The sequence below is a fragment of the Argonema antarcticum A004/B2 genome (assembly GCF_023333585.1).
GTDB classification, from domain to species: domain Bacteria; phylum Cyanobacteriota; class Cyanobacteriia; order Cyanobacteriales; family Aerosakkonemataceae; genus Argonema; species Argonema antarcticum.
This window is the reverse complement of sequence record NZ_JAIQZN010000031.1, coordinates 1-57487: the sequence shown is the minus strand read 5'-3', so window position 1 is coordinate 57487 and position 57487 is coordinate 1. Positions and strand designations below refer to the sequence as shown.

The 57487-nt window shown below is 41.8% G+C and carries 58 protein-coding genes (1 of these 58 cut by a window edge); 20 read left to right on the top strand and 38 right to left on the bottom strand.

Annotation, left to right across the window (positions count from 1 at the left end):
• Nucleotides 1–2862, bottom strand: partial view of a hypothetical protein gene (locus LAY57_RS15275; protein WP_249067641.1) — the 5' portion only. 990 nt of this gene lie to the left of the window's left edge; only the first 2862 of its 3852 coding nucleotides appear in the window; it begins with the start codon at nt 2860–2862; its stop codon lies off the left edge, out of view.
• Between the two features lie 3 nt (nt 2863–2865).
• On the opposite strand from LAY57_RS15275, the gene LAY57_RS15270 reads away from it, so the two are divergent.
• On the top strand, nt 2866–3189 hold the full coding sequence (locus tag LAY57_RS15270; protein WP_249067640.1) for a hypothetical protein: 324 nt from the start codon (nt 2866–2868) through the stop codon (nt 3187–3189).
• A gap of 176 nt (nt 3190–3365) precedes the next feature.
• On the opposite strand, the gene LAY57_RS15265 is transcribed toward LAY57_RS15270, so the two are convergent.
• Nucleotides 3366–3527 (bottom strand): hypothetical protein, encoded by a 162-nt coding sequence (locus LAY57_RS15265; protein WP_249067639.1) that lies wholly within the window; start codon nt 3525–3527, stop codon nt 3366–3368.
• A 77-nt stretch (nt 3528–3604) separates the two neighbouring features.
• Here LAY57_RS15265 and LAY57_RS35860 point away from each other — a divergent pair, with 77 nt between their 5' ends.
• The 3 genes from LAY57_RS35860 to LAY57_RS15255 are packed head-to-tail and all read left to right on the top strand — an operon-like array spanning nt 3605 to nt 7316.
• On the top strand, nt 3605–3739 hold the full coding sequence (locus LAY57_RS35860; protein ID WP_275994014.1) for a hypothetical protein: 135 nt from the start codon (nt 3605–3607) through the stop codon (nt 3737–3739).
• A gap of 26 nt (nt 3740–3765) precedes the next feature.
• Nucleotides 3766–4968: a tetratricopeptide repeat protein gene (locus tag LAY57_RS15260; protein WP_249067638.1), complete on the top strand. Its 1203-nt coding sequence runs from the start codon at nt 3766–3768 to the stop codon at nt 4966–4968.
• 29 nt (nt 4969–4997) lie between these two features.
• On the top strand, nt 4998–7316 hold the full coding sequence (locus LAY57_RS15255; protein ID WP_249067637.1) for a CHAT domain-containing protein: 2319 nt from the start codon (nt 4998–5000) through the stop codon (nt 7314–7316).
• Here LAY57_RS15255 and LAY57_RS15250 read toward each other — a convergent pair.
• The 13 genes from LAY57_RS15250 to LAY57_RS15190 form a co-directional block, all read right to left on the bottom strand.
• The gene (locus LAY57_RS15250) at nt 7313–7690 is read right to left on the bottom strand and encodes a hypothetical protein (protein WP_249067636.1); all 378 of its coding nucleotides are present in this window, start codon (nt 7688–7690) and stop codon (nt 7313–7315) included. The genes LAY57_RS15255 and LAY57_RS15250 overlap by 4 nt on opposite strands.
• Nucleotides 7691–7895: 205 nt before the next feature.
• Nucleotides 7896–8726, bottom strand: coding sequence for a ThiF family adenylyltransferase (locus LAY57_RS15245; RefSeq protein WP_249067635.1), 831 nt, complete (start codon nt 8724–8726; stop codon nt 7896–7898).
• 22 nt (nt 8727–8748) lie between these two features.
• A complete protein-coding gene (locus tag LAY57_RS15240) occupies nt 8749–9480 on the bottom strand; it encodes a hypothetical protein (RefSeq protein ID WP_249067634.1) in 732 nt (243 codons plus the stop codon).
• Nucleotides 9473–9961 carry a prokaryotic E2 ligase family D protein gene (locus LAY57_RS15235; protein ID WP_249067633.1) on the bottom strand — a complete coding sequence of 163 codons (489 nt, stop codon included), beginning with the start codon at nt 9959–9961 and terminating at the stop codon, nt 9473–9475. The genes LAY57_RS15240 and LAY57_RS15235 overlap by 8 nt, the downstream gene beginning before the upstream one ends.
• An 8-nt stretch (nt 9962–9969) precedes the next feature.
• The gene (locus tag LAY57_RS15230; protein WP_249067632.1) at nt 9970–10251 is read right to left on the bottom strand and encodes a hypothetical protein; all 282 of its coding nucleotides are present in this window, start codon (nt 10249–10251) and stop codon (nt 9970–9972) included.
• A complete protein-coding gene (locus LAY57_RS15225) occupies nt 10224–11036 on the bottom strand; it encodes a hypothetical protein (protein ID WP_249067631.1) in 813 nt (270 codons plus the stop codon). Before LAY57_RS15225 ends, LAY57_RS15230 begins: the two co-directional genes overlap by 28 nt.
• Nucleotide 11037: 1 nt before the next feature.
• Nucleotides 11038–11286, bottom strand: a complete 249-nt coding sequence (locus LAY57_RS15220) for a hypothetical protein (protein WP_249067630.1) — start codon at nt 11284–11286, stop codon at nt 11038–11040.
• Between the two features lie 2 nt (nt 11287–11288).
• Complete coding sequence (locus LAY57_RS15215) at nt 11289–11486, bottom strand: hypothetical protein (protein WP_249067629.1); 198 nt, start codon at nt 11484–11486, stop codon at nt 11289–11291.
• 27 nt (nt 11487–11513) lie between these two features.
• Nucleotides 11514–12215, bottom strand: coding sequence for a hypothetical protein (locus tag LAY57_RS15210; RefSeq protein WP_249067628.1), 702 nt, complete (start codon nt 12213–12215; stop codon nt 11514–11516).
• 62 nt (nt 12216–12277) lie between these two features.
• Nucleotides 12278–12550: a hypothetical protein gene (locus LAY57_RS15205; RefSeq protein ID WP_249067627.1), complete on the bottom strand. Its 273-nt coding sequence runs from the start codon at nt 12548–12550 to the stop codon at nt 12278–12280.
• Nucleotides 12551–12654: 104 nt separating this feature from the next.
• A complete protein-coding gene (locus LAY57_RS15200) occupies nt 12655–13350 on the bottom strand; it encodes a siphovirus Gp157 family protein (RefSeq protein WP_249067626.1) in 696 nt (231 codons plus the stop codon).
• Between the two features lie 3 nt (nt 13351–13353).
• The gene (locus LAY57_RS15195) at nt 13354–13605 is read right to left on the bottom strand and encodes a hypothetical protein (RefSeq protein ID WP_249067625.1); all 252 of its coding nucleotides are present in this window, start codon (nt 13603–13605) and stop codon (nt 13354–13356) included.
• Nucleotides 13606–13637: 32 nt separating this feature from the next.
• The gene (locus tag LAY57_RS15190; protein WP_249067624.1) at nt 13638–14120 is read right to left on the bottom strand and encodes a hypothetical protein; all 483 of its coding nucleotides are present in this window, start codon (nt 14118–14120) and stop codon (nt 13638–13640) included.
• Between the two features lie 178 nt (nt 14121–14298).
• On the opposite strand from LAY57_RS15190, the gene LAY57_RS15185 reads away from it, so the two are divergent.
• Nucleotides 14299–16491 (top strand): A1S_2505 family phage non-structural protein, encoded by a 2193-nt coding sequence (locus LAY57_RS15185; RefSeq protein ID WP_249067623.1) that lies wholly within the window; start codon nt 14299–14301, stop codon nt 16489–16491.
• Nucleotides 16488–17477, top strand: a complete 990-nt coding sequence (locus LAY57_RS15180; RefSeq protein WP_249067622.1) for a putative endonuclease domain-containing protein — start codon at nt 16488–16490, stop codon at nt 17475–17477. The genes LAY57_RS15185 and LAY57_RS15180 overlap by 4 nt, the downstream gene beginning before the upstream one ends.
• 127 nt (nt 17478–17604) lie before the next feature.
• Here LAY57_RS15180 and LAY57_RS15175 read toward each other — a convergent pair whose 3' ends face one another.
• The 4 genes from LAY57_RS15175 to LAY57_RS15160 form a co-directional block, all read right to left on the bottom strand.
• Entirely contained in the window at nt 17605–18555 is a 951-nt protein-coding gene (locus LAY57_RS15175) for a hypothetical protein (RefSeq protein ID WP_249067621.1), read from the bottom strand.
• 200 nt (nt 18556–18755) lie between these two features.
• A complete protein-coding gene (gene recG, locus LAY57_RS15170) occupies nt 18756–20840 on the bottom strand; it encodes an ATP-dependent DNA helicase RecG (RefSeq protein ID WP_249067620.1) in 2085 nt (694 codons plus the stop codon).
• Between the two features lie 147 nt (nt 20841–20987).
• Nucleotides 20988–22640, bottom strand: a complete 1653-nt coding sequence (locus LAY57_RS15165; RefSeq protein WP_249067619.1) for a relaxase/mobilization nuclease domain-containing protein — start codon at nt 22638–22640, stop codon at nt 20988–20990.
• A 20-nt stretch (nt 22641–22660) separates the two neighbouring features.
• Complete coding sequence (locus tag LAY57_RS15160; RefSeq protein ID WP_249067618.1) at nt 22661–23047, bottom strand: hypothetical protein; 387 nt, start codon at nt 23045–23047, stop codon at nt 22661–22663.
• Nucleotides 23048–23273: 226 nt separating this feature from the next.
• On the opposite strand from LAY57_RS15160, the gene LAY57_RS15155 reads away from it, so the two are divergent.
• The 8 genes from LAY57_RS15155 (at nt 23274) to LAY57_RS15120 (ending at nt 31491) form a co-directional block, all read left to right on the top strand.
• Entirely contained in the window at nt 23274–23990 is a 717-nt protein-coding gene (locus LAY57_RS15155) for a DUF6088 family protein (protein WP_249067617.1), read from the top strand.
• On the top strand, nt 23987–24946 hold the full coding sequence (locus tag LAY57_RS15150; RefSeq protein WP_249067616.1) for a nucleotidyl transferase AbiEii/AbiGii toxin family protein: 960 nt from the start codon (nt 23987–23989) through the stop codon (nt 24944–24946). Before LAY57_RS15155 ends, LAY57_RS15150 begins: the two co-directional genes overlap by 4 nt.
• Before the next feature lie 260 nt (nt 24947–25206).
• Nucleotides 25207–26385 carry a ParM/StbA family protein gene (locus LAY57_RS15145; RefSeq protein WP_249067615.1) on the top strand — a complete coding sequence of 393 codons (1179 nt, stop codon included), beginning with the start codon at nt 25207–25209 and terminating at the stop codon, nt 26383–26385.
• Between the two features lie 64 nt (nt 26386–26449).
• Nucleotides 26450–26836 (top strand): hypothetical protein, encoded by a 387-nt coding sequence (locus LAY57_RS15140; RefSeq protein ID WP_249067614.1) that lies wholly within the window; start codon nt 26450–26452, stop codon nt 26834–26836.
• Nucleotides 26837–26896: 60 nt separating this feature from the next.
• A complete protein-coding gene (locus LAY57_RS15135; RefSeq protein ID WP_249067613.1) occupies nt 26897–27742 on the top strand; it encodes a P-loop NTPase family protein in 846 nt (281 codons plus the stop codon).
• Nucleotides 27739–28422 (top strand): DUF6753 family protein, encoded by a 684-nt coding sequence (locus LAY57_RS15130; RefSeq protein ID WP_249067612.1) that lies wholly within the window; start codon nt 27739–27741, stop codon nt 28420–28422. Before LAY57_RS15135 ends, LAY57_RS15130 begins: the two co-directional genes overlap by 4 nt.
• A gap of 58 nt (nt 28423–28480) precedes the next feature.
• Entirely contained in the window at nt 28481–29005 is a 525-nt protein-coding gene (locus LAY57_RS15125) for a hypothetical protein (RefSeq protein ID WP_249067611.1), read from the top strand.
• A 77-nt stretch (nt 29006–29082) separates the two neighbouring features.
• The gene (locus LAY57_RS15120) at nt 29083–31491 is read left to right on the top strand and encodes a tetratricopeptide repeat protein (protein ID WP_275994011.1); all 2409 of its coding nucleotides are present in this window, start codon (nt 29083–29085) and stop codon (nt 31489–31491) included.
• A gap of 306 nt (nt 31492–31797) precedes the next feature.
• On the opposite strand, the gene LAY57_RS15115 is transcribed toward LAY57_RS15120, so the two are convergent.
• From LAY57_RS15115 to LAY57_RS15090, 6 genes are all read right to left on the bottom strand, one after another.
• Nucleotides 31798–32109 carry a hypothetical protein gene (locus LAY57_RS15115; protein ID WP_249067609.1) on the bottom strand — a complete coding sequence of 104 codons (312 nt, stop codon included), beginning with the start codon at nt 32107–32109 and terminating at the stop codon, nt 31798–31800.
• Between the two features lie 90 nt (nt 32110–32199).
• Nucleotides 32200–32598: a helix-turn-helix domain-containing protein gene (locus tag LAY57_RS15110; RefSeq protein WP_249067608.1), complete on the bottom strand. Its 399-nt coding sequence runs from the start codon at nt 32596–32598 to the stop codon at nt 32200–32202.
• Nucleotides 32582–32881, bottom strand: a complete 300-nt coding sequence (locus LAY57_RS15105) for a type II toxin-antitoxin system HigB family toxin (protein ID WP_249067607.1) — start codon at nt 32879–32881, stop codon at nt 32582–32584. The genes LAY57_RS15110 and LAY57_RS15105 overlap by 17 nt, the downstream gene beginning before the upstream one ends.
• Nucleotides 32882–33224: 343 nt before the next feature.
• Complete coding sequence (locus LAY57_RS15100; protein WP_249067606.1) at nt 33225–33770, bottom strand: helix-turn-helix domain-containing protein; 546 nt, start codon at nt 33768–33770, stop codon at nt 33225–33227.
• A 2-nt stretch (nt 33771–33772) separates the two neighbouring features.
• Nucleotides 33773–34210 (bottom strand): DUF6932 family protein, encoded by a 438-nt coding sequence (locus tag LAY57_RS15095; RefSeq protein ID WP_249067605.1) that lies wholly within the window; start codon nt 34208–34210, stop codon nt 33773–33775.
• A gap of 137 nt (nt 34211–34347) precedes the next feature.
• Complete coding sequence (locus tag LAY57_RS15090; protein ID WP_249067604.1) at nt 34348–34962, bottom strand: response regulator transcription factor; 615 nt, start codon at nt 34960–34962, stop codon at nt 34348–34350.
• Between the two features lie 12 nt (nt 34963–34974).
• Here LAY57_RS15090 and LAY57_RS15085 point away from each other — a divergent pair, with 12 nt between their 5' ends.
• On the top strand, nt 34975–35184 hold the full coding sequence (locus LAY57_RS15085) for a hypothetical protein (protein WP_249067603.1): 210 nt from the start codon (nt 34975–34977) through the stop codon (nt 35182–35184).
• On the opposite strand, the gene LAY57_RS15080 is transcribed toward LAY57_RS15085, so the two are convergent.
• The 4 genes from LAY57_RS15080 to LAY57_RS15065 all read right to left on the bottom strand — a co-directional run bounded on the left by LAY57_RS15080 (nt 35134) and on the right by LAY57_RS15065 (nt 38564).
• Entirely contained in the window at nt 35134–36024 is an 891-nt protein-coding gene (locus LAY57_RS15080) for an ATP-binding response regulator (protein WP_249067602.1), read from the bottom strand. The genes LAY57_RS15085 and LAY57_RS15080 overlap by 51 nt on opposite strands.
• Nucleotides 36021–36572, bottom strand: a complete 552-nt coding sequence (locus LAY57_RS15075; protein ID WP_249067601.1) for a hypothetical protein — start codon at nt 36570–36572, stop codon at nt 36021–36023. Before LAY57_RS15075 ends, LAY57_RS15080 begins: the two co-directional genes overlap by 4 nt.
• 311 nt (nt 36573–36883) lie before the next feature.
• Nucleotides 36884–37807, bottom strand: a complete 924-nt coding sequence (locus LAY57_RS15070; protein WP_249067600.1) for a ParB/RepB/Spo0J family partition protein — start codon at nt 37805–37807, stop codon at nt 36884–36886.
• Entirely contained in the window at nt 37800–38564 is a 765-nt protein-coding gene (locus LAY57_RS15065) for a ParA family protein (RefSeq protein WP_249067599.1), read from the bottom strand. The genes LAY57_RS15070 and LAY57_RS15065 overlap by 8 nt, the downstream gene beginning before the upstream one ends.
• 739 nt (nt 38565–39303) lie before the next feature.
• Between LAY57_RS15065 and LAY57_RS15060 the strand changes: the two genes are divergently transcribed.
• Nucleotides 39304–40914 carry a hypothetical protein gene (locus LAY57_RS15060; RefSeq protein ID WP_249067598.1) on the top strand — a complete coding sequence of 537 codons (1611 nt, stop codon included), beginning with the start codon at nt 39304–39306 and terminating at the stop codon, nt 40912–40914.
• A gap of 31 nt (nt 40915–40945) precedes the next feature.
• Nucleotides 40946–41833: a hypothetical protein gene (locus LAY57_RS15055; RefSeq protein WP_249067597.1), complete on the top strand. Its 888-nt coding sequence runs from the start codon at nt 40946–40948 to the stop codon at nt 41831–41833.
• Nucleotide 41834: 1 nt separating this feature from the next.
• Here the strand turns inward: LAY57_RS15055 and LAY57_RS15050 are convergent, their stop codons facing one another.
• The 5 genes from LAY57_RS15050 to LAY57_RS15030 all read right to left on the bottom strand — a co-directional run bounded on the left by LAY57_RS15050 (nt 41835) and on the right by LAY57_RS15030 (nt 46401).
• The gene (locus tag LAY57_RS15050) at nt 41835–43181 is read right to left on the bottom strand and encodes a DUF6884 domain-containing protein (protein WP_249067596.1); all 1347 of its coding nucleotides are present in this window, start codon (nt 43179–43181) and stop codon (nt 41835–41837) included.
• Between the two features lie 68 nt (nt 43182–43249).
• Nucleotides 43250–43951: a class I SAM-dependent methyltransferase gene (locus LAY57_RS15045; protein ID WP_249067595.1), complete on the bottom strand. Its 702-nt coding sequence runs from the start codon at nt 43949–43951 to the stop codon at nt 43250–43252.
• Nucleotides 43952–44494: 543 nt separating this feature from the next.
• The gene (locus LAY57_RS15040; RefSeq protein ID WP_249067594.1) at nt 44495–44827 is read right to left on the bottom strand and encodes a hypothetical protein; all 333 of its coding nucleotides are present in this window, start codon (nt 44825–44827) and stop codon (nt 44495–44497) included.
• A 182-nt stretch (nt 44828–45009) separates the two neighbouring features.
• Nucleotides 45010–45441: an aminoacyl-histidine dipeptidase gene (locus tag LAY57_RS15035; protein WP_249067593.1), complete on the bottom strand. Its 432-nt coding sequence runs from the start codon at nt 45439–45441 to the stop codon at nt 45010–45012.
• 222 nt (nt 45442–45663) lie between these two features.
• Nucleotides 45664–46401 (bottom strand): hypothetical protein, encoded by a 738-nt coding sequence (locus LAY57_RS15030; protein ID WP_249067592.1) that lies wholly within the window; start codon nt 46399–46401, stop codon nt 45664–45666.
• Nucleotides 46402–46690: 289 nt separating this feature from the next.
• On the opposite strand from LAY57_RS15030, the gene LAY57_RS15025 reads away from it, so the two are divergent.
• Nucleotides 46691–48259: an AAA family ATPase gene (locus LAY57_RS15025; RefSeq protein WP_249067591.1), complete on the top strand. Its 1569-nt coding sequence runs from the start codon at nt 46691–46693 to the stop codon at nt 48257–48259.
• Nucleotides 48260–48312: 53 nt separating this feature from the next.
• On the opposite strand, the gene LAY57_RS15020 is transcribed toward LAY57_RS15025, so the two are convergent.
• From LAY57_RS15020 to LAY57_RS15005, 4 genes are all read right to left on the bottom strand, one after another.
• Nucleotides 48313–51903 (bottom strand): WD40 domain-containing protein, encoded by a 3591-nt coding sequence (locus LAY57_RS15020; RefSeq protein WP_249067590.1) that lies wholly within the window; start codon nt 51901–51903, stop codon nt 48313–48315.
• A 17-nt stretch (nt 51904–51920) separates the two neighbouring features.
• On the bottom strand, nt 51921–53279 hold the full coding sequence (locus LAY57_RS15015) for a tetratricopeptide repeat protein (protein ID WP_249067589.1): 1359 nt from the start codon (nt 53277–53279) through the stop codon (nt 51921–51923).
• A gap of 2 nt (nt 53280–53281) precedes the next feature.
• Nucleotides 53282–54571: a P-loop NTPase fold protein gene (locus tag LAY57_RS15010; RefSeq protein ID WP_249067588.1), complete on the bottom strand. Its 1290-nt coding sequence runs from the start codon at nt 54569–54571 to the stop codon at nt 53282–53284.
• A 237-nt stretch (nt 54572–54808) separates the two neighbouring features.
• Nucleotides 54809–56605, bottom strand: coding sequence for a bifunctional 3'-5' exonuclease/DNA polymerase (locus LAY57_RS15005; RefSeq protein WP_249067587.1), 1797 nt, complete (start codon nt 56603–56605; stop codon nt 54809–54811).
• A gap of 265 nt (nt 56606–56870) precedes the next feature.
• Between LAY57_RS15005 and LAY57_RS15000 the strand changes: the two genes are divergently transcribed.
• Nucleotides 56871–57098, top strand: a complete 228-nt coding sequence (locus tag LAY57_RS15000; RefSeq protein ID WP_249067586.1) for a hypothetical protein — start codon at nt 56871–56873, stop codon at nt 57096–57098.
• Entirely contained in the window at nt 57088–57414 is a 327-nt protein-coding gene (locus tag LAY57_RS14995; protein ID WP_249067585.1) for a hypothetical protein, read from the top strand. Before LAY57_RS15000 ends, LAY57_RS14995 begins: the two co-directional genes overlap by 11 nt.
• Nucleotides 57415–57487 lie beyond the last annotated feature (73 nt).

The following is a 57487-nucleotide window of genomic DNA, read 5'->3' as shown; positions in this document are numbered from 1 at the left end:
GGTTACTTTCAGAGAGTCGGTGTCGATATGGTAGTTGGAATTATCTCCGTATTTGGCATCAAGTTTCGCTACCATACTTTGGGGTAAGTTTTTGAAGGCGAATTCAACTAGCGGTAATTCGGGATGAGCAGTGGCTTCGTAGGCAATTCCTTTGCTATCGAGTGCGTCTTTCCATTGGTTAGGTAGGTCAATGGTTCTGCCATCTTTGGTTTTCACTTTTTGGAAAGGAACTTGGAGAACGTAGACATCTCGCGGCAAGGCTTCGTGCAGTAATTCGTAGTCTTGTTGTAGCGAAAAGGTAATTTCTAATTCCTCTGCTACTTTCTGGCAAATTGTCCGATGTTTGCTTAAATTATCGGAAGTGTGGGTCGCTTGGAATAAAGCATGAGCAGCCCTAGTTTTTCTGTCAGGTGTATCCCAAATTTCGTCAATTTCGGCTCTATAACTGTCATAGAGTTTGCCCATTTCCTCTTTTCGAGCTTTGATATCGTTGCCAGTGCGATCGTAGATAATACTTTTGTCTTCTTGAAAGCGTTGCACCAAGTCTTTCGCCCATTGTAATTCGTTTTCTTCCCAATGTAAATCATTTTCTTTGCTGTGGCGGTAGTCGATTTCTCGCTCTACTAGGGCATTTTTGTACTGATATGGAACGTGCAATTCTTTGCCTTCTTTTTCGTACTCAATGCCTGCTGCATCTAGTTCCTTACGATTGTCTTTTGACACGATTAAATGAGCCGGAATTGGGGGAAGAATGTGCTGAAATTCATCTCGGTTACGGTGGATGAGTCGCGTTTGTTCCCAATAAGGATTAACGGCTTCTTTGGCTAAGACGTAAACAGCATTGGGGAAGTCGGCAGGCATGGGAAATTGTTTGTACAGTCTGTCATCTCCTTTATACTGGAAAAAGTAAGTGCAGCTTTTATGTTTCTCGCACCATTCATCTACTTTTTCGAGTAAAGTATCGGGATTTAAACCTGTTTTCTCTTTTATTTCTTTAGCATCTTTACCACGCAGCGAGTTTTTCTGGTAGTCAACTTCGTACTGTTCCATGATGCTGAGAGCGGCGATAAATCGCTTCTGCTGTTTGAGAAATAGCTTTTCATCTTCGCCGGGGTTGGGGAGTGCTGCTGCTACTTTACCGATGGCTAAAGCGACGATTCCGACTTCATTTTGAGAACTGGCAACTCCGATTTGTTCTAGGGTGGTAAATTTGCGTTGACCTGCTTTAACTTTACCTTCTCTAACTTCGGGGTCGTCTTCTCGATACTTAGCTTTAGTATAGGGAACTTTCTCAGCTTGTACCACTTCCCCGAAGTCAAATAATTTGTCTTGTGGAGGTAAGATTTGTTGGGCAATGTGAGGGAGTTTTCGAGATTCGATGCCAAAGGGTTCGTCACCGTCAAAATCACCTTGATGGAACTTTTCTAAGTCTTTGGGATGGAACCAAATTACACCTTTAATTTTCGCCATGACAGTGCGGGTTTCTTCTGGAATATTTTCCAGGTTTTTTGCGTGTACATTTTGATATATTCTCAGACCATCTTTGTTGAGAATTGGGAATCGACCTTGAACGCATTCTCCTGCTTTTAAATGGTGAGCGCAAACCGTACCTCTAGGTAAATCTTCGCAGGGTAAAGCCATTGCTGAAGTCATTGATAAAGCGCCTCTGGTTGCCAGATTTCGCCATTTGGATGCCAGCCACCTTTCTGCCATATTGGTGAATTCGGGACTGCCTATCATTAGTCCAAATTTATCGGCTTTTAGCATCTGGATGTCCTGTCTTTCCCGCTTTTTATCCTCGGTATTTTCTTCACTATCACCGTTGATTTCGTCGTCAATTGTAGGTGATATTTTGTCCTGTTGTTCTTTGAGTTTTCTTTCGTTTAAACGCGCTAAAAATGCCTCGCGTTTATCGTAATCTTCAATCATGACTTGGCGCAATTTCATCGGGTCGCGTTGCAGTGCTGCTAGTCTTTGAGCTTCGGCTTTAGCTGCTGGTACTAAGTCTTGTTTTTGGGCTTCTTCATCGAACCAAACTCCGGTGGATTGCCAGCTTGTTTGGGTGATGCCGATTTGACTGTTTTTGCGATTGCCAAGGATGGCTTTGGGTAGTTGGTAATCGCCACAAGGAATTAGTTCTGTGAGTTGTTTTTTATTGATGCCTTTGATGCTGGAACGGTCTAAAATTAGTTGGGGTTTGTTACCTTTGGAGTCGGCTAAGGAGTCGAGTAAGTTGTCATCGGGACGGAGGGTTCCTTTAGCTAGAAAGCTGACTTGGGGTGTGGATTCTGTATTTTCTGTATTCCAACTGCGTAGCCAAGCGAAACGAAATTGGCTGGCTCGATTTTTCTCACCGCCGATGCTTTTGAGTAAGTCGGAACTGATTGCACCGTGACAGTCTCCGGTTCGATATTTAGCATATTGTGGGTCGGTGAAATCAACAATTTTTAGTCGTAGATGGTCGCATTCTGATACGCCGGACATACAAGTGCTGACGAGAAGGGAACCGTAGCGACAGGCGGTGTCTTTTTCGGTTACGAATAAGTCTCCTATCTTTTTGGCTAGGGTTTCGTTACCAAAGTAATAACTGTTGCCTGATTGGAATATCATGCGTCGCTTAATTCCGTCTTCTGGGTCGTGGATGCTGGCGCGTAATTGGTGAGGGTCGGGATTGGATTTGTCAAGTTTGACTATCATTAATGAGTGCAGTTCTTCTGGCTCAAACATTGCTTGCAGAATTGAGTGGCGCAGGATTTCTGGATTGTTGAAAAATTTGCCTGCATTTCGACCTTTGGCATCAGTGTAAGCGGCATCGAAAACGGGAATCTTGAGTCCTTGTTCGGTAACAACTGTGGCGACCATGAGTTGATTTCTCCTAATATTGGAAGTGTTAGAATAGGAATTGGTGAAAAGGTATGGTGGGACTATCTAAGCGTTAGCAGGTTGAAATGCGGTCAAGTGTTGACCGTTGGAAGTGTTTTTGAGGTGATTGAAATGGATCTAAAGGTTGATGCGATGGTTAGTCCGGTTTTGTTTGAAGATGAGGATACTGGGTTGGTGGAGTTGGCGATCGGGCCGGAGGATGAGGATAAATACCCGTTTGTGCGTCCCAGTAGCGCTCCGGCGGATTTGATGGACAGACCGGGGAGAACGATACGCCTGACGGCACGTTACGCGATCGCAAAATGAGAGAATATGGATTTTGATAAGAGAGTTCAGGCTGACTCTACATATACTACATAGGGCTTGCTGAATAAGTTTGCGATCGCATGAGTCAAAATGACAGAAGGAATCAAGCCCTCAGATATATAAATTGAGATCGGTCAATCCCCGTCCAAAGATAACTTTTAATAATCAGTAAGGCTCTAAAAAGAGTAGAGTGGAAAAATTGACACAAAAAAGCACAAAAATGACCACGGGATTAGCTGGGCCATCATTACCCAACGGTTGTCTTCTGCCAGCTTGCAGCCATTCGGCAGTTCAAATTCTGCCGCTCTAGCGGCCACTGGCTCAACTTTTCTGTACATGGTCGCTGTCGATGATGCAATGGTTGATCGCTTGTGGCTAATTTATCACAAAACAAGGTCTGGATTTTTTTCAAAAAATGCTGAATTTATCTGAAAATGGGGATGTTTATCATTGCATTATCGCAGCAACAGCGAGTTACTACCAAGCTATCCTGATTGCAACAGATGAAAAGTTACCGGATTTTTCGGAAGTAAAAACTGTCTGGGATTAAAAATCTATTTTGAGGTTATCCAACCCATGAATGAACAACGCACCCAAGCTTACCTAAACCTGATTGATCAATTATTATCCTGCAATGAAGGCGATGAACCCCGAATTTTACAGGAAAATGAGGAATTATTGGATCAGGGATTGATCGAGGTAATGATAGGGGTAGCACGACAACTTGAGAGAGCAGGAAGGGAAAATGACGCACAATGGTTAATGAATATAGCGCAACAGTTAGCACAAGCATTAGGGTTATTGGATAACAACCCAACTGAAAGCGCAAACACCCCTCAAGACTATTTCAATTTCTTGATGGAGATATTACAAAAAGTTTCAGAAAATCCTGATCCTCAAGTGATTTATCCCTTTTGGGCGCAAAATCTTGATAAATTAAATGATAATTTAATACAAATTCTGGATAGTTGGGCAAAAAATACTCTATCATCCGTTGCTCCAAAAGAATCTGAATATATTGCTGATGTTATTTTTGATTTTAGTAGCTTAATTGAACAATATTCTCTCGGCAGCATTGCCAATAACATAGAACTTGCTATTATAGGATATCAAATAGCCTTAAGGATATTAACATTTGAAAAATTTCGCCAAGATTGGGCAATATTACAAACTAATCTTGCTATTGCTTATTCAAAAAGAATTAGAGGGGATAAAGCTGATAATTTAGAACAAGCGATTATCTATTATCAAGAATCTCTGAAGGTGCTAACTTTTGAATTATTCCCTCATGATTGGGCTAAGATAATAAGTAATCTTGCTAATGTCTATTCAAACAGAATTAGAGGGGATAAAGCTGATAATTTAGAACAAGCGATCATTTATAATAAAAAAGCACTGAATGTATTGACTTTTGAGTCATTTTCCCAAGATTGGGCAGGGACAAAACACAATTTAGCTGTTGCTTACTCAAACAGAATTAGAGGTAATAAAGCTGATAATTTAGAGCAGGCTATTATCTGTTTTAAAGAAGCATTGAAAGTTAGGACTTTTGATTCTTTTCCCCCAGATTGGGCAAGCACGCAAAATAATCTTGGTAATGCTTATTCAAATAGAATTACAGGAAATAAAGCCGATAATTTAGAACGAGCTATTATCTGTTATCAAGAAGCGTTGAAAGTTAGAACTTTGGATGCTTTTCCCCCAGATTGGGCAACCACAAAACACAATTTAGCTGTTGCTTACTCAAACAGAATTAGAGGGATAAAGCTGATAATTTAGAACAAGCGATTATATGTTATCAAGAAGCATTGAAAGTTAGAACTTTGGATGCTTTTCCCCCAGATTGGGCAAATACACAAAATAATCTTGCTGTTGCTTACTCAGAGAGACTTAGAGGGGATAAAGCTGATAATTTAGAACAAGCAATTATATGTTTTAAAAAAGCATTGAAAGTCAGGACGTTGGATGATTTCCCTCAAGATTGGGCAATAACAAATAGCAATTTAGGTGGTGCTTACTGTCAAAGAATTAGAGGGAATAAAGCTGATAATTTAGAACAAGCGATTATATGTTTTGAAGAAGCATTGAAAGTCAGGACTTTGGATGGTTTTCCTCAAGATTGGGCAAGTACACAAGATAATTTAGGTAATGCTTACTTTTTCAGAATTAAAGGGGATAAAACTGACAATTTAGAACGAGCAATCGTGGCTTATACCGAATCTCTAAAAGTTAGAACTTTTGATAACTTCCCCCAAGATTGGGCAAGCACGCAAAATAATCTTGGTAATGCTTACCTTTTCAGAATTAAAGGGGATAAAGCTAACAATCTAAAGCAAGCAATCAAGTTTTATCACAATGCTTTAAAAATTCGCACAATAGAAGATACTCCTTTAGATTGTTTGCTAACTGCCCGTAATTTAGCCATTTTATACTACACTGAAAAACAATGGCAACCCGCCACAGAAGCCTATCATGTCGCCATTAAAGCCGTAGAAAATGCCCGTTTAGAAGCCCTTAATCCCCAAAGTCGCCAAGAAGTTTTATCTAATGCTATTGATATTTTTCATGGCATTGTACAAGCACATCTTAATCTTAATCAACCAGAGAAAGCCTTAGAATATATTGAACGCAGTAAAGGGCGTAACCTTGTCGAATTAATGACCCAGAAAAACCTACAACCCCAGGGTGTTAGTCAAGAAATTATTGAGCAATTAAATGAATTAAAGCAAAAAGTCGTTAACGAAAAAATGAGCTTACAAAGTCAAAGCATTAATCAAAAGTTGATGCGTAGTGATAACCTAACCCCCTATGTTCAAGATCAAAATTATCTAAAGCAATATCAACAAGAATTAGATAGCTTTATTGAGAGAGAAATTAAACCGATTGATCCTCTTTTTAGCCTTACTCAAAAAGTTGAGCCGATCCCATTTACAAAGATTAAGGCTTTAACCGATGCAGAAACCTGTTTGCTACAGTGGTATATCACAGGCGAGAAAATATTAGCCTTTGTGGTATCTGCTAATGGAGATATTAAAGTTTGGCAATCTTCAGAAGATGAGAGAAATCAATTAGGTGATGCGATCATTAATTATGTGGAGCTTTACTACTCCGAAACAGGCAAGACAGAATGGATTAATCAACTTTCTAACCTCCTCCAAACCTTTGCCGACATCCTAAATATTAATGATATTCTTGCCCTCATTCCCTATACTTGTAAACGCTTAATTATTATTCCCCATTGGTTTTTACATATTTTACCCTTACACGCCTTCCCCATCTCTAACTCCCACATTTTGAAGTTTGGGGCAGGAGCAAATGCTCAAGATTTACACGATTTATTCCCCAATGGCGTACAATACGCTCCCAGTTGCCAACTATTACAAATCGCCCAAAGTTTCCACCATTCCGACTTTAATAAACTGTTTGCCATCCAAAACCCAACTAAAGACTTACTTTACACCGACCTAGAAGTTAATATCCTCTCAAACTTCTTTACTGAAAGCCAAATTATTGCCAAAGATAACGCCACCAAAAACACCATTATCACTCACTTAAAATCCTCAAATAACCACTGCCATCATTTCTCCTGTCATGGAGGCTTTAACCCCAATAATCCCCTTAAATCAGCCTTATTTTTAGCGAATCAAGAACCCTTAACATTAGGCGAAATCTTTGAACTTCGCCTCAATCAATGTCGCCTTGTCACCCTTTCCGCTTGCGAAACCGGATTAATCGATCCCAAGTCTATCAGCGATGAATATATTGGTTTGCCCAGTGGTTTTCTATTTGCCGGAAGTCCAAGCGTTGTCAGTAGTTTGTGGACAGTCAATGATTTATCAACTTCATTCTTGATGATTAAATTTTATGAGATTTTATTCGATGTTAATCTCAACATTTCCGTAGCAGTTGCCCTCAAAGAAGCTCAAGATTGGTTGCAGAATTTAACCATTGAGAAATTAGACGAATTTCTGGAGCAATATCAATCGCAAATAGACAAATATCTTGCTCCACTGCGACCAGGACAGCGCACAATATATCAAGAATCATTGAAACAAATCAGACAACGCCAACCCCATCCCTTTGCCAATCCCTACTACTGGGCAGGTTTTACAGCTACAGGGATTTAGTCAGCACAATCAGCACAAACCTTCTTCATTCCCAATTTAAAAGCACAAATACCGATCGCCGTTGCTACACCCGGAGGAATACCAGCCCCCATTGAAATCGGCTCTATTGCGGGTGCAATCATTCCTGATTCCAGAGCTTCTCTAACTTCCTCCTGACAAATAAACTTACGGCATTTTTCCAATAAATCACTAAGCGATCTATCAGCTTCAGTGCTGGTTTCTCGCATTAGTAACAATGGGATAGCATCTTCCAGATACCCCTCACATTCTTCTTCGATGACATCCAATGCCGCGATCGCACTGGCATAACCTGCCAATTCAGTCCGAAATTGAGCAATTTCTTCGGAAGTTACTTTAATTGATTCAATATCCATAGGTTTTCTTGTCACAAAAGCTGAGGTACACCTAAATTTATCAATTCCTATTTTCCTAGAAATGATGCTTTTAATCAAGAATAGAAAATCAAGGATAACTTGCGTTGTTTTATGCTCAATCAGCGTGTTGCCGGGGATTACGGGACTTTTACAAAAGTTTACACAGTATCGTTTACTTTTGTCCAACTACTTAGTTCAGGTAATATCAAGAGTTGGGCTTAAACGCTTTCCATATACACTGCTGGGTAATGCAGAGCGATCGCGCTGTCCCACTCTCCAAATCAAAATAGGTCGCAAACCGCTTAAGATTCCCCGCAGCCATCCGGTACAGGTAATCCGCCGCCTCAGCCGCCACCCGAACATTCACGCTCTCGCTCTGCAAGTTCAGCATTACCATCTCAGCACAAGATAGGTTATTTGTCAACTCTTCTGGCTTCGGTTTCAAAAGGTCAGGAGCCTGAAGCATCGGAGATGGTAGCCTCGCGCATCCCAGCCCTCCAAAATTATAGAACTCCGGGTCAGTTTCCAAAGAACTGCCCAGCAAGATTTGTCCGGCTGCGGCATGATTCCCGCAATCCAAATACCACACGCAAGGGATTTCAGAACGGCTGTAAAATTGGTTTAACTCAAGAACCTGGTTAATAGCCGCTCTCCCGGCTGCCGTATCCACGCACCCTACCAGGATAGTCAGCTTGTCGTAGGCATAGCGAATCAACTTGGGGTCAAATTCCTGCACAAAAGCCGTCGCGTCCACTCCCCAAGCTATAGAGTATCTCAAAGCTAGAGCCTGCGCCTTGGGCAGTCCAATTTCCTTGTCGCAGAAAGCCTGCCTGCTGATGTTGGCTTCTTCAACTATATCGGGATCTGCGATCGCAAATTGCACCTTCTTCCCCGACTTGCCCAAACTCCGTGCCAGTCGTGCAATATGGTAAGACAGCCAAGAACCAGTTCCTCCCGCCCCAATTAGCCAAAAGTCAATCGAATCGGTTTGTCTGATAATCAAAGGTGAAGCTGACAAATAATCATAATTAAACATGGGGTAAATCTCCAAATGTTGTTTACAATTCGATAGGGTCATCTAACAAAGATGGCGCAACAGAACAGGAGTAAAAATTAGAAATCAAATCGTCTTTTTCTCCGCCAACTGTGACATCTACAATAAAACTAGGCAATTCAAATATCCAGTCAGCCGGAACGTGCCAGAATTGCCGATAAACTCCCACTCGGCAAATAATTTCAGCACTCGATTCAGTCACTTTCCCTAAAACTGCGAAAATGCGAAAACCCCCTTCATCTGCATCATCTGCACCAGAGAAGAAAGCCGCCATCCGATTGTGCGAATGTACCTCTACAGTGGCATTAATGTATGAGGAATCTAAACCGTATTCTGTCGCTCTGCATTGACCAGAACTTTGCGTTTGCTCTGGAATTACAAGTTGCCATTGCTCTTGAACGTGATGAATGTGGAAAGTGATTTCTAACGGCGGTTCTGCAAGCGCTGCGATACAACTTTCCTTCCACATTTGGATGAGTATCTGCTGAGGAATTCGTCCGGGAGTTAATCGGACTAAAGGTTCAATTGGTTCTAATCCTCTGATTGACGCGGTAAAAAGTTCCACCGGAATTATTACTTCTAATCCCGGTCTAACCGCTCTAGCAAAGATGCCATTGCTTCCAATCAGATACTCAAACATACTGCTAGAATGAGGCGGCAGATTGTTTCCGAGTTTGATAATCTTATAATCGACCAATTCTAGGTTGTATGGATTCAGGTTTGCTAGTTCAATCATCAGTTATGGCTGCAACTAATTTGGCAATTGTTTGGTTCGTGCTAATTAAATCTTTAACTGGGTAAGATGAACGTTTAACTGCCTTTTGTATCTGCACGCGCACATCACTGGGTTGCGCCCTAGATTTGCCGTCACTTAAATGCCCGTTGAAAGGACTAGAGATAAACAATTCCCAAGCTTTTGTAATCGTATTGGGTGAAGCTAGAGGTGGTTTATTATCTCCCCAGCAGATGCGTCCACAGGGTTGATAGGAATGCAAATATACATTAGGCAGCGGAACGTGAAAAGCTTCTGCTTCCGGGTCAAATTTCGAGCCTTTAATTGCCCAAACCCAGTAATCAGATTTCAACCCCAAAAACACCATTGCTGGTAAAGGAACCAAGTGCTTTGATTCCAATAAATTTATTTTGTGTTTCTGAGGTGGCACGAATTTAATTGTCCATTCCCCGGCGCTACCAGTTCCCCAACGTACTATCCCCAATTCTGGGTTTATCCAACCCGAATCAATCGGTTTAAAACGTCCATGAGAGTAACCTCAACAAAAAACCCCAATTCTGGGTTTATCCAACCCGAATCAATCGGGGTATTGGCAAAAGCTGCTCGCAGAGTTGCTGGAGACAAACATTTATACTTGGAACTCTCCCCCGATTGATAGTGAAAAATGTAAGTACCGCCCTCAATAAAGAGAAGTTCGGCTTGAATAGCAGACAATTTTCGGGGGGCAACCTCCAGTATCTCCCGAATTATTTCAGATGCAATGTCAGATTCCATAACGCTAAAAGTTGCGAGAAATTGGTATTTGGGTCTGATTCAATCCAGTCTATTAATTCGTCAGCTTTATCTAGTAACTGAAGGGCTTTTTTCCATTCAGTTGTTAGGAAGTTAATCTCTTCAATCGTCCAAGGTCTTGATTCAAAATTACGATTCCAATAACTTTCGCAGCAAACACTTTGGTCTAGCCAAATATTGCCCGTTTCTAAGTCAAGGAGTGCTAATGCTGTAGGCAAAGCGCTGATGGGAAATGCAGCACGACTGGCTAATCTTTTGAGAAGTTTGAAATCAGCTTTTTCGGGATGTGCAATGTCTTTCAAGCTGTATCCAAAAGTGCATTCATACCACGATTCCCCTTCATCACCTGCTACCGATTCCAACCACCATCGACCTGATTGCGAAAGCGGCAGTAATATCTGCCATCCACTTCGCAATGCTTCAATTCCTTCTTCATGGTCTTGCCAATCTACTCCTTTAGGCGAGACAGGAATTTGATAGAGACGTTCTTCATAAGCGCCCTCTATCATCATGTCGTCAATGGGAAATAAATGTTCGCTAACTAGCGAAATAAACTCCAACTCCTTCGGACTGTGATTTTCATCTTCAGAGTAGAGTTCGGATTGGCTTTTTTTCCATTCTAAAGGAAACAATTCTTGGTAAAGAGTAAGTAGCTGATAAGTATTCAGCTTAGTCCACAAATAATCGGTGGCAGATTTAAAATCGATGATTGGTTGACATTGCTGTAATATTTGCAGAGCGGATTTAGCATTCCAAATTGCTGACATATCAAAACCCCATTGGAACTGCCGCAGCTACAGAACGACTATTTAACAGTCGTTCCTTAGTTTGCTCAACTGCTTTCACATCCTCTGTCCCTTTTTCAATAGCTAACTCAATAGCTTTTGCCATTTCTTTCATAGTCGCGCTATCGAGTTCTCCCGAAAGTTCCAAGCGTTGCAATTTTCGACACATAAAAAGTGCGGGATTGACTTCTTCTGGCGCATTGATGAGAAATTCTAAAGGAGTAATTTTCATAATTATCTTGCTCCTTTAGAACCATTGCGTTTGGCTACTGTAATCAGTTCTCCAGGTTTTCTAATGATGTCAGCGTTGGCGCAATCTGGGTAATAAGTTGTTAGCAATTTACGCAGTTCGTTATCATCATTTGCTATATCCTCATCAACAGGATGCTGTTGTCCCTCAAAGGAAATTAGCACTTTCTTTTTTGAAGTCATTTTGTTCTCTCAAAAGTAGGTTGTTGTTCAAATTCCAAATAATGTTAGTTGCGTTCCGGTAGTTTTAGACTCTTTAGAAGTTGTAGACGCGGTGGCGCTACTTGCTTCGCTTCTGGGTTTATTTGAATTAGTGGTTCTTTTCTTTTGGTTTCGAGCATTAGCAATCTGTCGCCGCACCTGGCGATTGGGAAAATCTGCTACAAGTTCCTTCAGTAGCTCTTTTAGAGGCGGTGCTAATTCTCCCAAGGATGACTCTCTTATCTTTTCACTAACAGGAAAGTCGCCGTGACTGCTTGCGGAAATGATTACAATCCGTCCCTCTGAATTACCGTCATCTGGTTTAAATGTCAAGTGCAGTTCGACGGTACATTTCTCGAAGATATAAGGTTCTTCTTGTTGTTCGGATTGTAAACTGTTCGATTCTTCAGTTTCAGAAAGAGCATTTTCTTCATCTTCCTCCGCCCAATTTTCATCATCTATTGAGTCTGAATCGCTTGCAGAGGTTGATGATTTAGTAGCGACTTGTTTTTTGACCTTAGCTGGCGAGAGTAGAGCTAGATAAGGCTTTTTTGCCAGCCAGCGAGCGCGGTCAAATAGTAGCCTAACTTTTTGAAATCTTTCCTCTATTGTTTCTTCATCTTCTGACTGAAGAGTGTATTCGATTAATTCTTCACTCGTTACCGATAAATTAGCAGCGGCGACTGCATCTTCTGGTGTTAACCATTTCATTTGAGCGGTGTTATTTAATAAATTGTCATAGTGTTTCTGGGCGTTAGCCCCCCTTATCGGTGTTAATTAAACTCATTTTTGCCTAAACCTCCACTTAGTAGTAGAAGCGGCTCATCCGCGTAGGCTTCTATTTCCAAGTAATCGGTCATAGCTTCAGCTACAGCGGCTCTGATAGAACCAAGGATTACGAATAATCTCCCATCTTTTATGGGAAATGATATATCTAGGTGATTGTCTCCTTCTTCAATCAAGATGGCAAGTTTTCCTCGATAAATTCGGTAAGTAATTCTGCCAAATGTTGAAATGTCGAACGAATGATTGTTTTGTTTTTTCATGGATAAAGTTATCCTAGATTAATTACAAAAAATGTGCGGCAGATAGCCATATAACAGCTATCTGCTATTAGTGAAACCTCCCATATTTGTCTGAGAATTTACTACTAACCGACTCGTGCTTTCACCTTCTTATTAGAACCATCAACGTTTTTAGCGATCGCTTTTTCTTTTCGCCCATTATTTGGTGTTACAGTTGAATGATTCTCTTCAGTATTTGATGCAGCAGTACGATTAGAAATTACCTCAGTTGCAGAGGTCAGATTTGATGGTACGATTCCGTATTCAACTCTGAGTTTACGCTCAATTCGAGTACCATCAACAGGAATACCTTGTTTCCAGTCGGCTACGATTTTGCGTTTGTTGGGTGTAACAACTAGCTTTTCTGTTCGGTATTCGGTTGGCAAGTCGCAAGGATTGATTAACACTTCGCAACTTGGGGGATTTTCCTTGAGTCGGATGTGACGAGTTCGCCCTACAATCTCTGTGGGAATTACTCCCATTGAGTGAAATTGTAGGAGGGTTTTATCTAGGCTGTTCCGCCACCGTTCCAGTCGTTCAATCGCCTTATTATGCAATTCTACTAAATGTTTTAGGCGTGCTTTAACGGCACAAATTTCAGCATCTAGTTGGTCTGCTAGTTCGGCTTGAGTATCAGCAGCAATTTCCTGGTCTGTCTGATTTCCCCAAATTTCTTGGAGAATAGCCTCTTCTTCTTCTGGAGTTTCAGCACTTTCTAATTGATTCCAGAGTTCGACTGCTTGAATCGAATATCTGGCTAACGAATCTTTAGCTAAATACATTAGTTACCACCTTCCACAGCAATGAAAATATTCATCAAAAGTTTCAATTCGAGCGAGTATGGCTAGGGTTCCTGGCGTGAGTTCTTCTTCCAAACTATCTGGTTTAATCTCTTCATCGCCTGCTTCCCTACTTTCTGTCTCTGGCATTAGTGCTAGAGAGTCTGATTTGAAATCCCCTAATTCAACTAAAGGAGTATTAGTGTAAGGAACTAGGGTATTTGTTCTATTGTCAGCTTCACATTTATTTTGGTACACAGTTGTGTAAAACCTAGTCTCAATTTTATGGTTTAAGAATGCTTTCCATTTCGGGTAGAAGCCCTTAAAGTTTCAACTTTTCTCAAAGCAGGAACCCGTTGCTTGCGAGGGGGAATTTTTTCTTCAGATACCTCTGAAAAGTCATCTTCATCTTCGTCAAGATTGTCGTTAGTGAAATCAGTGTCGTTATCCTTATCCAAGTCATCCACTTCGCTTTCGTCTGTCTGCACTTTGGATTCTTGCGATGTAGCACTAAGCGGAGTAGTTGAGGTAGCGATAACGTCATAACCTAGTTCTAGGATGAGCGACTTTACTACGCTTTCTATCTGCTGTTCGGATAATCCAGGGGTCGTTCTCTTGAGTTCCTGCTGTTTCATTAGCATCCAAACTTCCAGCGTTTCTTTTGGTGTGGCGGTTTTCAATGCGGATTTTATTTTCCTGGTCAGTTTGTCCCGCGTGGATTTGAGACGGTCTGTGGCAGTTTTTTGGATATTATTGGGTTGATTTGTAGGCATGATTAGTAACGTACTAACTTAATTATTTCCACCAAAAAACCTGGGCGTTAGCCCATTTATGATTCGATGACATCGGCAATTAAGTAGAGGGATTTGTAATTCTTTGGCATGATGGGGTAATATCTAAGTTTTTTGTAGGTTAGCAATTGATGACTGTTCTGAAAGCAAAGCTGGTTTTATGGTTAATTTGGCAGCGGCTCCGAATTTTATTGATATTGCAAAATTAAGCCATCACCAAATTCCTGTTTGGGGTAGTAATGTTGGTTATCACGGTGCGGGGGTAGCTTTGCAAATGTTTGGAGAAAGTTACAAAAAGGAGTTAGATAAATTATTTCAGCGTCGTGGTTTTGGATTGCAGCCGGGAGAGAAATTTAAGGGATTACGTGCCGTTTACGGTCAGGGAAGAGGGTATCATCAGGGAAAGGAAGGCGATAGCTATGCTATTGAAACTAAGTCTGATTGGAAGCGACAGCGTTCAACATCTTTAGCTGAAATAGGCAAAGAAATTGATGAATTAATTGAGTTTGCTAAAGCAAATTCTCAGCTAGAGTTTGTCTGCACTCCCTTCGGTACAGGATGGGCAGGTTACAGTCATACTGACATCGCTAACTTGTGGAAAGGAAAAGATATCCCCGATAATATTCGCCTTCCTTCCCAGTGGCTGGAGGAATTAACAAAGGAGAGTAAGATACCGAACTTTGAGTCTCGCACTAGAGCAGACCTGGAGAGTTTGATAACAAGTCGTCAGGGAAATCAAGTGGTAGATAAAGTGACGGGAAAACAGTACGGTTTTGTCGGACGTGATTCGATAAGACAAGCTGAAAAAATTTATGTGGGTCGGGAATTTTCTCGATTGGGATTGCAAGGGAGTCCTTTGGGTAATTATGAATATCGAGTTAAAAATCACAGTCTAGAAGAACATAACCGAGCAGTAACAGCCTACAAATCCTGGTTTGATAAGGAATTAATCAAAGGGAGGAAAGGTAAGAAATCGGTGGCTTATCAAGAAGTAGATAGAATAGCAGACAAGTTATTACAAGGAAAGCCTATTGTTCTTACTTGTTTTTGCCCAAAAAATTTACCATGTCATGCTCGCGATGTACTTGAAGAAGCAATCATTGATAGAGCATTAGAAAAGCAGGAAAATTTTTTAATTAGTAGGAGCCTGGCTGAAAATAATTTATCGGATGTGTCATCTGATGAAGAGGTGGAAAGACAATCGAATAATCGGAAGCGACTGTTTTCCCCAGTAAATATTTATAGTAAATCGCCCGATTGGTTGGCAGCGTCTTTGACTAACCCAACAACAGTAGCAGAGTATTGGGCTACTAAAGGACAGAGCGGTATTAAAGATAAATTTCCCATATTTTTTGGGAATAAGTTTTGGAAAGATGCAGAAGAAGCTTATCAAAATTTTAAGCAAAATTGTCCGATCGGGCCGGAACGAGATAAGTTAATGGCTTCTATTGTTGAAACCAAATTAAATCAATACCCAGAATTGATTAAAGAAATTGACAAGCGGGGTGGTAGCGCTTGGTTAGAGACTTGCGAACATAGAGTTAACGGTGGTTTCTGGGAAGGTAAGGGAAAAGATAGTCCGTTTATTTCTGCTTTGATTAAGGCTTACGAACGGTCGTCTTTACGGCTGTATCAAAAGGAAGCAGATTCGACGATGACAGTTGCTTTTTCAGGCAGTCGGGCTAAGTATTTTAAGGAGCATCTTGATTGGGAAAAACAAGCGAAAAATAGTTTGAAGGATATGGTAAAAACTGCTTTTGATACTGCTCATTCCCTGAATTACGATCGCCTGACGTTCGTAATGGGTATGGCGACGGGAATCGACCAATGGGGTGCGATTGAGGCGATAAAGCTACGCAAACAGCAGCGCCAGGGATTGTTGCCTGGAATTCCTAAAATAGAAGTATTGGCTTCTTTGCCTTGTGTAGGTCAGGAAAAAGTGTGGAATCAGAGGGAAAAAGACCGTTATTTTAAGCTTTTAAGTCTGGCTGATGACGTGCATTTGGTCAGCCGGGAGTATTACAAAAGTCCGGCTCAATTGTTCGAGCGCAATGATGATATGCTCAATCGGCTTAGTGGTAGAGATGATATGTTGTTGGTGGTGCAAGTAGCTGGTTCGCGGGGGACTCAGGATGCGATCGATAAAGCATTAGCGCAAGGAAAAGAGATCCTTTTGTATCAACCAGATAAAAAGGGAACTCAGAGTTACACATATTTCTGCGATCGAGCCAAGTCTTCTACACCGCCGTCGTCAGAACTGGCGGCAAAATTGATGGCTATCGAGAGGAAACAAACAATAGTAGAACAGGCACAATTTAGCAATTCGCCTCGTTCTCAAGAGGTGGAATTATGAACTCAATAAAAGCTTTTTATCCGGTTATTCTTATCCCCGATTCAATTCGTCAGTTCTGCGCGGATAACCCGATAGCAGTTTTGTCAGAAAACGCTACTCCTAAAATAGAACAGCCTTTCCCGCCGCGACTGCCAGTTTTCAATAATTCTCGTTATTATTTAGTGATTCAGTTTTGGATAGCCAGTGTTGTGGTATTAATGTTGGTTAACTGGCGGTTTGGTATAAGCGTTATAGCTTTTTGGTCATCGCTGATATGTGCTTTAATTAGTGCAGTAGCGGCTTTTTCTTATCTGCGAGTTGTTGATTTTCAAGTGCGCGATCGCTACAATCAACGACTGGCTGAGTATGAACGACAGTTAGCTGAATACGAAAGTTATCAATTGCGTCGCTTGCAGTCAAAAGGTAAGGAAAGCGAGCAATATATTTCTCTGTTGCGGAAACGCTCTAAGCTGTTTAAGAGGTTATTGAAAGAGATTGTTCAACCGCCTGTAAGTCAGGGTAAGAGAGAAGTACAACAAGGGGTAAGTGAAAAGCAGTTCTTTGTTTACTTATGTCGTTATTTTTATGGGTTTTATGACTTCTGCATGGGTGGCGAGTTTCCTATCCCCGGTACATCTTTTGGTTACACTGCTGACTTTATTCTGGTTCATCAAGCGACAGGTTTAGCTATAGATATCGAGATTGATGAACCCTATGATGGGAAAACGGGAAAGCCTCATCATTGTGTGGATAGGAGCAAAGACAATCAGCGCAATCGGTTTTTCTTAGAGAGAAATTGGGTAGTGATTCGGTTTTCTGAGTTGCAAGTTGTTAAATATCCTGATGCTTGTTGTAAGGCGATCGCTAGAGTTATTTTCCAAATTACGGGGGATTATAGAAGCTTAGTTCAATTACAAAATGTTAAAAACTTACTGCCTCACAAACAATGGAAAGTTAAGGAAGCTATTTATATGGCTAAGACTAAATTCCGTAACTCTTACTTATAGATAATTCTTGTGGGCTAAGACATCTGCCCTGATTCAATTAAGCATTCTCCTAAAACTAAAAAAACCATTTTGTAACTTGCTTAAACTTATTTAGGTGGTAGCTTAGCGATAGCAGCGATTTTAGCTATTACTTGCCTACTCGACGAAAAGGTGTTGAGCCAATTAAGTTATCAACTGTACTTCTATCAAGATCAACTATTCCATCTCGCCACTCAGATCGAGTTGATACTCCATTGCTTCCCCAACGCCACTTTTGCTTTTCATTCATTTGGCTTAAGTCACTTGCCAATGTTGCTGTCCAGCCCAATTCGCCAATAGAGAAACCTACTTCTTGAGATCCCTGCCCTTGCTGTGTCAGTACTCCTTCATATCGATTGGCTGCTGAGTTCCAAGTTACTCGCATTTGATACCGATTGTTTGATATCTGAGCTTCCCAGGTTCCCACAAATATACGTTTCCAATATGCCTCCCTTACTTTAGCTGTCCAACCTTGACAGTTATTTACTACTCCTCCATAAATACCATCATTGGATCTGCGGATCTCACAACGGTCAGGGAGAATTGCTGTAGCACCAGCTAAAACACTTTTAATGGTGTCAGAATCGTAACGTTTGTTATCAATAGGAACAAAGTTATCTACTCTACCACCATTTCCTTCTTGACCAGTTCTAATCGCGTTAGCTGAATAACTAAAGCGATCGCCTGGTAAAGTAACTGTAATTACATTACCTTTGGATTCCACAAGCGGTCTATTGCCGGGGCCAAACCCAACGTTATCCACAATCATCCTGTTATTACAAAAGAAAATATGTTCATGTGTAAGATCAGTATTGGTGAAATCTCTCACAAATCGGTTTCGAGCTATGGCAGGAAGCCCAGGAATTGTTTCCAAGACATTATCTATAACATCAGCGTTTATAAAGAGAGGATGTTTTGCAAAAACAACGTATTCGCCACTTTGGCGGCAGATGCGCTGTTCGGTAACGGACTGTGCAAAGGTTACGGTAGCGAAATATACAGTTTCTACAACCAACCCTGTAATAAAGCTAAGTTTTCCAAGATTGTATAAAGCTTTCATACAGCTGTTTAACTCTATAATTTAGAGTATTCTCCCATTAAAGCTGTTTTTAACATTTTTTATAATTTCTTAAATCCCATACGGTGATTTAACACGGCACAGCGGTGGCGGGAGTGCCGTGTCTGTATCAATCTTTGCACTTCTTACCCAATACTGATTGATCGCAGCACCCCTCTTATAAAAAAACTGGCTAGAACCTATTAATTGAGAGGGTTATTCCAACTCGTCAACCCCCGCCTTTTAAGTTCTGCAACCATCAAAGGATGTCCCTCTAAATTCGGGTTACTTTTGACGATCGCTACTGCCACCTTACGAGCTAAATTCAGCAAATCCTCATCATCCAGTATATTCGCTAGAGCAAATTCGGAAATACCCGACTGGCGATACCCCATCACAACACCTGGCCCACGCAGTCGCAAATCCATCTCAGAAATAAAGAACCCATCGGTGGATTTTTCCAACACCTCAAGACGTGCCTTAGCATCTGCTGTTTTACTGGTATTGAGCAGCAGACAATAGGAACGATGCGAACCCCGACCGACGCGACCTCTTAATTGGTGCAGTTGAGCCAAGCCAAAGCGATCGGCATGGTCGATTAAAATGACTGTAGCGTTTGGAACATCCACACCCACTTCAACCACAGTGGTGGAAACGAGTATTTGGGTTTTGTTGTCGCGGAATGAGTTGAGCGCTTCATCTTTCTCGGCAGATGTCATCCGACCGTGCAGCAATCCTACCTTAAATTCGGGGAAGATTTCCGTTGATAGTCGATCGTACTCTGCTACCGCTGCTCTCAAATCTAGCTTTTCCGATTCTTCGACCAGGGGAAGAATAATGTACGCCTGACGACCTTGAATTACTTGATGATGAATAAAATCATAAGCTGGAGCGCTTTTGTCGATCGCTTTGGTGTGAATCTTCTGTCGCCCTGGGGGTAACTCGTCAATCTGACTGACATCCAAATCCCCGTGCAAAGTCAGCGCTAAGGTACGCGGAATGGGAGTTGCGGTCATCGTGAGTACGTGAGGTCTGTTTCCCTTGTTGAGTAAATCTTGCCGCTGCTGCACCCCAAATCTGTGTTGTTCGTCAATCACCACCAAACCGAGTCGATCGAAGTTGACTTTTTCTTGCAGCAGCGCATGAGTTCCGACTAACAGAGATAGTTCGCCTGTCTCCAGTTGCGCGTGGATTTCTCTGCGTTTGGCAGTTTTGGTAGAACCTGTTAGCAATTGAACAGAAACGCCAAGGGGTTCAAACCACGTCGTAATCTTCCTATAATGTTGTTCAGCTAGCACTTCTGTGGGAGCCATGAGTGCTGTTTGGTAGCCAGATTGGATGGTGGCGAGGATAGCAACGACTGCAACAACAGTTTTACCAGAACCGACATCCCCCTGTACCAGACGGTTCATCGGCGTTTTGGAAGTCATGTCGTTGAGAATATCGTTGATGACCCGATGTTGAGCGGAGGTAAGCGAGAAGGGGAGTTGAAAGTAAAACTGTTCCAGCAGCGAGCCAACAGGAGTTATTTTTGCAATAGCCGATCGCGCTAAAATTCGCTTGCGACGCACAAGAAACGATAGCTGGAGATAGAAGAACTCATCAAATACCAGACGGCGGCGGGCAGCTTCTAGTTGGGGTTCGCCTGGGGGCTGGTGGATAAAAGCGATCGCTTCCTGTAATTCCATCAAACCATGTTTCTGTCTGAGATCCTGCGGTAGGGGGTCGATCAGTAACTCAAGAACTTCCAAAGCAGAGGATACTGCATCTTGAACGAGTTCGTTGCTGACTCCTTTTGTTAATGGATAAATCGGGATAATTGAGTTTTTCGTGTCTCTTGCTTCATCCAGGTTAATTAATCGAATTTCAGGTGAAGTTATGATTCTTCCGTAATAGCGATCGGCCTTGATTGCGCCCGATACAGCAACAATGCTCCCATTAAGGTACATTGCGATTTGGTCGTTTCTCCAGTGTTGAGATTGATAATAAGGATGATTGAAGAAACGCTTACAGGCAATGCTACCTGTTTTATCCTTAACGATAAGTGTTTGGATCGTGAGCCGAGGATTTTTAGGCGGACTGATTATTTCGTGCTTTTTGATTTTGCCCACTATAGTAACAGAATCCCCAATTTGCAACCCAGATATTTTGACTCGTTTATACTTGATATAGTCGCGGGGGAAGTAAAGCAGCAGGTCGAGAATTGTAATAATGCCAAGTTTTCCGAGCAGTCGGCAATTGTTTCTGCTTAACCCCGATAAGTAATGAATGGGTAAATGCAGCTTCATGGGATTTAATAATTTGTATGAAAAGCGCTCGTTGGGCTGCGCTAGCAGCGAGAAAATAAAAAATAATCTTTGCTCTTATTCAAAAATTAATCAACAATTAGAAAACTGAAAATCACTTTCATTAATTGCAATATCAGAATTTATTTGTTAATCCAAGCTCAAACCAGAACTGTGATCGCGTAGCCTCTCTTCTGGCACATCGTCTGTTTCATCAATTTCATCCGATTGGTTTTCAGCTTCTTGAACCTGAGCTACGAGTATTTCATTCCATCCACCAATGCCGGGATTTATTCGCTTGGCTTGAGGTAGTATTTCGATAATTTCTTTGGACAATTTTTCGCCAAATTCATCTCCTTTCAAACCGACTGCTATAGCGGAGATGTCTTTAAGAAACTCTGTTGGCAAGGAAGATATGGCATCGATGCTTAAGTACAAAGTCGGTATGCGATCGAATTCGGGGTCAAGAGCGATCGCAGACAGCGTTTCCACCGGGTCGCTAGCAATGACGGCTCTTTCAATATCGTTTTGAGTCGCTATCCAGAAAATGCCCTTCTCGCTATGGTCATGTTTTCCAGTGGACGTTCCCGCGTTAGTCCCAATGGAAAATTTTCCATTGGGCCTTAAAGTGCAGCTTCCCGTTTCCTCTCCGGTAAGCGTGCGGAGGGTAAACACAGTAAGGTTTTGGTCATTTGCGCCTATCCATCCTTTGTTGTGTAGCAGGTCGATCAAATCGGGGGGCAAGCAGGTATTTTCCACCAAACTTTCTCGCACGGACTGCCAGTGAGTGGCTAAGTCTGGCGAGTTTGTCTCTTGATTTAATGGGTTATCCTGAGATACATCTTCTGATTCAACAGTTGGAGATACTTTGGAGATTGTGTAAGTGTCTGGGTTAAAATTGCAGTTCTCAGATAAAGTATTGTTCTCGATATTATTAATGCCAGTATCGCCAGCAGTGTCACTATCTGTGTTTCCGTCCCCATCAGGTTTACTATTTTCTGTTTGAGAAATCGGTAATTGTGCAGTAACTTCTGAATTTATGTCAGTCTCAGAATAATAAGTGACTCCTCGATATTTTTGAAGCCCTTGGAAGGTGTAAGCTTTGCCTAAATGAGTGCCGCTAAAAGCTATATCGTTTAATTTGTAGCTAATTCCCAATTCGCCTGTGGGTGTTGGTTCTATTTTAACATTAATGCCTTGTTCGCTGAGGCGGTCAATTAAAAGAGCGATCGCGGGACTATCTACTGTCGCTAAATCAATTGCTGTTTGCAGTTGTTCTCGCGTGCTAATTTCCCCTGTTCTTGCTAATCTTCGGCGTTCGCCAGTTGTGGGAGAGCGGCGTTCTTTATCAAAACTTCGATCGGCTGGTGTCAAGTCGTACTTTTCTTCTAATTGTTCAATTAACTTTTCGCTGCGTAGATAGTTCCAGCTATCGGATACGCAAGTTCCTTTTTCATCTAATTTGATGCGGCTGGCTGCAATGTGAATGTGGTCGTGGTCGCGGTCTGTATGGCGGATAATGGCAAATAGGTTTTTATCGAATCCCATTCCTTCTAGGTAGTCTAGTGCGATCGCCCGCCATTTGGCATCGGGTATATATTCACCAGGGGGAACGCTCAAGACGGCATGATAAACTGGTTTTTCCACTCTAGGGTTCAGTTGCTTGGAGAATCGAAATTCAGCTGCTAATTCCTGGGGTGTCTCTCCTACCATGTTTCCTCCAATCAGTGAAGCGCCTTCTTTGGAAAAAAGGTAATTGAGCAGTCCCGTGAAGCTTTTACCTATGATTTGTTTGCCAATCATTTTTATAAAACTAAGCTTTATTAACTAGCTTCCCATTCTTCTAAATCTTCGTCTTCTTCATATAAATTAATGGAAAAGTTTATATTCATTTGTTGCCATTGAACTTGTTTTAGTAAGAAGAGGGCTTTTTCAAGAAGTTCTTTGAGTTCTGCTGGCTCGGTTATTCCTTCTCTCGTCCATAGCGCTTGTTCGGTAGCTGTCGCAATTGGTTTGAGTCGTAAATTGAGTTCTGCTAGTTTTTGGCACAAAGTTGCACTACCGAGTCCAAATTGTTGACTTCTTAAGGTTTTGTAGCGAAACAAGTCGCTGACGGTGGTTTCCAAATCTTTAGCCATTTTTTCTGCTAGTTTAAATTCTTCTGGTGTTAAGCGTATTCCTACTTTTTCGATTCGTTTTTGCCGGGGCATAATTTACTTCGGCTTTAAATTATGGTTCGTTATGTTGAGCCTATTAGCTTTAGAGAGAACATAGCCTCTAACTTAAGGTTTTCATTTTACGATCGCCCCGTAAGCCAAGTGACTGATTTCTCAGGCGACGGAAGCAGCATGATATGTCAAGTTTTTTTGCAAAAAAACTTGACATATTAGCAAGAAGTTAGAAAATAGAATTAAGACTAAGCCTGGGTTTCGAGCGATGAAGAGGAGTCGAGTTAATACGGCTGAGTTAATTCGCAGACAAATTGAGGAAGGCGGAGAAGCCTACTGGCGACAGTCGGATTTCTCCCATCTGTCGCCGACGGCGGTGAGCAAAGCGCTCTCCCGGCTGGCGGCAGATGGAGTTTTGGAGCGAGTTAGCAAAGGACTCTACTACCGCCCTTGTCAGACTCGATTTGGTCGCAGTCGTCCCTCTCAAAGCGATATCCAGAAGCTGCTGACAAAGCAAAATTTACATCCGGCTGGAGTGAGTGCGGCTAATTTATTGGGGTTTACGACTCAAAACGCCATCCAAGGTGAATTTGCTACATCAGCAAACAGTGTTTCTCGCACGATCGCCGGATCTCGCACCCGACTGCACACTCGCAGACCCCAAACGTGGAACGACTTGGAAGCAACGGATGCGGCAATGCTTGATTTCTTAAGGTCTAGGGGCAATTTGAGCGAGTTGTCACCAGCAGAGACTAAGCGACGGTTGTTGGAGTATTTTCGAGAAGGCGATCGCTTTGAACGGTTGGTTGCAGTTGCTTCTTCGGAACCGCCGCGTGTGCGAGCTATGCTAGGAGCGATCGGACAAGAACTCAGGAAAAGTCCACAAGAACTAGAAAAACTCCGAAATAGCTTAAATCCACTCTCTCGATTTGATTTCGGTAAGTTAAGTAACCTTCGCTACGCTAAGGAGTGGCAAGCTGAGTGAAACTATTTGAACACCTTGATTTCCGCGATGCTGTGATTGCAGCGAGAGAACACTTTGCTCCCCTTAGACTTACTGAACAATTCATCGAGAAAGATTATTATGTCACTGAGGCACTGCGAATTGTCGCAACACAGTGGCCGAATCAAGTAATTTTTAAAGGTGGAACAAGTCTTTCAAAAGGTTGGAAGTTAATCGAACGGTTCTCAGAAGATATCGACCTGTTTTTGAATCGACAAACGTTTATTCCTCCGTTGGGTGCTAATAGAGTAGACCGAGAATTGGAAGCGATAGAAAGTGCTGTGGGAAATCACCCAGGTTTGAGAGTGGAACAAACTTTGGGAAGAAGAAAGAGGGGAGTATATCGCAATAGCTATTTTATCTACGATCGGCAATTTGTAGGAATTGAGGCGATCGCTAATCGGGTATTTTTAGAGATGGGAACTCGTAGCGGTACGTATCCCACCCAAACTGTGATGCTTTGCTCTTACATAGCTGAATTTTTGCATGAAATTGACGAAAGTCTTGATACTGAGGATGAATCCAGTTTTCCCATGCTATTGCTAGATTTTCGCCGCACTTTTGTTGAAAAATTGTTTACTATTCACTCGAAAGTAGTGAAAAGTCAGGAAGATGGGCAACCAATTGGGGCATACGCCAGACATTATTACGACTTATTTTGTTTAGCCAAACAGTCCGAAGTGCAGGAACTACTGCAAAGTGAGGAATACAGCCAGCTTAAAGAGGATAGCGATCGCATCAGTAGAGAATATTTTCCAGATTATGATGCACCGGAAGCGATGAAATTCTCGAATAGTTTGGCTCTCTTTCCAACAGGAGAACTACGCCAAACTCTGAAGAGAGAATACGAACAGCAATGCAGTAGCCTTTGCTACGGAAATTATCCTGCGTGGGAAGAGGTAGAAGCCTGTTTTGAAGAATTACGCGATCGGCTTTGAGTCCAATGGAAAATTTTCCATTAGCAGAGCAGTATGACATTGTGGCGATCGCCCTACCTCATTAGTTCTATTTTACGGGTTGTGGGATTCGGACAATCGGTTGAGGGGGGAGAGGTTTAAGAAGGGCTAAGAAGTAATAAGTGCGTTCGGATTCTCCAACGGTCGCGGTTTTCCAGACTTCTTTTGAGGTTGGAACTGGCATTGGCGAGGGCATTTCTGCACGGACAGCTTTCCTTACACCTCAGTAAAAAACTTGTGAGATGAGTAAAACTATTACAAACAAAGAGCCTGATGTTACGGTGGTATTTGATTATGGAGGGTCGATTACCAAGATTATCTTTACGGGACTGGACAGGCAAGTGCGGCTTTTGTGCATGGAACCGGAAGTTGCATCCGTACCGCGAGAGTCGATTTTGGCTTATACCAGAGACCAGTTGGGGTCAGCAGATCCGCAGAATACTGCTTGGGTTGCTTTTAGGAACGACTATCGGGCGGTTGGGTATCTGGCGAGACAGAGGTTTCACGCTAATGCGGGGTTATCGGAACTCAAGTACGAGAGGGCGCTGCACAAAACTTTGGCTGCTTTGTGGGTGATTAAAGAAAAGTTGAAGTTGCCTGCCAATTTTACAGCTGCGATCGCAACCCTACTACCACCGGGGGAATATGAAGACCGAAATCGGTTCGAGCGAATGCTCCGAGAGGCTTTGGCGGATTATCAGACGCCGACGGGTCGCGTAAGTGTGGAGTTGTTGGTATTTAACTGCAAGCCGGAGGGCGGTGGCATTTATTTGATGCACAATAAGAAACTTGGCTCGACGATGAAAGAGCGGGTATGTGCGATCGCAATGATCGGCTACCGCAATGCGAGTCTGCTGGTGGTGCAGCGGGGGGATGTTAGACCCGGAAAAATGAGCGATTTGGGCTTTATCCGCATGGTGGAGAAGGTAGTCACTAAGACTTCGGGACAAACTGCCGAGCGACTGACACCAGAAATTGTAGCAGCGGGGGCTGAGATTAAGGCTGCACCTTTGATGCGATTGGCCCGCAGCAGTACCAGGGAGGGACGGGCTGAGGAAGTACAGCAAATAATCGGAGCGATTAAGGAGGCGCGTCCTGAATACGTGCGGAGTCTCACCAGTTGGTTAGATGAAAATTTGCCGTCGGATTGCGATGAGTTGGTGTTTTGTGGGGGAACGGCTGATTACCTGAAAAAGGAATTAAACGAATATTACGATCGCCTGCCGATTATTTGGAATGCGGATATTTCTATTCCACAAGTTTTGGATAAAAATGGTTTTGGGTATCGGCTGAGTGATGTTTATGGGATGTTTTTCTACTTTAGGAGTGCTTTGAAAAAGCAGTTCAATTCTAATCCTTCTAAACCAGCTGATTCCTCGTCAGAAGATTCAAATTTGCAGGAGGTTGGTACTCGTGGATAAGCAAGGAAAGGTTGATTTTCTTTGGCGGTATCAACCATCAAAAAATACAGCGCATGGGCTGTTAATGTCTTACATTAAGCATAATCTTTTTCTACCTGCTAGAGAAATGATGCTTCAGCCATTGCGGGCTTACTGGCTGGCATTAGCTTATCAGGAAAAAGGGGATATCGATCCGGTTCTGTTGGAGAGAATGTTTAGGAAAGCGGTGTACGCATTGGAGAAGCACGCTTTGTATTTGTGCGACCAAGCGGGGATTGATTATCCGGTGAATTTTTGCGGGGAAGCGCCTATTCGTAGAACGTTTTCTTTACCGCAAGAGAATGCTACTGGTGAAAATGATGTGGATGCCGAATCGGATTCTAGGAATTCTCAAAATGATGGATTTGCTACAGATAAATTGTTTGAATTAGTCGGTGGTGAAGAGTTTGATGATTCGGGTTTTTCGAGATGAGCGCTTATAACACTACAGGCAAGTTATTGCCTGCGGAAATGAAGTTTATGGTGTAGCGACATGGCAAGTAGGAATAGGCGAACGAAATATCAAGTTGAAATAGTGGATTCTGTTACCGAAGAAGCTGAAAATTCAGGAGATTCATCAATGGCAGCAATTATAGAAAGTCCAAATCGTTTGAGCGAAAATGGGTTAGAAAGTGTTGATAAATACCCAACTAAGATTCATTTAATTGATGGCGAAAAGGGAGGTGTAGGGAAGAGTTTATTTGCTAGGGTTTTGATTCAGTATTTTCTGGATAAAAAATATCCTTTTTTGGCTGTAGATGCGGATAGGTCTAACCCAGATGTGTCTCGGATTTATGAAAGTGTCTGTCGGTCGGCGCTTTTTAGTGAGGATGAGAAGAAGTTTTTCGAGGCTGACAAAATTTTTGAGTGGGCGTTTGAGAATAGCGTGATTGTGAATTTACCCGCTCAGGTTTATCCATTGGTAACGAATTGGATTGAAAAGAATAATTTGATTGACTTGGGTAAACAATCGCAAATCAGTTTTTGTAAGTGGTTTGTTTGTACGGGCGGTTACGATAGCGTGCAGTTATTTTTGAAATCGGTGCAGCATTTTGAGAAGAGGATTGCTCACGTTTTAGTTCGTAATTGCGGTTTGGAGGATGATTGGAGTTCTGTGGAAGAGATGGAGGAAGTGCAGAATGCGGTTAAAAAATATGAGGTGAAGGTGATTGATTTTCCCAAGTTTTATTCGAGGGAAAGGAATGCCATAGATGCCAGAGGAATTACGTTTGAATTAGCTAGAAATAGTCAAGAATTTGGCGTGTTGGGAAGGCAACGAATTAAGTCGTTTATTCTGTCAGCTTACGAGGCGTTTGAAACTACGGGGATGTTACCGTGAGCTATGGTGCTGTTGATACTAAATCTTTACTAGATATTGCCCTGGAGGGTCAATCGGAGGAATATCGGCGAAAGGTGTTGGAGTTGGCTTTTAAGGGGAAAATTGAGCCAACTGACCCGATATTCCTGATTTTATTGGCTACGGGGCGATTGGAAGTGCTGATTCGAGAAAGTCCGAAACCGGAGGATTTTGAGTTGGCGTTTACTCGCTGGGTGGCGCGGATTAATAAGACGCTGGCGAATTACGAACGGGTGGCGGTTGAGAAGCAAGAGGGGCAGATTGCTGCGGCTGTTAATTCTCTGGTGCGTCAGACGGAATTGACGAAGGTGGCGACATCTGCGCGTTCTTTGGTGGTGGCGGCGGGTGTGCTATTGACGACGTTGGGTGTCGGTGCTTTGATGGGATGGATGGGTGTGCTTCTGTCGCAAGGAGGGTTTGCGCCGGGGGAAGCAGTTCATCTGACTCAGGAGCAGGCGGAGGCTTTGCGGTGGGCGACTAGCGCTGAGGGGAAATTTGCTCGGAATTTGATGAAGTGGAATTCGGATAGTTTGACTAATTTAGAGTGTAAAAAGGATGTCTTGCGTTTGGGGGTGACTTTGGAGGTGGCGGGGCGTGCAGCTACGTCGGGATTTTGTACGATTTGGGTAGAATCTCCGGAAAAGCGTAAGTTTAAGATGTAAATCCTGTGTCAATAGAGTAAAACCGAGATAGTGATTTTTAAAGTTCTGGAGTTTAGAGATGTCGAGCAATCGCCTGCGCGAAGTTGAGGAAAATTTAGCCCGTTATCGGAAACTGGTGTCAGGCAAAGAACGAGCTTTGACAGCGAGCCCCCCAGATGACTGGGAACGAATTAAGTTGCAAATTGCTGACTTGAAAAAAGAAATGCAACCATTTGAGAGGGAATATTGGCAGATTTTGGCAAATGAGTCAGCGACAGCCAGCGTCGCAGAGCCAGCACCAGAAGTAGTAGTTGCCGAGATTGTAGAACAGGTGGGGCAACTGCAAACCAACCAGCAATATTCTGATGAGGTGCTGGAATGGCTACAAAAAATTTATGCCGAAGTTAGCAAGCCGGGAGTACCTGCGGCGGCTAAGTTGAAGGGGGCACTGTCGCTGTTGCCACCTTTTGTTAGTTTATCCTACGAAGCAGAGTTAGATACAGAAAGCTTTTTGCAGAAACATTTCCCAACATTTAGAAAGTGGTCTAAAGCATTAGCAAAAAAGTCGTACCCCTCGATATCCAAACAGGTCGAGGGGAGTTAACAAAGTTAAATACTCCACAGAATCTTCCCTATATTGGTGTAGCTAAGTTTGTTGGACGAGATGTTCAACTTGAAATTTTGCATAAACAGTTAAAGTTAAAGCGAAGGGATCGTGTAGTGATTTCTGCTGTTTCTGGAATGGGTGGAATTGGGAAAACAGAACTAGCTATTCAATATGCTTCCCGATATTTGAATGATTATCCAGGAGGTGTTTGTTGGCTAAAAGCTAGGGAGACTAATTTAAGCTCTCAAATTCTAGATTATGCTCTATTTAACTTAAATTTAGAAGTCCCTCAAGAACTAGGAGGAGAACCTCTTAGCATATTGCGAAAAGCTCAGTGGTGTTTGCAGCATTGGCAACCATTTGGTGAAGCGCTACTAATTCTAGACGACATAACAAATATAAGTAATTTCAGAGAGATATTACAAGGACTACCTAAGCGCTTTCGTGTTTTATTAACAACTCGTCAGCAAAATTTAGATGTAAGTTTTTATGAGCTAACCTTAGATGTTTTATCAGTAAAATCTTCAGTAGAGCTATTGGTAGCCATCGTTGGGTATGACAGAGTGGTAAAAGAATCTAAGGCTGCTGAAGAGATTTGTAAACTACTAGGCTATTTGCCTCTAGGTATTGAATTAATAGGTCGCTATCTAGCTGAAGATCTTGATTTGTCTTTTTCTGAGATGCTGAAGCGGCTTGATGTGCAGCGATTAAGAGATGAGTCACTAGATCTTGATGATCAACAAGCGCAAGAGAAGTACATTATGACTGCTCATCGAGGTGTTAGAGTAGCTTTTGACCTGACTTGGGATGAGCTAAAAAGCTTTACAATGAACGTTGCTCTAATTATAGGGATTTTAGGTCTAGATATAGTTCCTTGGGTATTGATAGACTTCTCTGCTAAATCATTAAATTGGTCTGAAAACGATGTTATCAAAGCTAAGAAGCAACTTTATAAATGTTCTTTGGTTCAGCGTATTGATGAGAAAACTTGCAAGGTTCATCCACTAATTAGAGATTTCCTGCAATTGAAGCTGGTAAATTTTAATCAAGCTGGTGAACTCAAGCGGCTCGGAGCTAAAAGCCTAAATGATCTAGCTAATCTATATTATACACAAAAAAATTATTCAGAAGCAGAAAAACTCTGCATTCAAGCTCTTAGAATTAGGCGAGAATTGTTTGGGACAGATAATTTTGATACAGCAGCCAGCTTTAATACCTTAGCTGGTATTTATTATGAGCAAGGGCGATATGAAGAAGCAGAGCCATTAGCAGAACAAGCTTTGGAAGTTCACCAGCGTTTGCTAGAGGAAACTCATTCTGATCTAGTACTTAGTCTAAATAACTTAGGAGTTATTTATTGTGCTAGACGACGGCATTCAGATGCAGAACTATTGCTTCAAAAAGCTCTTTCAATTAGACAGAGTGCGATTTTATTAGATTGTCTTAGCTTAGCGAACAGTTATAATAATTTGGCGATTTTGGGACAGGATAATTTCTCAGGTTGGCGTGATAAGCTTGATTTAATAGAATACTTTTATGAACAAAGTTTGAATCTTAGATTTAGCGTTTTTGGACAAGAAAACACACTTGTAGCATCTACATTATCTGATCTAGCTAGTTTTTATCTTGAACAAAGCCGCTATGAAGATGCTGAAAAGTATTACCTAAAGGCTCTTCAGATTAGAATAAGCACACTTGGGAATGATCATTCTGATACAGCAGCTAGCTTCGAGGATTTAGCTGTCTTTTATGATGAGCAAGGACTGTTGGAAAAAGGGATCGATTTTCATATTCAAGCCTTTGACATATATAAAAAAAATCTAGGGCTAAATCACACTACAACTGCTTCTGTGCGCATGAATCTTGAAAAGTTTTTGTTAGCAGTACGCTCCCAAGTAATACAAGGGGGAATTTGTCTAGCAGAAGATGATATAACTTTTTTAGACGAATTATGGTTGAAAATATTGGATAGAGGTTCATTTACTGACTATCTGGAAAACAATCTTAAATTTGAAAATTCTGAGTGTGTCCAGCAGGTAATAGAATCTAGAAACGGCGAATGGTGCAACTTAAGCTTCGCTAACTTTAGGAATCAAGATTTGAGTGGCGTAAGCTTACGCAATGCGATCCTATTCTGCGCAAATTTTAGTGGTGCAAGATTAGTAGATGCTAATCTAAATGATGCAGATCTGATTGGTGCTAATCTTGATAATGTCTATATCAAGGATACTGACTTGAGTAGATCTAATCTAAGTTTCGCGTCTATCAAAGAAAGCTCGATAGACCACACTGACTTAAGAGATTCTGAGCTAATTTCTACTGTTATAGACAATTGTTCACTCAATTTTGTCAATTTACTCGGTTCTCGAATGAGAGGTCATCTCTCGAATTCTAAGCTAAATCATTGCAACTTTAATTTCTCGAAACTGGGTACTATCGGTCCTAAGAGGAGAAAAGGAGTTTATGAATTTATAGCGATATAAGTTGGTATAGTTACAGATTGAAATAGACTACATTGAAATACACACAGATTAAATTCAGTATTTGTAAATACACCATCGCATAGCGCTATACTAATTTTTAAGTTAGCTTTAGGTGAAGTACCGCTGAGAAATCAATATATCTGATTGTTGTAGCTACAGCTTCAACTCCAACAACATAACAAAAAGCTATTACTTGGTCAAGCTATCATATCCTGCAAATAGCCTCTAAGGTACGCCCCAATTAAGGGATTAAGCAGCCTAATAGTAGAAATCAGATGAGACTAACCCCGCAGGCTAACTTCACCGTTAGATTACGAGATCATTCGATGAGCGTTCAGGTAAAACCTTAAGAATCTTCTCTGCTAAAGCATTACCCAATTCCCTCGGTTCCAGCTTATGCAACCCACCTCCATATACGCGCCCCTCACCCATCAGTGTCTCATCAGAAATGCGATCGAGCGCCAGCCAAACCTCTTTGAGCAATTCTGGCTTCTCTAAAAGCACTTTGGCAAGAGCAGGTTTAGGATACAATATCAAATAAACATTAGTAGCCGTCGCCCTTGAATGATTGAGGATAAATCGAAAAGGTCTACCTCTACCACTATCCTGACGACCCATATAGGTGCAGAGGAACGGAGAAGGAGGACGCTTTTCCTGAGCATACCAGGGAGAGCGATGCTTGCTCCAGATAGCGATCGCTATGCAAAATTAAATAAATAAGTTAGGCGAAACTTTGAAATATTCGCCAAGAGCTTTAGCTTGTGCCTTGCTAATCGAACGTTTGCCATTAACAACTTCAGATACTACCCCACTCGAACCAATTATTCCAACTAAATCTGCTTGCCTAGTGCCGCTCGTTTCCATGACATATTGCAGCATTTCAGATGGAGTAGATTTCTCGAATGGATAGTTTTTAGTTTCGTATACTTCAATCAGCGTTACTAATAAATCGAGTAAAGCTAGCTCCTCCGGTGTACGATTTTTGGCAAAAATTAACGGTTCTACAACTTTCAACAAACGTTCGTATTCTGCTTCTGTCTCAATTGCCTGTGGAGCAACTTCAGCTAGCAAGGCTTGATAAGCACTTCGATCAAAAGTAAGGGTCATTTTTCCATCCATCTTTGTCGTATTCGCTATGGGTTAAAAAATATTTGTAATAAACCTTCTGCGTTTGATAATCAATCCCAACAATCAGACGGTAATCGTTGCCTTTAATGTTAAATACCGTAAAGTTTCCTACTGCCTCAGCATCTCGATAAACCTTACGCACATCTTCTAAATTTTGCCATTCTGCATTTTTTACAATCTCATACCATTTGTCAATCTGCGTCCTGACATCAGGATACTTAGCTGCATCATTACGGAGATTGCGAATTGAAATTAGGTGCATTTTGATTGAGATAGGTAAGAAAACTTTTTCGCACAATCATAAATCCATCAAGATTATTTAAATTCTTGGCTATATTGTCACTCTCTCATTTTGAGAGTAAAATGTCAAGGGGGTTAAACATTCAAGGCCCCAGGGCTGTTTCATTCTAAAAAAACAGAGTGGCAATTACCAGAGGAGACGGTAAAAACCACGCAAGAAAAGCGATCGCGCACACCCTCTCTTTCAGTTTGCTGAATGGTTTGAGCCAATGGCCATTATGCCCCAGATAAAGAGAAGACAAGACTATATGATACCTAAGAAAGCTGCAACTACCTGAGAGGAGGTTTATGCGATCGCAAAATTTTTATTGCACTTGTCCAATCATTTCTTGACTTTGTTGGCTATGAGAACGCTGATTTGAGGAAAGTAATTCTTCTTTAGTAACTGGCGTTCTTCTGAGGGTATCCAAAGGAACAAGAAACTCACCTTTTTGAATTTGGATATCCAGCGCATCAATTACAAATCTTACATCCAGAAAACTAGCATCTTCATAGTCGTTATCTTCATAACGTTTAATTTGTTCTTCTGTCAAACCAGCTAAATCTGCCAATTCTTTTTGACTTAGCTTGGCTGCCATTCTAGCTCTAATCAAGAGTTGGGGTAAATCATCAATATCATCAAGAGTTAGCACTATTGGCGTGTGGCTATCATGGGATGTTAGCCTGTCATATTCAGCAATTTCTGCTTGCAATTTCTCTAAATGACATTGTAATGTCTCTCGGTTCATTTTCCATCGCTCATGGTCATTTTTTTTACTATCTTCATCCTTTTCTATTGCGGCTATAGATTTTTCAAACTTCTCTAACCATTCTTGACTAACTTGGTACTCTAATTCATTTTTAATCATCATTCTCACCTCATTAAATCTATGGCGATAATACCTTTAACATTTCCCCTTATGTCACTCTGAAAAAATTCAAAAGAATTGCTTCCATAATTACCTACAGGTTGCTGTGATGGGAAGATTTCTCCCCTATATTTAGCTTTCTGTCCAGCACGGTCATAATGGTTCAGTAATCGAGGAGCGTTAATTCTGAGATAATCAATATCCACGGTATCATTATCATAACAGGCATCAAAATCGCCTGGGGATGGTTCACTGGTAACAAAGCTACCATCAATATAAATGGTTCTACAGCCTGCTGCTTTTAGTTGCTCCATCGCCATTCGCAGTCCGCGCATTAAACGCAACCTCAGATCGTTGGTGCCGAATCGTTCTACAAACTCTTCCCATTCGCAAAAATGAACTCCAGGTGGTAGATTGCCGTTTTCATCAAATTCTGGAATCACTACCTCACACCTTAACACAGCTTAATGTCCGGCTCTTGAGCGTACCATATTCTGACCTTTGTTTGGAAAATTGCGATCGCTATGCGTGCGCGTTAGCGCCTCGGCGCATTCGCATAGCGTGGGTTATTACCGCAACTCTAGTTAACCAAACCAGCACGAAGGGCGCGGACAGCAGCGGAAGTGCGATCGTCACAAGATAACTTGGTTAAAATATTACGAACGTGAGTTTTCACAGTACCCAAGGAAATATGTAGTTCCCCACCAATTTCTTCGTTACTGTACCCTTCCACAATTAACTGGATTACATCTCTCTCTCGTTGAGTCAAAGGATTAACCGTAAGTAACTCTTTGTCTTCCGGGTTTAAAGCATGAATTGGGATAGTTGGAACACCAGCGGGAATGGCAGCTTCTTGAAAAGGATTATCCATTCTTGTTAAGACAATTCTGGCAATAGATGAATCGATCCAATTTGCGCCTGAGTGAGTTTCCACAATTGCATCTACCAGCTTCTCAAACATGACATTTTTCATGCAGTAAGAATCTGCTCCCGCTGCAAAAGCTGCCAGCACAGAATCTTCATTATCCTGCATCGTTAAAATCAGAACTTTTGGCTGTTTATCAAGGCTTGAAGTTTTAGCTTTGATAAACTCTTTAAATTTCTTTGTTAACTCAATTCCATCCACTAATCCTGTTAGCCCTATATCGATGAGCGCTATTCTCAAATTACTTATGATATTATTTAAAGTAATCATTGGAGTAAAGAAATGGCACGCATACTGGATCAGCAAACAAACTATACCGAACGAAACAACGGTGCTTGGTTTTGTGGCATTACGGCTATTGTAGAATATATCAATGATAGGGGTAAGTTGGCTTCACAAAATATTATGGGTTTTGGTGAAGGCCAGTCAAAATCTGAAGCATTAGTAATGGCTAAACACGACCTTCAGGAAAAAGCATCGAGATTTCCTTAAATTGTAGCAGTTAACAAGCGATATGTTGCGATAAAGTTCTTGCCATTTTCCGACTAAATTGGTTATCACTCGGCGGAGTTCGATGCAATCTCCCCTAATTCTGATTGGAGTTGTGTCTTCATAGATTAGAGACAAGTTTTTTTCAACAGCCAGATGTTCCAGTTCTTTAACAACCTCTCGAATCATCTTGTTAAGATTGAAAGGTGCGATCGCTAATCTTTTGCATCCAGCTTCAAATCGATGTACCTCCAACAAAGTATTGACTAATGCGAGTAAATTTTGATTGCTATCGCTGACTGTCGTTATGGCTTCTACCGCCTGGGGTGACAGTTCGCCAAATTTCCCCCGGTGGAGTAGAGACAACATTCGATCGGCTGCAACCAATGGCGTTCGTAAATCATGGGTAAGGCGGGAGACAAAATCCTCTTTTGCCTTTGTCATTTCCTGCATCGCATCAATGCTATGCTTCAACCTGAGAAGACTGCGAACGCGAGCCAATAATTCTTGTACTTCAATTGGTTTGTAGACAAAATCATCAGCACCCAAATCCAGTCCATCGGCTATATTCGTTGATTCGTCAGCGGTAACGAGCAGAATTGGAATAAAAGGCAATTGAGGATTAGAGCGAATTCTGAAAGTCACTTCATAACCGTCCACATTAGGCATCATCACATCCAGAAGGATTAAGTCGGGTGGCGATGTTTCGATGCTTGCGATCGCATCAAGTCCGTTAGAACTCGTACTGACGTGGTAGCCTTCTTCCGAAAGGATGGTTTGGATCATAAATAAGTTATCGGCTACATCATCAACTGCCAAAATTTTGCTGGGCTTATTTTTCATTTGTCAGATTTCCTTTCTCGCACCCAACCGACACTTAATAGTGAGTCTGTATCGTCTGTTCGGTGGATTAACTTAGAAATTTGCTGATAATCTTGAAGCTGTTGAGCTTCTTCCAACTTTCGTTGTTTTTTAATACGCTGCAAGTAGTCTTTAAGCCGAGCATAGCACCATCCGACTTCTACTCCTAAGTCGTAAGTTTGCTGTGTTTTTGTAGATGTAATTGCTTTGATTAAAATTTGTGTTAATGACTTTGGGGGTTGGTTGGACAAGGTTCTTCGGTTGTATTTGCCTTCCATGAAGCCTTTCCAAAACTCATAACTGTTGGATGAGTTGTGAATGTTGAGCCGATAATCGCGCAGCTTCAACTTTAGCCATTCTAGGTCTTGTTTTCTTTCGGTTGCCAGCGAATCGTCCGGCTGATAATTATGCCAAGCTTGCACGAAAGAGCTTATAGCTTGCTTGAAGTCTGCTAGATAGTCAGTTGGAGTTATTGAGTAGGCTGTTCTAGGAAGGAGGTTATGGTTTGAGGGAATGTTAGGTTGCGACATAGTAATGAACCTTTGCAAGATTTGGTCTGAATTGCCGTTTCTTTTTTTCGTCTCTTAAAACCTAAATTATCAACTGCTCAGATTCCGTGAGGTCTACCGAAAAGATGATTTATTATTTATTGCTGTCGCTAGTTAGAATTTTTAAGACAGCTTCTCTTTCTAAAGTGATAGTTCCCTTGCACGATTTCACTGCTAATCCGTGACCTAGATCGATGAAAAAAATGCCCTATTGGCTGATAGAGCATTTTTTCACAAAGACTTAAATTTTCTACTGTCTCCAACTCGTATGGGTACGGTAGAATATTTGTCCTCTAAGTTGCCAACAAAGCTTCCAGATCGGTAAGGATTTTTTGGAGACGTTTCTGCTTTTTAGGGTCGCTCCAAACTTTTGATTTGTTAGCTTTCGTTAAAGCTTCTTTAATTTGATTTTTCAGACCGTCTTCAGGTTTTTCTGACGGCGTACCTGTTTTGAGGGCTGCAATTCGTTCTTTAATCTGAGTTAAAGAAAGATTCTCGGCAATGGCAGCTTCAAGTAACTCTTTTATGGCTGACTCATCTTTTACCTTCGCGATCGCTCTTGCCTTCGTATACTCGATTTTTCCTTCTCGAAGTTTCTCTAGTATGTCTTCTGGAAGCTTCAAAAGAGAAAGCCGATTGCTGACGAACGACTCCCATCCCATCTTCCCTAACCGCTCGAAAACCTTAATAACCGTTTCCGCTTCCGGCTGAATGATAACGTTATCATTCGTTCTCTGCACATTGTTTTGCATCCGGTAAAGCAGCTTGCTGACATCATCGGTCGAGCATTCAAGGTGATGGGAAAGCAGTTCCAGAATCCCTTCGGTTTCTTCTACCGGATTGAGGTCTTCCCTTTGCAGGTTCTCAACCAAGGCTATGTGTAATGCTTGCTGTTCCGTTAGTTCCCGAATAGTAACGGGAACTTCTTTCAACCCAATTTCAAGAGCGGCTCTATAGCGTCTTTCGCCTGCGATTAGCTCGTAATTACCATCACTTAGAGGCCGAACTAATAAAGGTTGGAGGATGCCATCGGCTTTGATAGATTCAACCAAAGACTGCATTGCTCGCTCGTCAAAGTATCGACGGGGCTGAGAAGCTGGAAGTTCGATCGAGTCAATACTCAATAGCCTCTCCGACGATTCATCCGTCTCATCATCTCCAAATAAAACGTTCAAGTTGGCTTTCCCTTTATATGGTTGGTCATTCTTATTAGGCATTGAGTTTCTCCATTTTTGCAGCTAACTGGTCTAATATTCTAATGACAGCATTCCTGGGTTCGTACACAGCAAGCGGTACTTGTTTTTCTGACGCATCTACAAAAGCAGTTATTCGGGGGATCGGGCTGTAAACCGGGGCGACGGGAGCAAATTGTTCTTGAATTGCTTTGAGCGTGCGTTTGTCCTGGGAGTTAGTCGCGGCGTAGCGAGAGGGAACGAACCCGGCTATTTGTAAGGAACGGTTTCCTTTCTTCCTGATTCTCGCGACGGTTTGTAAAAGCAAGTTGGTTCCCTCAAAGGCTTTGTAATGGGTTTCGATCGGGACTAAGACATGAGTGGCGGCGACTAAACTGATATAACTTAATAGTCCTAAACTGGGAGGACAGTCGATGAGGATGAAGTCGTAGTTGTCCTTAATGGGAGCGATCGCATCAAGTAGGCGAACTTCCCGAAAATCCATGTTCACCAGTTGGATTTCGGCTGCACTGAGGTTAATGTTGGTGGGAGCCAAATCCATACCGTGAATTTTATTAAGGATGGATAGAGGTTCTTCATTGACGATGGCATCGAATACAGTTTTTTCTAAGGAAGCGGGGTCAATCCCCATGAAGAGTGTGAGAGAACCTTGGGGATCGATATCGATGAGAAGAACCTTATTGCCGCGCTTAGAAAGCTGATAGCCCAGATTGAGCGTAATTGTCGTTTTACCCACCCCACCCGCTTGATTGAATAGCGAGATTACCTTAGTATTAGACATTTTTTTCTCCTATTGCACACCGTTCGACTCTGTGTGAAGGAGGCTACGGTTGAGATTGGAAATTGATTTGCGCTTGAATGAAGATTGAGGATGGTTTCACTTTGGGCGTGAATCACTGTACTCTAACTGTTCAAAATAACTATAGATATACTCTCATATTTGCGCGATACCTCTATAGGATGATCGTTATATTTTTTAGAGTTGTGTCATTGTATAGTTTTTTTGGGGAGAAGCAGCAGCATTGTCTTCAGTAATACCGTTTGCACTTGTTTTTTGTAGCGTCCCAAGTTGTACAGCGGTGTCTCGCCTCGATAGAGTACAGTTTTTTATTTGAACCACAGATGAACACAGATAAACACAGATGAATTGGCTGGATAGCGATTTACTACACGGAACCCGAAACCGCTATAGTTTTATCTAGATTATTTCACCAAAACATGACAAAGCTGGTATGAAGTTAGTAAAGGATAGGATAACTGAAGCAAGCAGGTGGTTAGAAGGGATTTTGGTAATTTAACCAAAACATGGTAGATTTGTCCTTTCTTGATTCGTTAGGGTCAAATAGCAGGTGGTAATTAGGCGATCGCGCTTTTGGTAACAAGAATAGAATGAAAGTATCCGCTTTGTTCTGTATCGTTCGGATTAAACACAGTTAATCCGGTAGACGTACCGATGGCAAAATGAGTACGTGATAGCTTTGGTTATTGAGATACGCCTTATTAAAGGTAACTGAACGCTTATGTCTTTAGCTATCATGCAGAGATTTTCCGCTGACCATATTTTCAGACTGAAACAAATAGGACTTGCCTTTTTCGAGAAAATAGCAACTGACCAAACAATAGCAGGAGAAAGCCAAGATTTTTACCAAGGATTGCTGGTTGGCTTCGACCGAGCAGTTAAGCTAATAGATGAAGAAGACGGAGTGCGAGCGCTTAGTCTATTACAAGCTAAAATAGCAAAATTTATAGATATAGAAACCAATTCTTATCAAGCAGATACGAATTCCACTCCAGCCATTAGCGAGCGTAACTCGTTCATCCGTAGATTGTCTAAGAGCTACATCGCTAAACTCAAATCAATTGGCGCAGAAGCTAATTTAGATTCTGATATAGAAGAAGACTGTATTTGTCCAAACGAAACTCAAGATTTCTATCACGGTTGTATTGCTGCACTTGATTTTGCAGTGTCCTTAGCTGGAGAGAGATATGCCTACGCTCAGATTAGCTTACTCAAAACTAACGCAGCCTATTTTATAGATTTAAACAAAGATCGAGAACGTCAAGTTCATATTTCAGATAAAAAGGGTTTGACTCCTCTAAAACGCAATGGTTTATATGAGAATCAAGTTTTAATTGATAATTGGGTAGAGTTGGATAATGAAAGCTATCCAATCGATAAAGTAGAGCAGTTTGATACAGACTTGCTTTTTACACAGCAAGAATCTTTAGATAATCAAATGCCGAAACAAGAGGATAGCGAAGGCGAGGAATCAAACTTGGATGCTTTAAATACTTCTTCTAATTTGAGACGACAATTATTGAATCTGCTAGAGTCTCATATTGATTCAAGTGACGAAATTGAAAACGAGGGTGTAAATTCTAAAGTCCAAGTAGAAGAACAGTTATCCAGCTTGGAAGAACAGCATCGGTTAGAAATGGAGACTCTATTAGTTGATATTTTATTGGATAACAATCAAAAGTTAAAGCAAGGGAAGCTCAATATCATAGAAGATTGGACGGCATTTTTAGAAGATGGCGAAGCTATTAGGGTGATTTCTAGTGAAAGCGATCGCATCGTGTTAAGAGTTACTCTAGATGGTGAAGTGCAGAGTGCTTTGTCTTACGCTAATGCTGAAAAATTGAGTACAGCTATCAAAGAAAAATCTCAGGAGTCCGATACATCTTTTACAACGTTAGTGTCTGCTGCTTCTAATTTGTTAGAAGACGATTTCCGCACCGATGCAACTCCCTCAGCAGCAATGGATATTCAGCAAGTAGAAATGGCTGAGTCTATTCTTCCAATTGCACAAAAAGCTTTTGATTACGTATTAAACCATTTTCCAGAGCGGGTGGAAGAAAATGATGAATATACTTGCATTCGACTTGGGGACTTGTACGATTTAATGGTCACAGAGTCACAAAATATCTTAGTTTCTTCTCTAACTGCTTCTGGAAGAGGCGAATTAATAAGAGTTCGCGGGGAAGAGTTAGTGTTGGCGCGAGGTATTTTATCTGAAGACGTTGAGTTTTGGTCAATGGTAGCACAGAGGTTAGATGCAATAACTGAGAAGAGTGATATCCTACCAGAAGACTATGCAGAATTTGACAAGCCTAACGACATAGAAATCTAACCTTAGTTTGCAGTCTCGCCATTAAATCTAAATGGCTAGACTGCAAACACCCATTGGGAGTAATCTGAAAAAAACTGCTGATAGCTTTATGCCTTCTCCCGAACAGATTACTACTGCTATCTCTACAATTGACCAACTATCTGGCTGGCTGGAAAATGCTGGGTTAAATCAAGTGGCGATCGCCCAATTCAAGTTTAACTCTTTAGCCGCTATGTATCCAGAGCTAAAGGAAGTGGCGGAAATTGCTAAGTCCGTAATTGGAGCCGCTTTTCCCATAGAAGAGGGAATGACGGTTACAGAACTAGCCAATATTATTACAGAAAACTTAGGTAAAAGTATCAAACCAGATCGAGTTAATAAAGCATTAGTGGAACTTGGATATCAAGAACGAAATGAGGCAAAAAGAACTTGGAGTTTAACTGAGGCTGGTAAAGAACACGGTATTTCTTTACTAGCAACATCAGCTACAAATGCTTGGAGTGGCGTTCAAGTGAAGTGGCGTCGTTCTGTTATTTCCGTTCTGCTAAATTACTTTCAAGAGAACCTGGAAGAATCGAACTTATTAACGAATAATGTCGATAGTGTTCCAGAATCTTTACAAGCAGATAATGGTAGTAACAATGGTAGCTCAAATAGTAATTCAGCTTTCAAGCAGACTGCTTCAAAAGATAACTCAAAACGCAAAATAAATTGGACGATAGCGGAAAGAATTAAGGAAAAGAATCTTAAATCTAATCCCCAACAAATTCAGCTTATCCAGAGTTTTGCAGACGACTATTACTTAGAAAAATACGGAACTAACCCACCAAATTTAGCTGGCAGAAAAGTTCCTATATCGAATTATCCGTCAGAAGCGATAGAAATTGTCGATCGCGCTATTGAAACCGTGTTTAACCCTAAGAAAAAATCTGAATCTTGAGTTAAGACAGAAGTGATAGAGAAAGCTGTTTTTCTCTGGGAGTATTAGCAGCTAACCATTGGAGTTGCTTGCCAATTCCAAGACCTTGAAGGGGTATTGTGATATTGTACCCAGCTTTCTGAAGTGGTTCTATAATGCCCTCTCTGTAGCGCTTTCCAGCAAGGATAATAAACTCAGTTGGTGGAGGTGCGATCGCTATTAGCTGCTTGACAACCATTTCTGACCATTGGCGGCGTTCGGGTGCTGATAGATGGTATAGGGACTGGTCATAAGGTTCTATCATCTGGGTGGGATGGAGAATACCGTGTTTGGCACTAAGAATAAAATAGTCTATTTCCAATGACAAAATGTACTTCTTAGCCGCTTTAAACCATTGAGAAATATACAATTCTGAAGCTGGTGACGGTTCCTTTCTTTTCTTGCTAACGCAGGCAATTAAGCCAATTCTGCGATTTACAATGGCGTTGGTTTGAGCTAAAATTAATTGAGTCAAATTGTGTGCTACCCTCGCTAAATTTACAGAACGATTACCGCTGGTTCTAGCTTCAATTCCATGCTGGCGCATTTGCATACACGGACGACAATAACAAAGAGGAATGGTAATTTTAGAGCCAGGTAAAGCGGCTATATACTTAGTTATTTGTCCTCCATTTGCTTTGTAGAATCGGCCTTTAAAAGCTTCTAGTAAGTAGCTAGAACCGTCAAATGAATTGATACCAATTTCAGACCAGGCTTTTGCATAAGCTGGAGAACATAAACCGAAAACGTGGATATAGCAGTTGGGCAAACGATCTCGAATTGCTGCTACAGATGCAATGTTTCCTTTGATATCGCTGGCGTTGATTGCCATGCCACCGATACCTATAGCAGGGTATCCCATTTCGTATAGATTACGGGCTGTTTCTATTTTTTCGTGTGTTGTGATTCCGTGAGTAACAGCAATGGGAATACATTGCTGTAATACTTCTCGCGCTAAATTTAAGAATTCTTTGGCACTATGCAGGTTGAATCTTCGTCGAAACCGCAGATTTGAACCGGGGATTAAAATATGATCTGGTGCGGCAATAAGATCGCCAGGATGAGGTGAATTTTTTTTGTACTGTGCAATTGCCCATGCTGGTGTTACCAGCGTTTTTCCTAAAACTGGTATTTCTGCATTCCTGTATTTTACCGCTCCGCAGTCCCAAAAAATCGGTAAATTTCTCGGTATCATAGTTCGGTTTATTGCTACAGAGCATAACCACCCTGATGGTTGTTGTTCGAGGTATTCCCAGATTCCCCGCCTTTTCCCATTAATAGTTAAATATTCTCCCTTTCCCAGCACTGCATAATATTTGGGCAAGTGCATATCTATTTTTCTCCGTTTTTGGTTCAACGTGCTGGTGGTGATAACCACCATTTTTTAACGAAGAACTACTAGGAAGACAGTAAAGCCGATGCTGTTAATTTTCCAATAAATATGGCAGATGTTGGCTTTCCCGTTTCTGGATGTAACGGTTCTCGTATCTCATCGAGGATAAAGCCGTGTTCTGAATACAAACGAACCCACGATCCGATCGTGCGAAAATACCAAGGAGCAGGATCTTCAAAATCGCTGCTAAATCCGTCCCACGATCCAGAACGCCATCCATCTTCGTATCGGTGTTCACCGCAGCCTATCAGTGGATGAATGGTTTGAACGATAAAATATCCATTTTTGTTGAGCAGCGATCGCATTTTGGCGAACAAACTCACTACTGACTCATTCCCAAGTAGTGCGAAGTTAGAGACTACTGTATCAAATTTCTTGTTTAGCTTCCCGGCGGCAATGTCCTCATAAGATAGTAACTCGAATCGACCACCGACCGCCGATCGCGCCTGTTCGATTAATTCGGGTACAACATCGACTCCCAAAACTTCGATCCCCTTTGCTGATAATGCACGCGCCAGCCAACCTTCGCCGCATCCGAGGTCGAGAACGTTTTTAGGACATCGTTCAACTACAGCATCAACGATCGCGCGATCGGTGACTAGCTTGCGACTCGATATCTGTCCTTGGCGAACTGCGATCGTCCAAGGACGTGCGTTTTTGTGCCAGGAATCGATGATTTTGCGATCGCTCAAGGGGTCAATGGTCATAAGGAATCTTATTTGGTTAACTGTTTGGCTGGGTGCGGGTGTTGTGATCGCATCAGAGACAACGCGATTTTACTAACTTTTCTATCTACCTAGCAATTGAGGCGGCGATTAGAAAGCATCCAATTTTATATTGACAAACGAAGATACCGTGCAAACTAACCTAAAATAAGTATAAATTCCTAGCTTGTGATTTTGTACGCACGTTTGACATGGCTTGCTCCTGAATAGCGACTAAAATCAGTAGGTGCGGATGTGCAAAAAATCCCTCCAAAAGCGAGAATTATTCGCAATTAAGTTTGAAAATTTGGCTCTAAAGTAGGAATAAAAAGGAAATAATAGGAATAAGTAGGGATAAATAGGAATAACTAGGAAATAGGAGGAATAAGTAGGGCTTTTTTTACCCTCTAAAATCGGTATCAATTCGCTCGATAAAATTTGAGGGGAATCAAATACCGATCGATGGAGGGGTGGGTGGGGGGTAAAAAATTCACCTGACTTTTTGAGCCAGGTGAAGTTGACCTATGAAGGAGCGGAGAATGCTTGTTAATTTCGTTCGAGGCGTGCGCGGATTTGGGCTTTGTGTTTGGCGCGTCGTTCGCGCACTGCATCGATGTCAGCTAAGCCATACAATTTTCGGGCATATTCCAGAAGTTCTTTCAGACTAGCATCGGCGTAATCAATTCGGAATTGAGAGTTATGTTCTTTCCAGTCAAATTCAATTTCGCCATTGCTAAAACGAGCTTGAGCTTCCAGTTCGCGTCCGCTTTCTTCTCGCAATACTTCAATTAGCATCAAACGCCGTTTCTCGTCGATTGAAATTACCCGATCGAGCGCTTTGGTTACAGTTTGCTTGCGAGTTACAGTTGCAGTAGCCATTGGTATTACCTTTAATTCGGTTTTACTTTTCATCGACACAGCAGCAATCGCTGCATTTGGAATTAAACTTTTAGTTATTCAATTTAATAGTTAGATTGGTAAAAAAAACTTCCCCACTCCAAAAATAACGGTAGTGGGGAAATAGTTATTAGCTATTTTTGAATTTTAGTTGCTTGGGCAACTTATTCTAAATCGTCAATTTCATCATCAACATCGGCATCCTTATCCAAATATTGCGACTTTGATGTGGCTCCAATTTCGCTCCGGGCAATCCGTTCGCTGCGGATGCCTCGATGCTTGGCGCGGCGATCGCGAATTGCGTTCATGTCAGCCAATCCGTACAAGGTGCGTGCGGCACGCATCAATTCTTTTAGAGGCGTTTCGCTGTAATCCTTACGAAACTGACCGTTGTGCGCTTCCCAGTCAAATTCGCCGCCGTTAAAACGAGCTTCATTGGCAAGCTCTCGTCCTGATTCTTCCCTTAAAACTTCCAGCACCATCAAACGCAGTTTATCGTTATAGTTGATGCACTTGTCGAGCGCTTTAACGTGAGTCTTCTGAGCATTGGTAGTGTTAGCTGTATTCGTTTTGCGAGCTTTTTCAGTTACAATCATTTTGCAGTTTTCCTTAATTCAGGTTAATTCGCATCCACAGCAGCGATCGCTGCTTTTTCAATTCAATTTGTTATTAAATTTATTCCTTAACTGTGATAGAAATATCGTTACTTTAGTTCATCCTGGGACTGACAGCAGAAAAAAATTACTCTGCTGTTTTTTAGCAGAGTAATTTACAATAGGAAATCAGACAAGGTAAAAAGCGAATACGATCGCAGCAGATTATTCTAAGTCTTCCTCTTCATCTTCTTCTTCTTCATCTTCAGCATCGGAATCATCTTCTTCCTCAATGTCCGAGTCTTCTTCGCTGTCCTCATCCAGATCTTCTTCGTCATCTTCATCATCTTCTAAATCGTCAAAATCATCTTCATCATCAGACTCATCTTGCTTGTTATAGCTGTTACGCTTAGCAAGCGATTCTTGGTTGAATTTGACTAAACCTTTAATCGCTTCTTGAGGGCTAAGCTCGAAAACGTCGTACAGTTTTGCCATAACAAGAGCAATGACTTCGACATCGTGGCGTAGTGCATCCGGTTGTCCGAATAAGGCTGGAAACACTTCGTTATTCCAACGTTGCCAATTCATTGTCTTGCCGTTTTTTTTCAACTGCGCGGCAATATCCAAACCAATTTTTTCTTTAGTAGCATGACCTATTTTGGTTTGAAGGCGTTTTTCTCGAAGCTGAATTTTGACTCCAAACTTTTTGAGGATAGTAGTTCGGACGCGGGCTAAAAGTGCATCTGCTTGTTCTTCTACACTTGTCGTCGGGCGACGGTTTCCATTGGATTGGGAGATAGTCGGCGGACTTTTCAAGTTAGCAGCAGCGCCATTGATTTTGCCATTTGGTTGAGAGACTGTCGGCGCAGTTTTCAAGTTAGCAGCAGTGCCATTGCTTTTGCCATTTGATTGACTCGCCCCATTTGATGAACGCGAGCCGTTTTTAGCAGTTGTAGTAGCCATGAAGTTTGATTTAATTAAACTACTTCGTGGCTATCTGCGCCGCTAGGCGCTATCAAATTACATGATTCAATTCAATTTGTTAGATTATTTTATTACAATTAAATTATTTAATTGTAAGTGATAATTTCTTAATCTAATAAAATCGGTAACCCGGTCGATTATTTAAATAGGATAATCATCCGTAAGAACTAGAAACAAGGTTAGTTATTGTTAGACAGTTGGTTGATGGCAAACATAACTAAAAGTGGGTTAATCGAGATAGTAGCGGGTGAATGTTTTCTGACGTTATATGCGTACTATCAATGATTGGCTGGGCTTGGCAAATAGAGGCATCAAGATTGTCGGACTGGAGTATTACACGACCGATCGAGCAAGGATATTGGCACAGTTTTACCAATGGGGACAAGAACTGCAAATGCGAGTGCTGTTTTGGAACTCTGGCTATAGCTGCTTGCAGGAAGTTGTTATTAAGGATGGTAAGTGCATTTTACAAAATACTGACTTGCAACCAAACTCGAATCTAACTCAATTTTTATTAGAAAAGGGTGGGGAAGGAATTTACCTGCTTGAAGGATTATTAGATTTTGATGAATCTAGCGATGCTCGTTTGTTCCAATTAGCGAATGCTTATTATCACTTATCTTGGTCTAACACTCGTCAGTTCTGGGTAATGCTGGAAAACTACATCCAGCTACCGATGAACTTGCAGCCTTTGATTCCAGTGCTGACTACCCCCATGCCCGATCGCGAAACAGTGCAAAGGATGGTAGCATCTTTTTGCACTCAAAACCTCTTATGTGAAGGTAAAGGCAACACTTCAGCACTTGTTCGAGCTTGTCAGGGTTTACCTGAAGGTGAAATCGAGTTGGTATTGGAGCGATCGCTAGCATTTACTTCTACACTAGAGGAACTAGCGCGTTTGGTACTCGACCACAAGGTTAATAAGCTGCGGGGGCGGGGTCTGGAATTTATTGCCGAGCCGGATGTACCGGATGCAGGTGGTCTAGACTTATTGGATGAGTCGCTCTCAAAAGTTGCTTCCTTGTTGAGTCCAGAAGCAGAGAAATACGGACTCAAGTTTCCCAAAGGTATGATCCTCTGGGGGCCGCCGGGGACGGGGAAAAGTTTGAGTGCTAAACTAGCGGCTAAGAAGATGGGAGTACCCCTGTTAGCTGCTGACTGGGGTTCTCTAGTCGGTTCTCCCAGACCGGATTTAGCTCTGCGCGAACTGCTGGAACTGACTCAGGCTTTGAGTCCTACTATTCTCTATTGGGATGATTTTGATAAAGGTTTTGCGGGGTGGGATTCTAACGCGGATGGTGGGGTTTCCAGGCGTTTGTCGGGGAAGCTACTAACTTGGATGCAGGAGCATCAATACCCAATTTATATCGTGGCGACTGTTAACCGTTTGGGGATGTTACCGCCGGAATTAATTCGTCGATTCGATGATATTTTCTTTGTCGATTTGCCTCACGAAGGGGCGATGTACGAGATTTTTAATCTACATTTGAAAAAATATTTTCCAGAGTTTCGTCATCCTTCTGTTTTGCCTTGGACGGATGATGAGTGGAGGATTTTGTTGCGGGATTACAGGCTTTGTACGCCAGCGGAAATTGGCAATGCGGTGAGAAAATGTGCTGAGGAAATTTACTATCGCCATCAGGTAGAAGGGAAACAGCCGGATGAATTGAAGGTGACTTTGCAGGATTTGCGGCAACAGCGTTATCAGTTTACGCCGTCGATGCTGCGGGATGAGGAGCAGATTCTTGCGATTCGCAATCAAGCAACTTATGCTCGTTCGGCTAGTGGAGAGGATCGATCGCGTTTTTCTATCCCGTTACAGGAATTGTTTGGTTAGTTGAACGGTGTACCTTTGTAACTTGCAGTATAAAATGGTGAAAAAAGACGCTTTTATTTGCTCAGAGGGTTTTGGTTGTCGCAGAGAGTGTGATCGCTCTGACTCACATTCGGGTTATTCTTCAAATAATCCCGCAGCCAATTGCAACCGCGGTCCAGTAGAGCATCTAACTTGTCTAGGTTGTTTAGCTTTTCCAAATCCCATAGAATCGCAGTTTTGTCAGCACTGCCCAAGGCAAGAGTCTTGTCATCGGGTGAAAAACTCACGCTTAATATTTCATCACTATGCCCAGTAAGCGTTTTGAGCAAAGTCCCATCGCGGTTCCAAAGTTTCACTGTCTTGTCATCGCTGGCTGTAGCGATCGTTTTGCCATCGTGTGAGAAACTAACGCTATTAACCTCATCGTTATGCCCAGTCAGAGTTGTGATGTAAGTGCCGTCCTGTTTCCAGAGTTTTACCGTCTTGTCATTACTGGTTGTGGCAATTAGCTGCCCGTCAGGTGAGAAGCTAACGCTATAAACCCAACTTTTATGTCCATTCTGGCCTTCGAGGGTTTTGTATAAGCTAAACTTGCCATTGCTGTTCCGCTTCCAAAGCTTTACTGTGTTGTCATCACTTGCCGAAGCAAGAATCCGACTATTTGGTGACCAAGCTACACCCCTTACCCAATCGCGATGACCTTTTATGGTTTGGTGTGGGAGAAACTCACCCTTGCCATTCCGCAGCCAAATTTTTACATCTTTCTTCCTGTTACCCGTAGCCAGCATCTTACCGTCAGGGGAGAAACTCACACTCAAAATTTGATCTTTTGCTCCTTTAAGAGTTTGGAACAACTTAAATTGATCGCCTTCTTTTGTCCATAGTTTCACTGTTTTATCTTTATCAGCGCCAGCTGAGGCAATCATTTCGCCATCGGGTGAGAAATTTACGCTAAAGACTTGATCGGTATGACCGCTGAGAGTCTGTATCAAAGTACCGTCCTGTTTCCAGAGTTTCACCGTTTTATCGTGACTGGCTGTAGCAATTATTTTACCATCGGGCGAGAAACTTACCTGGTTAACCCTATCGCGATGAGAATTGAGGATTCTTAGCACACCGCTTCCTAGTTGCCCACGGTGCATGGTACTGTCACTACAACTGGTTTTACCGTTACCTGAAACACTTTTACTATCAAGCTGCCAAAGTTTCATGGTGTTGTCAGCGCTTGACGAGACAAGGGTTTGACAGTCGGGAGAGAAACTTACAGAATAAACCCCATTAGTATGCCCGCTGAGATTTGCTAGCAACGTGCCGTCAAGCTTCCAAAGCTTCACGGTTTTGTCTTGACTGGCAGAGGCAATAATCTTGCCATCTGGACTAAAATTCACGTCTAAAACCCTATCCCGATGCCCCTGAAACTCTTTATCAAGCTTCACTATTTTGTCTTTACTGGTAGAAGTAATCTTACCACTTGACCTGCAACTAGAGTTGAAAATTATGTTGCTACTCTGACATTTTTTGAGTTCTGAAACATTTACTTGCCAAAGTTTTACCAAGTTATCCCGACCAGCAGTAGCTATTAAATTACCATTTGTTGGCGACCAAACTACAGCCCAGACGTAATCTTTATGGGCCTCGAAAGTTTTTAGTAGATTCCCTTCCCTTGTCCAAAGTTTCACCGTTTTGTCTCTACTAGCGGTGGCAATTACCTGACTATCGGGTGAAAAAGCCACACTATTAACACCATCCGTATGTTTGTCTAAAGTTTTTATCCAAGTGCCATCTCGCTTCCATAGTTTTACTGTTTTGTCCCGACTAGCGGTGGCAATTATCTGACCGTCTGGCGAGAAAGCCGTAGCATAAACCCCTTCCCCATGCGCTTTATCTTTTTTATCTACAAGTTTTGTCTCGAAACTAAATTCACCATTAGCGCCCCGTTTCCAAAGTATCACACTCCCATCAAAATCACCTGATGCAATTTTCCTATCGTCAGGAGAGAAACTGACGCCCAAGACTTTATCTTTATGCCCTTCGAGGGTTTGTAGCCGTTTACCATCGCGCTGCCAAATATTTACAGTTTTGTCAAAACTAGCTGAGGCAATCCTCTCACCATTATGTGAGAAAGTAACACCCCAGATCAAACCCAAACCCTGGCGTGTCTCCAAGCGATTGCGTTCTACTAACCAGTAAACTGGTTGCTGTAATGACGTTTGAACTTGAGTGCGAAGTTCACGGTCGTTTTGTGCCAAAGGCAGTTTCTTCAGTTCTTTTCCTGCTTTAATGCTTTCTTTGAGTGCGTCAAATCTTTGATTTGAGGCAAAAAGGGCTTCTGAAGTTTTGCTAGTAGCATAGATCTGGTTTCTTTCTGCTTTTTTCCTTTGAATTTGTGCTTGTTCTCTTTGAATTTGTGCTTGTTCTCTTTGATAATTTGCTTGCCCACCAAATATTACTGCTATAACTGCCAGAATAGCCATCACGGAGCCTCCCCAAATTGCCAAGTTCCGTTGCCATTGTAGCGATCGCTTTAACTTTTCCTCAGCTTCTTGTAGTTTTTGCCTCTCTTTTCTCCGTTTTTCTAAGTCTTGTGCTTGTTGCGACTGACGGATGAAAAGAACTAGATAGTCATGAACCAGTTGATAGCGCTTAGTATAATCTTCGGAAATATTTAACTCAATAACAAGCCCTGAACCCACTAAAACCTCTAAAACAAAATCCAGTTGATCGACTTCTGATTCAAAATTTGCTGTTGTCAAATCCGTTGCTAATTCAACACGAGTTTTCAGAGGACGTTTTTGATTTTCATCTGTAAGTAGATATAAAACCAGTCGAGCAGCATTTTCATTAGGAGTACCGCAATCTGTGACGGCTTCTTCTAGAAATCTCTTTCTCAGGTTTGTAAGATTGCCAGACTGAAGATATTTATCTAAAGTTTGAATGTTTTCTGTTTGTAATTGCGCTCCTAATATTTGCAACTCAATGGGGCGTACTTCCCCGTCGCGAGCTAAATCTTCCACCAATCTATTAATTAAATTATACTCCAAAAAAAACTGCGATCTGTCTGTCAAACTCTGCAAAACCGATCGAGCATTTTCTCGTGAAAAATTACCCACATAATAGCGAATATTAGGGTCAAAAATCCTGGTTCTAATTGTGGTTAAATTTTTGAGACGTTCTACTTCCAATAAATAATGCAAATAATCTTCGCGCAACGACAAAATTACTTTGACAAAAGGAATTCGTAGACAATAGTTCAAAAACTTATAAAACAGGTTTCTATCCTTTCTATTTTTAGAGAACAAAAATTCTTCAATCTGGTCAAAAATTAAAACAGTCATCAGGTTAAGTTTTGTATTTTTTTGCAACTGTTTGCTAATAGCATATAATGAATTAAGAGTTCCAGGTAAGTTATTGGGTCTAACTTTCCTAACAGCGTTTTGCAAATTATTCCCCAAGTCCCCTACCCAATTTTGATAAACTCGCAACATGATTGGTAAGGTTTCTAAGTGACCAATTACTTGCTGTTGCAGTACAGGCATTAACCCCGCATTTAAAATCGAAGTTTTGCCGACTCCTGACTGACCGTGAATTACAATCAGGTTATGCTCTGTACTGCGAATTCTTTGGATTAACTCGTTAACTTCTTGTTCGCGACCTGGAATTGTCATTTCTTGGAATTTACCCTTTATTTTCTACAAGGTAGCGCAGATGCCCCAATGAAAGCTCGAAAACCATACTGATGTTCAATTGTTATTTTTTCTTGCTTAATCCGAAAAGCTTCGCGATATTCCCCTTGTTCAAAACGGAGCGCTCGCAACTTCTCTAAAATGTCAATGTAAAGCAGTGGATCGGAGTGAGGTTCGCTTTTATCTCTGGCACTCTCTAAGTTGCTTACAGCTTTATCAAATTCACCTAAATGAAATTGTGAATTAGCTAAAAGAAATTGATATAAAGCCTGTTTAGTCGGTTTTATATCATTAATTGAAATTGCTTTTTCAGCATATTCCTTTGCTTCTTTCCAAGATTCCTTCTTTAAAGCAACCTCTGCCAAAAAGCCATAATCTTGAGCTAGTTGTCTCGAATAACGAAAATCTTGATGCAATTTCAAGGCTTCTTCAGCAAGAGCCTGTAACTTGTTCCATTTTTGTAAGCGTCGCCAAACTTCGCCGAGTTTACCAATATGCTCAGCAACTAAATCTGTACGTCGCGCTTCGTTGAATAAATCAAGGCATTGTTGAAGATTGTCAATGGCTTTTTTTAAATAAAGCTCTTTTTTCGCTCGGTTTTGTTCTGCCTGAAGCTCATAGCATTTAGCTATATTAAGCCGCAAAATTACTTGCCGTTCAAAATTATTATTATACTTCCAAAAAGACAAGCTTTTATTGTAATGGGCTAAGGCACCATCTATTTGGTTATTCTCCAAAGCACATAAACCCAAACCAAATTCCAGACTAGCTTCTAAATTGGGTACTAATGTTTTTCCAGATTCGAGCAAATCTTGCCTAGCGGCTTCTAGTTCTGAGCGATCTTCTGGATTAACACTTAAATTGATATCAAATAATTGCTTATCCTTTCGTTTGAGCAATTTCTCCACTTCATCAGGAGTAAGAGTAAAGTCAGTTATTGTTGCCCAATTCGTAAAATCTGGCACTAAGCGGTAAAACTTTCGCAACAGGTCATTATTAACCCAAACCAGCAGCGGAAATCGAAAATTACGAAACTCTTCCCGTATATTGTTACTAGAAGCCAGAACGGCATCAAGGTCGAGAGCTGATTCTAAACCAGATACGATCAAGGCTTGTGTCTGCCCATCTCTCAGGTTTGCTTGGATGGTTGCGTAGAGACTTTTGACAGTTTTAGGCAAGACAAGCTCTCGAATCTCAATAGGAAATTGCTCTCGCAGTTGTTGGATTATGCGATCGCGCAAATCCTTATAGTTGCACCGCAGCAACCTCAGTTGAAATTGCCCTTGAGAAAGCTTAATGGCTTTGATCAAAGCCTGCAACGAAGGCTGGTTAATTTCCATCTCTGATAAATTAGCCATAACTAAAACGTTCTCCCTCCTAGCAAAATCGGATTGACATCAAACCAAGACCCATCATCATCTTGATATTCAAACACAAACAAATTACGCACGAGAGTTTGGTATTGTTCTAGTCCTGCTATGGTTTTTGTTTTCCTCACTTGACGCAGTAAATCCCACTCATCCTCGTTAATTGTGCCGTTTAACTGATTCCAGCTTGCCCGGATCGCTTTCTCGATGCAATTGTGGGAAAGCGGTGGATCTTTGTCCTCAATACACTTGCGGATCAGCATCAGCAAATTCCGCACATGACCACCACTGACGCGGCACAGTCGCTCTAAAGTTGCAGGACTATCAAAAACCTGGGATATTAAATCGAGCCGCTGCACCGAATTGGCATCAGGAAAAGCTCTCGCCATTACCATCTGTTGCAACAGCGCCATTCCTTCTGGGCAGTCACCGCCTTGTCTGAGTTGCACCGGCACCATCGGCAATACCTTGGGGTGTGCGCCAAAGATATTTGTCAGTCTTTGCAAAGACTTAGAAAAAATCAACCCGAGCGGAATAGTATAGACGACATGGCAATTCAGGCGATTTAACTGTTCGCCCCTGTCTACGAATAGATATTCTGGCAGGAGGCTACCTACTTGTGTCTGCACGTTAGTTAATTTGTCAAGACCATCGACAATTACTACCAGTCCTATTTTGCCAATCCCCTTGAGTTTTTCCTGAGCCAATGCCAGCATATCGTGGTTAATCGCCTCAATAATATCTTTCGTGCGCGGTTCCAAACAGGCTCTTAACTGATTGCGAAGCTTAGGGCTATCTTTAGTTTGAGCAGTAATCTTGGCAATGCCTACAGAAAACTCTACATCGCCGATTTCAATGGGTGTTTGCAGAATCCCTGCTATTTCGCGAAACAGATTAACAAAGTATCCTGTCCTCAGCTTAATTTCAATCGCTTCCAGACTTTCACTCACTGACTGTGCGATCGCCAGCATGATATCGGTAACATCAACGTCCCCCGTTTCCAAAACTTGGCCGGATTCAACGTAAACTACGTGAAAGTTCTCCTTCTCTAGGTCAACCTTGAGTTGTTGCAACTCCGTAGATTTGCCACAGCCGATGTGTCCTGTAAACAATTGGCAAGTTGCCATATTCGGTGAGAGGTCGATGGTTCGCATCAACTCCTTGATAATATTGCCACCGCGTACAGAGGAAAAATCGATATAGTACTTACGTTCTTGAGCATTCCTCAAGTCAAGAGGGCTTGGATTGCAGACCTGGTAGAACTTCTTTACATCTAGTGGCACATCCGGTGTCCTTTGTTACTTTGTTACAGCACTTTCCTTTCTGCCTTATACATTGGTCACTCTAGCAATCCGGAAAAATAGGGTACCCTTTGAGCAGCTGCCTATCGGAAAGCCTTAATTTAGAAAAGATTATCTGTAGCGAGTGACGGGCAAGAACATCAGCTAGCTTTCTTAGATCCACGGTAATGAAAGTCGAACTTCCATCCACACTACCCAGCATAGCCTCAATAGATGCTTTCAACTTGCCCACGACGAAGAAATAGTTACCTCTACTTCAACTGGAACTTGCTGCAAATACAACTCCCCTGCTTCCACCATGACTTTTTTTAGAATGTGGCTGGTTCTTTTTAAAGTTGTTTGCGGACACTCTAACAAAATTTCATCATGTACCACACCGATTAACTTAGCTCCAGTTTTTGGTAGCACTTTGAACAGACGAGCGATCGCAACTTTCAACATATCAGCCGAAGTTCCTTGAACCGGGTGATTTAGCAACTCGGAAAGCCTGGGTTTCTTAGACCACCGTCTTCTGCGTCCGCCAATTGTACGGATTTGCTTGATATCTTTTACATACACCGTTCTCCTAATTCTCTCGTGCCATCTTTTAACTCCAGAATAAGCTTGAAAGAATCGTATTCTGAATTGTTTAGCTTCCTCGAAAGTCAAAAGGACATCATACTTTTCCTCAGCATAAGCTTGCAATTTGGCAGCACCCATGCCGTAAATTAATCCGAAATTAACTGATTTAGCAATGCGTCTATCTTCTGAAGTTACCTCCTCTAATGTTTTACCCGTAATCAAAGATGCCGTTAAAGTATGCAAATCTTCACCTTTAGAGTAGGCATCAAGCATTCGCCGATCGCCAGATATTTCAGCGACAATCCTTAGCTCGATTTGGCTGTAATCAGCTTTGATAATTTGATAACCTGGAGCGGAAATAAAGCAAGTACGCATTCCCTTAGCCGTACAATTTCTGGGAACGTTTTGTAGGTTTGGCTTTTTGCAACTGAAGCGTCCTGAACGCGCACCGCATTGTCGATAGCTGGGGTGAATTCTTCCAGTTATCGGATGAATGTGTTTCGGTAATGCTTCAGCAAAGTTGGAACACAAAGATGCTAATTTCCGATAATTTAGCAACAACTGGATAATTGGGTATTGACGAGCAAGAGGAATAAGTTCGCTTTTGCTGGTTGATTGAATGGGAATATTAAGGGCGTGAAGAGCGTTTAAAACTTGTGTTGACGAGCGGGGGTTGATAGTTTCCGTTATCTCTGGAAATAGGGAAAGTTGTGCGCTAGGGGCTGGTTTTAGACCAGCTTTTACTAATTCTGCCAGTGTTGTTTGCTTTTTTTGGTTTAGTTCTTCACTGAGTAAATGCCACTCTTGTACATCCAGTAGCATTCCATTTAATTCCATTTCAGCAACAGCAGGCATCGCTGCAAATTCCATTTTGGCAGTTTCTAGTAACCTGGCATTTCGCAATTTAGAAATTAGCCGCGCTCTCAGTTTCAGCAGGATAAAAGCATCCAAAGCTGCATATTCTAATTGAGAAGTTGAAAGTTTTCCTGCAAAGTTACTCGATTGTAGGCTTTTATCAAGTTTAATGCCTAAAAATTCCAGAGCCAAAGATTTTAGATCGTGGTCTTTTTTAAGGCCCGATCGCAGAACTTGACTGGCTAACATGACATCAAAAAATGGCCCTTTTGGTCTTAATCCGGCTATTTCTAATACCTGCCAGTCGAACTTACCATTCTGAAATACTTTGACAGCATTATTATTTAAAAGTTGTTTCAAAGGGGAAAGTTTGTGGATTGAAATAGCAGCTAAGTCGATAATTACTACTGGATGTTTGGGGATTGCTATTTGGATGAGTCGAATGCGATCGCTCAGTGGGTCTAACCCGGTGGTTTCCGTGTCTATGGCGAGAACGCGAGCTTTCAGTAGAGGTAGCAGGACTTCAGATAGTCTCGAAGGGTTGGTAATTAGCTCGTATTCCACCACGGGTATTGGGATGCTATGTGGGAAAGTAGTCATATAAATGCTAAGATTTTGTTGTTTTAAATCAAACTATATTAATAATTCGCGTTAGCGGCTAAGATTGATATTTTTATTATTTGTATGTATTAAATTATGATTTTGTTAGGCATTAAGCCAAAATTTGATTATCCTTGAAAAGCTGGCTTTTTAAAATTCATTAATATGAAGTGGGAAGGGCTGGAGAACCAAGAACCAGAATGCTACCGAAGCGATTGCCCAAAGCCTATAAAATTTTGGAAGGCGCTCGAATTAGTAAAGACCAATGCCAAAATCTAAAACCTTTGAAAAACAATACCCAACCATCCATCGATTTGTTGAAGAAATTGGCTGGATTGAAATTGGGGAGCATGAGGTAATTTCGTCCTTTGTTCGGGCATACGATTGGGGCGGAACCGTTTATGAAGGCAAAGACAGCTATCCCAGCATGGAAGAGGCGTTTCAGGATCTGGAAGCGGGGATTAAAGCCTATCTGGATGAGAATGGTATTTAGTGCCGGAAGCAGCCCCCCACTTCTGGGTTTTAAGTTCAAGCTAGATGCTGAGACGGTTATCGCGCTCTCTAGGGCTGCTTTTACCAAAGAACGGGCGGCAGCGGATCTAGTTGCCGATCGATTTGACTTAGAACCAACTCGCTCGGTTTTACATCGCAGTGCAGCAGTGCTTGCGATCGAGTGTAGTGAACTTCGTGATGCAGAACGTCTGATTGGACGGGCGCTGGCTGGCAATCCTCCCGATGATATTACTGACGAACTCCGCGACCTGCTTTTGGAAGAAATTTATTCTCAACGTGAGGCGATTAAGCATTAAGCCGTTCGATTTTTGCTAACATTCATTAACAAAAACTTCCTGTTTCATCTGGGACTGTCGGCAGCACCCCATC

Excerpts from the sequence above, each read along its gene's own strand:
- LAY57_RS15265 (WP_249067639.1), bottom strand. The coding sequence starts at position 3,527 with ATGTACAGAAAAGTTGAGCCAGTGGCCGCTAGAGCGGCAGAATTTGAA.
- LAY57_RS35860 (WP_275994014.1), top strand. The coding sequence starts at position 3,605 with ATGCTGAATTTATCTGAAAATGGGGATGTTTATCATTGCATTATCGCA.
- LAY57_RS15260 (WP_249067638.1), top strand. The coding sequence starts at position 3,766 with ATGAATGAACAACGCACCCAAGCTTACCTAAACCTGATTGATCAATTA.
- LAY57_RS15250 (WP_249067636.1), bottom strand. The coding sequence starts at position 7,690 with ATGGATATTGAATCAATTAAAGTAACTTCCGAAGAAATTGCTCAATTT.
- LAY57_RS15245 (WP_249067635.1), bottom strand. The coding sequence starts at position 8,726 with ATGTTTAATTATGATTATTTGTCAGCTTCACCTTTGATTATCAGACAA.
- LAY57_RS15240 (WP_249067634.1), bottom strand. The coding sequence starts at position 9,480 with ATGATTGAACTAGCAAACCTGAATCCATACAACCTAGAATTGGTCGAT.
- LAY57_RS15230 (WP_249067632.1), bottom strand. The coding sequence starts at position 10,251 with ATGGAATCTGACATTGCATCTGAAATAATTCGGGAGATACTGGAGGTT.
- LAY57_RS15225 (WP_249067631.1), bottom strand. The coding sequence starts at position 11,036 with ATGTCAGCAATTTGGAATGCTAAATCCGCTCTGCAAATATTACAGCAA.
- LAY57_RS15220 (WP_249067630.1), bottom strand. The coding sequence starts at position 11,286 with ATGAAAATTACTCCTTTAGAATTTCTCATCAATGCGCCAGAAGAAGTC.
- LAY57_RS15215 (WP_249067629.1), bottom strand. The coding sequence starts at position 11,486 with ATGACTTCAAAAAAGAAAGTGCTAATTTCCTTTGAGGGACAACAGCAT.
- LAY57_RS15210 (WP_249067628.1), bottom strand. The coding sequence starts at position 12,215 with ATGAAATGGTTAACACCAGAAGATGCAGTCGCCGCTGCTAATTTATCG.
- LAY57_RS15205 (WP_249067627.1), bottom strand. The coding sequence starts at position 12,550 with ATGAAAAAACAAAACAATCATTCGTTCGACATTTCAACATTTGGCAGA.
- LAY57_RS15200 (WP_249067626.1), bottom strand. The coding sequence starts at position 13,350 with ATGTATTTAGCTAAAGATTCGTTAGCCAGATATTCGATTCAAGCAGTC.
- LAY57_RS15190 (WP_249067624.1), bottom strand. The coding sequence starts at position 14,120 with ATGCCTACAAATCAACCCAATAATATCCAAAAAACTGCCACAGACCGT.
- LAY57_RS15185 (WP_249067623.1), top strand. The coding sequence starts at position 14,299 with ATGGTTAATTTGGCAGCGGCTCCGAATTTTATTGATATTGCAAAATTA.
- LAY57_RS15180 (WP_249067622.1), top strand. The coding sequence starts at position 16,488 with ATGAACTCAATAAAAGCTTTTTATCCGGTTATTCTTATCCCCGATTCA.
- LAY57_RS15175 (WP_249067621.1), bottom strand. The coding sequence starts at position 18,555 with ATGAAAGCTTTATACAATCTTGGAAAACTTAGCTTTATTACAGGGTTG.
- recG (WP_249067620.1), bottom strand. The coding sequence starts at position 20,840 with ATGAAGCTGCATTTACCCATTCATTACTTATCGGGGTTAAGCAGAAAC.
- LAY57_RS15165 (WP_249067619.1), bottom strand. The coding sequence starts at position 22,640 with ATGATTGGCAAACAAATCATAGGTAAAAGCTTCACGGGACTGCTCAAT.
- LAY57_RS15160 (WP_249067618.1), bottom strand. The coding sequence starts at position 23,047 with ATGCCCCGGCAAAAACGAATCGAAAAAGTAGGAATACGCTTAACACCA.
- LAY57_RS15155 (WP_249067617.1), top strand. The coding sequence starts at position 23,274 with ATGAAGAGGAGTCGAGTTAATACGGCTGAGTTAATTCGCAGACAAATT.
- LAY57_RS15145 (WP_249067615.1), top strand. The coding sequence starts at position 25,207 with ATGAGTAAAACTATTACAAACAAAGAGCCTGATGTTACGGTGGTATTT.
- LAY57_RS15140 (WP_249067614.1), top strand. The coding sequence starts at position 26,450 with ATGTCTTACATTAAGCATAATCTTTTTCTACCTGCTAGAGAAATGATG.
- LAY57_RS15135 (WP_249067613.1), top strand. The coding sequence starts at position 26,897 with ATGGCAAGTAGGAATAGGCGAACGAAATATCAAGTTGAAATAGTGGAT.
- LAY57_RS15125 (WP_249067611.1), top strand. The coding sequence starts at position 28,481 with ATGTCGAGCAATCGCCTGCGCGAAGTTGAGGAAAATTTAGCCCGTTAT.
- LAY57_RS15115 (WP_249067609.1), bottom strand. The coding sequence starts at position 32,109 with ATGGGTCGTCAGGATAGTGGTAGAGGTAGACCTTTTCGATTTATCCTC.
- LAY57_RS15110 (WP_249067608.1), bottom strand. The coding sequence starts at position 32,598 with ATGACCCTTACTTTTGATCGAAGTGCTTATCAAGCCTTGCTAGCTGAA.
- LAY57_RS15105 (WP_249067607.1), bottom strand. The coding sequence starts at position 32,881 with ATGCACCTAATTTCAATTCGCAATCTCCGTAATGATGCAGCTAAGTAT.
- LAY57_RS15100 (WP_249067606.1), bottom strand. The coding sequence starts at position 33,770 with ATGATGATTAAAAATGAATTAGAGTACCAAGTTAGTCAAGAATGGTTA.
- LAY57_RS15090 (WP_249067604.1), bottom strand. The coding sequence starts at position 34,962 with ATGATTACTTTAAATAATATCATAAGTAATTTGAGAATAGCGCTCATC.
- LAY57_RS15085 (WP_249067603.1), top strand. The coding sequence starts at position 34,975 with ATGGCACGCATACTGGATCAGCAAACAAACTATACCGAACGAAACAAC.
- LAY57_RS15080 (WP_249067602.1), bottom strand. The coding sequence starts at position 36,024 with ATGAAAAATAAGCCCAGCAAAATTTTGGCAGTTGATGATGTAGCCGAT.
- LAY57_RS15075 (WP_249067601.1), bottom strand. The coding sequence starts at position 36,572 with ATGTCGCAACCTAACATTCCCTCAAACCATAACCTCCTTCCTAGAACA.
- LAY57_RS15070 (WP_249067600.1), bottom strand. The coding sequence starts at position 37,807 with ATGCCTAATAAGAATGACCAACCATATAAAGGGAAAGCCAACTTGAAC.
- LAY57_RS15065 (WP_249067599.1), bottom strand. The coding sequence starts at position 38,564 with ATGTCTAATACTAAGGTAATCTCGCTATTCAATCAAGCGGGTGGGGTG.
- LAY57_RS15060 (WP_249067598.1), top strand. The coding sequence starts at position 39,304 with ATGTCTTTAGCTATCATGCAGAGATTTTCCGCTGACCATATTTTCAGA.
- LAY57_RS15055 (WP_249067597.1), top strand. The coding sequence starts at position 40,946 with ATGGCTAGACTGCAAACACCCATTGGGAGTAATCTGAAAAAAACTGCT.
- LAY57_RS15050 (WP_249067596.1), bottom strand. The coding sequence starts at position 43,181 with ATGCACTTGCCCAAATATTATGCAGTGCTGGGAAAGGGAGAATATTTA.
- LAY57_RS15045 (WP_249067595.1), bottom strand. The coding sequence starts at position 43,951 with ATGACCATTGACCCCTTGAGCGATCGCAAAATCATCGATTCCTGGCAC.
- LAY57_RS15040 (WP_249067594.1), bottom strand. The coding sequence starts at position 44,827 with ATGGCTACTGCAACTGTAACTCGCAAGCAAACTGTAACCAAAGCGCTC.
- LAY57_RS15035 (WP_249067593.1), bottom strand. The coding sequence starts at position 45,441 with ATGATTGTAACTGAAAAAGCTCGCAAAACGAATACAGCTAACACTACC.
- LAY57_RS15030 (WP_249067592.1), bottom strand. The coding sequence starts at position 46,401 with ATGGCTACTACAACTGCTAAAAACGGCTCGCGTTCATCAAATGGGGCG.
- LAY57_RS15025 (WP_249067591.1), top strand. The coding sequence starts at position 46,691 with ATGCGTACTATCAATGATTGGCTGGGCTTGGCAAATAGAGGCATCAAG.
- LAY57_RS15020 (WP_249067590.1), bottom strand. The coding sequence starts at position 51,903 with ATGACAATTCCAGGTCGCGAACAAGAAGTTAACGAGTTAATCCAAAGA.
- LAY57_RS15015 (WP_249067589.1), bottom strand. The coding sequence starts at position 53,279 with ATGGCTAATTTATCAGAGATGGAAATTAACCAGCCTTCGTTGCAGGCT.
- LAY57_RS15005 (WP_249067587.1), bottom strand. The coding sequence starts at position 56,605 with ATGACTACTTTCCCACATAGCATCCCAATACCCGTGGTGGAATACGAG.
- LAY57_RS15000 (WP_249067586.1), top strand. The coding sequence starts at position 56,871 with ATGCCAAAATCTAAAACCTTTGAAAAACAATACCCAACCATCCATCGA.
- LAY57_RS14995 (WP_249067585.1), top strand. The coding sequence starts at position 57,088 with ATGGTATTTAGTGCCGGAAGCAGCCCCCCACTTCTGGGTTTTAAGTTC.